The sequence below is a fragment of the Dyadobacter soli genome (assembly GCF_900101885.1).
Taxonomy (GTDB): Bacteria; Bacteroidota; Bacteroidia; order Cytophagales; family Spirosomataceae; genus Dyadobacter; species Dyadobacter soli.
Genome location: NZ_FNAN01000010.1, coordinates 230,687 through 288,357 on the forward strand (window position 1 = coordinate 230,687; position 57,671 = coordinate 288,357).

The 57,671-nt window shown below is 51.6% G+C and carries 43 protein-coding genes (2 of these 43 running past the window's edge); 14 read left to right on the top strand and 29 right to left on the bottom strand.

What is annotated here, in order from left to right; translation table 11 throughout:
- The 3 genes from BLQ88_RS17945 to gyrA form a co-directional block, all read right to left on the bottom strand.
- Positions 1-234 carry the start of a C10 family peptidase gene (locus BLQ88_RS17945; RefSeq protein ID WP_176885015.1) on the bottom strand. Its footprint begins 1,098 nt before the window's first position, so the window shows 234 of its 1,332 coding nt (coding positions 1-234); it begins with the start codon at positions 232-234; its stop codon lies off the left edge, out of view.
- Positions 235-598: 364 nt separating this feature from the next.
- A complete protein-coding gene (locus BLQ88_RS17950; RefSeq protein WP_090152908.1) occupies positions 599-2,056 on the bottom strand; it encodes a tetratricopeptide repeat protein in 1,458 nt (485 codons plus the stop codon).
- Between the two features lie 72 nt (positions 2,057-2,128).
- The gene (gene gyrA, locus BLQ88_RS17955) at positions 2,129-4,759 is read right to left on the bottom strand and encodes a DNA gyrase subunit A (RefSeq protein ID WP_090152911.1); all 2,631 of its coding nucleotides are present in this window, start codon (positions 4,757-4,759) and stop codon (positions 2,129-2,131) included.
- 283 nt (positions 4,760-5,042) lie between these two features.
- On the opposite strand from gyrA, the gene BLQ88_RS17960 reads away from it, so the two are divergent.
- From BLQ88_RS17960 to BLQ88_RS17980, 5 genes are all read left to right on the top strand, one after another.
- On the top strand, positions 5,043-6,347 hold the full coding sequence (locus BLQ88_RS17960; RefSeq protein ID WP_090152913.1) for a GntT/GntP/DsdX family permease: 1,305 nt from the start codon (positions 5,043-5,045) through the stop codon (positions 6,345-6,347).
- Between the two features lie 345 nt (positions 6,348-6,692).
- On the top strand, positions 6,693-7,169 hold the full coding sequence (locus BLQ88_RS17965; RefSeq protein WP_090152916.1) for a RidA family protein: 477 nt from the start codon (positions 6,693-6,695) through the stop codon (positions 7,167-7,169).
- Positions 7,170-7,249: 80 nt separating this feature from the next.
- Positions 7,250-8,377, top strand: coding sequence for a D-TA family PLP-dependent enzyme (locus BLQ88_RS17970; RefSeq protein ID WP_090152919.1), 1,128 nt, complete (start codon positions 7,250-7,252; stop codon positions 8,375-8,377).
- 43 nt (positions 8,378-8,420) lie between these two features.
- Complete coding sequence (locus BLQ88_RS17975) at positions 8,421-9,515, top strand: dipeptidase (protein WP_510185989.1); 1,095 nt, start codon at positions 8,421-8,423, stop codon at positions 9,513-9,515.
- 243 nt (positions 9,516-9,758) lie between these two features.
- Positions 9,759-10,022: a hypothetical protein gene (locus tag BLQ88_RS17980; RefSeq protein WP_090152923.1), complete on the top strand. Its 264-nt coding sequence runs from the start codon at positions 9,759-9,761 to the stop codon at positions 10,020-10,022.
- A 124-nt stretch (positions 10,023-10,146) separates the two neighbouring features.
- Here BLQ88_RS17980 and BLQ88_RS17985 read toward each other — a convergent pair whose 3' ends face one another.
- The 3 genes from BLQ88_RS17985 to BLQ88_RS17995 form a co-directional block, all read right to left on the bottom strand.
- On the bottom strand, positions 10,147-10,710 hold the full coding sequence (locus tag BLQ88_RS17985) for a DinB family protein (protein WP_090152926.1): 564 nt from the start codon (positions 10,708-10,710) through the stop codon (positions 10,147-10,149).
- Between the two features lie 72 nt (positions 10,711-10,782).
- Positions 10,783-11,367, bottom strand: a complete 585-nt coding sequence (locus BLQ88_RS17990; protein ID WP_090152929.1) for a Crp/Fnr family transcriptional regulator — start codon at positions 11,365-11,367, stop codon at positions 10,783-10,785.
- A gap of 27 nt (positions 11,368-11,394) precedes the next feature.
- Positions 11,395-13,632, bottom strand: coding sequence for a bifunctional alpha,alpha-trehalose-phosphate synthase (UDP-forming)/trehalose-phosphatase (locus tag BLQ88_RS17995; RefSeq protein ID WP_090153173.1), 2,238 nt, complete (start codon positions 13,630-13,632; stop codon positions 11,395-11,397).
- 538 nt (positions 13,633-14,170) lie between these two features.
- On the opposite strand from BLQ88_RS17995, the gene BLQ88_RS18000 reads away from it, so the two are divergent.
- A complete protein-coding gene (locus BLQ88_RS18000) occupies positions 14,171-15,703 on the top strand; it encodes a sulfatase family protein (protein WP_229212733.1) in 1,533 nt (510 codons plus the stop codon).
- Between the two features lie 122 nt (positions 15,704-15,825).
- Here the strand turns inward: BLQ88_RS18000 and BLQ88_RS18005 are convergent, their stop codons facing one another.
- Positions 15,826-16,647 carry an SDR family oxidoreductase gene (locus tag BLQ88_RS18005; RefSeq protein WP_090152932.1) on the bottom strand — a complete coding sequence of 274 codons (822 nt, stop codon included), beginning with the start codon at positions 16,645-16,647 and terminating at the stop codon, positions 15,826-15,828.
- An 87-nt stretch (positions 16,648-16,734) separates the two neighbouring features.
- On the opposite strand from BLQ88_RS18005, the gene BLQ88_RS18010 reads away from it, so the two are divergent.
- Positions 16,735-17,085, top strand: a complete 351-nt coding sequence (locus BLQ88_RS18010; RefSeq protein ID WP_090152934.1) for a winged helix-turn-helix transcriptional regulator — start codon at positions 16,735-16,737, stop codon at positions 17,083-17,085.
- Positions 17,086-17,128: 43 nt separating this feature from the next.
- On the opposite strand, the gene BLQ88_RS18015 is transcribed toward BLQ88_RS18010, so the two are convergent.
- Entirely contained in the window at positions 17,129-17,584 is a 456-nt protein-coding gene (locus tag BLQ88_RS18015) for a hypothetical protein (protein WP_090152936.1), read from the bottom strand.
- A gap of 236 nt (positions 17,585-17,820) precedes the next feature.
- On the opposite strand from BLQ88_RS18015, the gene BLQ88_RS18020 reads away from it, so the two are divergent.
- Both BLQ88_RS18020 and BLQ88_RS18025 read left to right on the top strand, forming a co-directional pair.
- On the top strand, positions 17,821-19,242 hold the full coding sequence (locus BLQ88_RS18020) for a DUF4932 domain-containing protein (RefSeq protein ID WP_176885016.1): 1,422 nt from the start codon (positions 17,821-17,823) through the stop codon (positions 19,240-19,242).
- A gap of 28 nt (positions 19,243-19,270) precedes the next feature.
- Positions 19,271-19,621: a hypothetical protein gene (locus BLQ88_RS18025; protein ID WP_090152941.1), complete on the top strand. Its 351-nt coding sequence runs from the start codon at positions 19,271-19,273 to the stop codon at positions 19,619-19,621.
- A gap of 59 nt (positions 19,622-19,680) precedes the next feature.
- Here the strand turns inward: BLQ88_RS18025 and BLQ88_RS18030 are convergent, their stop codons facing one another.
- The 13 genes from BLQ88_RS18030 to BLQ88_RS18090 form a co-directional block, all read right to left on the bottom strand.
- Positions 19,681-20,136, bottom strand: coding sequence for a GNAT family N-acetyltransferase (locus BLQ88_RS18030; protein ID WP_090152944.1), 456 nt, complete (start codon positions 20,134-20,136; stop codon positions 19,681-19,683).
- Positions 20,133-21,428 carry an MFS transporter gene (locus tag BLQ88_RS18035; RefSeq protein ID WP_090152948.1) on the bottom strand — a complete coding sequence of 432 codons (1,296 nt, stop codon included), beginning with the start codon at positions 21,426-21,428 and terminating at the stop codon, positions 20,133-20,135. Before BLQ88_RS18035 ends, BLQ88_RS18030 begins: the two co-directional genes overlap by 4 nt.
- A 4-nt stretch (positions 21,429-21,432) precedes the next feature.
- Positions 21,433-22,068, bottom strand: coding sequence for a bifunctional 4-hydroxy-2-oxoglutarate aldolase/2-dehydro-3-deoxy-phosphogluconate aldolase (locus BLQ88_RS18040; RefSeq protein ID WP_090152951.1), 636 nt, complete (start codon positions 22,066-22,068; stop codon positions 21,433-21,435).
- Complete coding sequence (locus BLQ88_RS18045; protein ID WP_090152953.1) at positions 22,065-23,072, bottom strand: 2-dehydro-3-deoxygalactonokinase; 1,008 nt, start codon at positions 23,070-23,072, stop codon at positions 22,065-22,067. The genes BLQ88_RS18040 and BLQ88_RS18045 overlap by 4 nt, the downstream gene beginning before the upstream one ends.
- A gap of 163 nt (positions 23,073-23,235) precedes the next feature.
- Positions 23,236-25,509, bottom strand: a complete 2,274-nt coding sequence (locus BLQ88_RS18050; RefSeq protein ID WP_090152956.1) for an outer membrane protein assembly factor BamB family protein — start codon at positions 25,507-25,509, stop codon at positions 23,236-23,238.
- 678 nt (positions 25,510-26,187) lie between these two features.
- Positions 26,188-27,666, bottom strand: a complete 1,479-nt coding sequence (locus BLQ88_RS18055; protein WP_090152959.1) for a RagB/SusD family nutrient uptake outer membrane protein — start codon at positions 27,664-27,666, stop codon at positions 26,188-26,190.
- Positions 27,667-27,719: 53 nt separating this feature from the next.
- A complete protein-coding gene (locus BLQ88_RS18060) occupies positions 27,720-30,710 on the bottom strand; it encodes a SusC/RagA family TonB-linked outer membrane protein (RefSeq protein ID WP_090152960.1) in 2,991 nt (996 codons plus the stop codon).
- 290 nt (positions 30,711-31,000) lie between these two features.
- A complete protein-coding gene (dgoD, locus tag BLQ88_RS18065) occupies positions 31,001-32,248 on the bottom strand; it encodes a galactonate dehydratase (RefSeq protein ID WP_090152963.1) in 1,248 nt (415 codons plus the stop codon).
- 4 nt (positions 32,249-32,252) lie between these two features.
- Entirely contained in the window at positions 32,253-33,494 is a 1,242-nt protein-coding gene (locus BLQ88_RS18070; RefSeq protein WP_090152966.1) for a mandelate racemase/muconate lactonizing enzyme family protein, read from the bottom strand.
- 111 nt (positions 33,495-33,605) lie between these two features.
- Entirely contained in the window at positions 33,606-34,643 is a 1,038-nt protein-coding gene (locus BLQ88_RS18075) for a LacI family DNA-binding transcriptional regulator (RefSeq protein ID WP_090152969.1), read from the bottom strand.
- On the bottom strand, positions 34,640-35,995 hold the full coding sequence (locus BLQ88_RS18080) for an enolase C-terminal domain-like protein (RefSeq protein ID WP_090152972.1): 1,356 nt from the start codon (positions 35,993-35,995) through the stop codon (positions 34,640-34,642). The genes BLQ88_RS18075 and BLQ88_RS18080 overlap by 4 nt, the downstream gene beginning before the upstream one ends.
- A 34-nt stretch (positions 35,996-36,029) precedes the next feature.
- The gene (locus BLQ88_RS18085) at positions 36,030-37,571 is read right to left on the bottom strand and encodes a SusD/RagB family nutrient-binding outer membrane lipoprotein (RefSeq protein WP_090152975.1); all 1,542 of its coding nucleotides are present in this window, start codon (positions 37,569-37,571) and stop codon (positions 36,030-36,032) included.
- Between the two features lie 11 nt (positions 37,572-37,582).
- Positions 37,583-40,714, bottom strand: coding sequence for a SusC/RagA family TonB-linked outer membrane protein (locus tag BLQ88_RS18090; protein ID WP_090152976.1), 3,132 nt, complete (start codon positions 40,712-40,714; stop codon positions 37,583-37,585).
- Positions 40,715-41,371: 657 nt separating this feature from the next.
- Between BLQ88_RS18090 and BLQ88_RS18095 the strand changes: the two genes are divergently transcribed.
- The 3 genes from BLQ88_RS18095 (at position 41,372) to BLQ88_RS18105 (ending at position 44,065) form a co-directional block, all read left to right on the top strand.
- Complete coding sequence (locus BLQ88_RS18095; RefSeq protein WP_229212734.1) at positions 41,372-42,523, top strand: sensor histidine kinase; 1,152 nt, start codon at positions 41,372-41,374, stop codon at positions 42,521-42,523.
- Positions 42,524-42,755: 232 nt separating this feature from the next.
- Positions 42,756-43,523 carry a LytR/AlgR family response regulator transcription factor gene (locus tag BLQ88_RS18100; RefSeq protein ID WP_090152978.1) on the top strand — a complete coding sequence of 256 codons (768 nt, stop codon included), beginning with the start codon at positions 42,756-42,758 and terminating at the stop codon, positions 43,521-43,523.
- Positions 43,524-43,684: 161 nt separating this feature from the next.
- Positions 43,685-44,065: a hypothetical protein gene (locus tag BLQ88_RS18105; protein ID WP_090152982.1), complete on the top strand. Its 381-nt coding sequence runs from the start codon at positions 43,685-43,687 to the stop codon at positions 44,063-44,065.
- Here the strand turns inward: BLQ88_RS18105 and BLQ88_RS18110 are convergent, their stop codons facing one another.
- From BLQ88_RS18110 to BLQ88_RS18140, 8 genes are all read right to left on the bottom strand, one after another.
- Positions 44,066-47,152 (bottom strand): efflux RND transporter permease subunit, encoded by a 3,087-nt coding sequence (locus tag BLQ88_RS18110; RefSeq protein WP_090152984.1) that lies wholly within the window; start codon positions 47,150-47,152, stop codon positions 44,066-44,068.
- Positions 47,153-47,173: 21 nt separating this feature from the next.
- Positions 47,174-48,217, bottom strand: coding sequence for an efflux RND transporter periplasmic adaptor subunit (locus BLQ88_RS18115; protein ID WP_090152987.1), 1,044 nt, complete (start codon positions 48,215-48,217; stop codon positions 47,174-47,176).
- Positions 48,218-48,224: 7 nt separating this feature from the next.
- The gene (locus BLQ88_RS18120; RefSeq protein ID WP_229212735.1) at positions 48,225-49,592 is read right to left on the bottom strand and encodes a TolC family protein; all 1,368 of its coding nucleotides are present in this window, start codon (positions 49,590-49,592) and stop codon (positions 48,225-48,227) included.
- A 50-nt stretch (positions 49,593-49,642) separates the two neighbouring features.
- Positions 49,643-50,257 carry a TetR/AcrR family transcriptional regulator gene (locus BLQ88_RS18125; RefSeq protein ID WP_090152990.1) on the bottom strand — a complete coding sequence of 205 codons (615 nt, stop codon included), beginning with the start codon at positions 50,255-50,257 and terminating at the stop codon, positions 49,643-49,645.
- Positions 50,258-50,378: 121 nt separating this feature from the next.
- Complete coding sequence (locus BLQ88_RS18130; protein ID WP_090152992.1) at positions 50,379-51,332, bottom strand: cytochrome-c peroxidase; 954 nt, start codon at positions 51,330-51,332, stop codon at positions 50,379-50,381.
- Positions 51,333-51,371: 39 nt separating this feature from the next.
- The gene (locus BLQ88_RS18135) at positions 51,372-51,827 is read right to left on the bottom strand and encodes a protein-disulfide reductase DsbD domain-containing protein (protein ID WP_090152995.1); all 456 of its coding nucleotides are present in this window, start codon (positions 51,825-51,827) and stop codon (positions 51,372-51,374) included.
- 877 nt (positions 51,828-52,704) lie between these two features.
- Positions 52,705-52,941 carry a thioredoxin family protein gene (locus tag BLQ88_RS37040; protein WP_218132920.1) on the bottom strand — a complete coding sequence of 79 codons (237 nt, stop codon included), beginning with the start codon at positions 52,939-52,941 and terminating at the stop codon, positions 52,705-52,707.
- The gene (locus BLQ88_RS18140; RefSeq protein ID WP_218132921.1) at positions 52,914-54,017 is read right to left on the bottom strand and encodes a peroxiredoxin family protein; all 1,104 of its coding nucleotides are present in this window, start codon (positions 54,015-54,017) and stop codon (positions 52,914-52,916) included. Before BLQ88_RS18140 ends, BLQ88_RS37040 begins: the two co-directional genes overlap by 28 nt.
- 616 nt (positions 54,018-54,633) lie before the next feature.
- Here BLQ88_RS18140 and BLQ88_RS18145 point away from each other — a divergent pair.
- Complete coding sequence (locus BLQ88_RS18145; RefSeq protein ID WP_229212736.1) at positions 54,634-57,381, top strand: TonB-dependent receptor; 2,748 nt, start codon at positions 54,634-54,636, stop codon at positions 57,379-57,381.
- Positions 57,382-57,385: 4 nt separating this feature from the next.
- A protein-coding gene (locus BLQ88_RS18150) for a DUF4397 domain-containing protein (RefSeq protein WP_090152996.1) crosses the window boundary here: on the top strand, positions 57,386-57,671 show its beginning. It continues 515 nt past the right edge of the window; the window shows 286 of its 801 coding nt (coding positions 1-286); its start codon is at positions 57,386-57,388; the stop codon falls past the right edge of the window.

A 57,671-nucleotide genomic window follows, 5' to 3' on the forward strand; every position in this document is an offset into this window, starting at 1 on the left:
TTCTCGTGCGTTCTTAGCTGGTTCGGCATTTCTCCGGTGCGCTTCGATATACGCACTAAGTTCAAAATGGCTTGCGGTCAAACCGGCAATTTCTGCCGGAGCTACATGAAATGAATTGTGATCAATGCCACCAGCGTCGTTAAGCTTTGAAAGATTGGTGTTCTTTTCACAGGCAGCCAGCATTACTGATATTACAGACAACAAACGACCAACAAAAATCATGGATCGTCTCATGGGAAAGCAGTTTCTAATAGCCATAGTTCATTTAGAAATTAGTTGAAATTCCATTAAACAAATGCGCGTGTCCATTAGATGTGTCACGCATTCATGGCGAACGTAATCATTGATTTTTCTTAAAAAAACAGGCATTATCCCAATGACAAGGGTTGGTAATCAATCGGTAAGCCAAAACCAGCGAACGGTTTTTGATGACTCTATGCGTTCCGAAGCACCAATACAGATTTGTTGTATAATTTATATTATGTTAAATAGATATTCACAAACAAAGAGAGCACCGAATATCCGGTGCTCTCTTCTTCTATCGCCGGCCGGAGGCCTTTGAATATTTAGCACGAAGCCGGAGCTTCGTGCCATTATTTTATTCTTCAATACAAGCAACGCCTTTCGCAGCGAATTGTTCGAGAACGCCGTTCAGGTTGGTCAGGTTGTCCTTAGCTTCGGCTTCGTCTTTTGCCTGGATCGCTTTTTCGAAGTAAGGTTTTGCTTTTTTGAATTTACCGCAAACACGGCCTTCAACTTCTTTACCACGCTGCTGGTACTCGGTCATATTCATGTTATCCACTTCGCCTTTAAGCTGTACAGCTTCGTTGAAGTAGAAAACGCCAAGGTTATAAAGCGCGTCGTAGTTGGTTGCGTCGATTTCCAAAGCCTTCTTGTAGTTCAACACAGCTTTATCACTTGCTTCTTTTTGTTTCGCTTTCGCGTCAGCAAGGTCTTTCTGCGCTCCTGCAACGTCTTGGCTTTTAGCAGCTTCCTGAGCAGCTTTCACTTCACCTTCCAGTTTCGCGATAGCCTCAGTGCTTTCTTTTTTCTTCGAAGTTACATCTGCCAGCTGGCGTTTCAGGTCCGCATTCTTAGGCTGCTTCTTGATCAGCGCACCGATACGTTTTACCTCGCCATCGTAAACAGCGATTTTGTCTTTTTCAGCGGCAAGGTTTTTCTCGGCAGCACCTGCTGCATTTGTACCAGCGCCAGCTTTCGCGCTCAGTTGCTTTACTTTATCAGTAGCAGTTCTGTACATGTTATCGTACAAAATAGCCAGGTTTACCACATTTTGGGTGTTTTTAGGATCAGCCGCCGCAAGTGCTTCAAGTTCCTGGATAGCCTGATCTTCTTTGCCCGAAGCCAGCAAAATGTTGACAACTTCCGCTTTCAGATCCTTGTTACCCGGCGATTGCTTCAAACCGTTGTTCAAAGTTTCCACCGCCTTGTCGAAATTCTGCTCTGAACGATACAGCTGAGCCAGACCGTAGAAAACGCTGGGGTCTTTACCGCCATTAGCAGCGTAATTTTCGAAAGATGTTTTTGCAACATCCTTTTTATCAAGCTGTTGTGCAGCAATACCACCGTAAAGGGATGCCAGGGTATCTTTCTTGTTGATCTCCTGTGCAGCCTGGAACATTTCCAATGCGCCGTTCAGGTTTTTGGCCTGGTATTTCTCAGCACCCTGTTTTACGAATGCATTGAAAAGCTGGGTTCCTTCGCCACCTGCCAAAACGTTGGACGCTTCTTTTGATGATTTGCCAGCCTCCCCTTTCTTAGTAACATCCAGCTCAACAACCTTTTTGTAGGCTTCCATGGCCGTTTTTGCTGCACTAGAATCTACTTCTGAACCTTGTAGGGCTATGTTTTCATAGAGTTTCGCGCGCTCCATCCAGAATGTGGCCTTGGCACTTGCTTTCGGGTCGGTGGCATCTTTATCGCTTTTCTCTTTGTCTTTTCGAAGTCCATCTACCATAGCCTTATTCACAGCGTCCTGCGCCATCGCAGCACAGCCGAACAAGCTAAGTGCAGAAACTAAAAACAGTTTTTTCATAAATATTAACTTTGGTTGTGATTGATTGTTCGAGTTCTAAATATAAATCAATTAATATAATTTTTACAAAAATCATGCCTCTGCGTCGTCGGAAGGCTCTTCATCCTCCTCTTCGTCGTCGTCAGCAACATCTTCTTCCTCGTCCAACTCATCATCGGTTACAATTATATCTTCCGCCGAAGCTCCGTCAACCTGCGCTACCGGTTTAGCTACAACGTTGCCATCTTCATCCAATTCCTCTTCGGCTTTTTCATCCGGATCTTTCAGAATGCGGGTCACCGAAGTGATCTCATCCGTATTGCTCAGGCGGATCAGCTTCACACCCTGCGTGTTACGGCCGGCCTGACGAATGTCGAGCACGCTCATCCGGATCGCGATACCGTTGCGCGTGATGATCATCAGATCATCCTCTTCGGTTACTTCGCGAATCGCCACCAGTTTACCTACCTTGTCGGTTGCATTCATGGTCGAAACACCTTTACCACCACGATTAGTAACACGGTAACTATCTATGGCTGAGCGCTTTCCAAAACCATGCTCGGAAACTACGAGCAGTTGCGCATCCTCACGGCTGATACATACCATGCCGATCACCTTGTTGTCCGGGTCGTTCAGGTTGATACCCCGTACACCGGCAGCGGTACGGCCCATTGGTCGCACGCCCTTTTCGTTGAAGCGAACGGCGCGGCCGGCAGCAGATGCGATTACGATGTCGTTGTCACCATTAGTCAATGCAACATTGAGCAAACGGTCGCCTTCGTTGATCGAAATGGCAATGATACCATTCGTACGCGGGCGTGAGTATGCTTCGAGCAAAGTCTTTTTGATCGTGCCCTGCTCGGTACACATAATGAGGTAATTGTTGTTGATATAATCCTCATCCGACAATGTCTTCACATTAATTACCGAACGGATCGTATCGCCGCTTTCAAGGCTGATCAGGTTTTGGATCGGACGGCCTTTCGAAGTTTTGCTTCCTTCCGGCACCTCGTAAACCTTCATCCAGAACAACTTACCGTATTCGGTGAAGATCAAAAGGTAATTAAGCATTGTCGCGGAGAACAAATGCTCGGTGAAGTCGGTGTCTTTCGTTTTCACACCACGTGAACCAACCCCTCCCCTTGTTTGCGTACGGTATTCCGAAAGCGGCGTGCGTTTGATATAACCTTCTTTGGAAATGGTAATGAGCATTTCCTCGTCGGCGATCATATCTTCATCGCTGAATTCTTCGGCAGAGAACTCGATTTGCGTTCTGCGAGCATCACCGTAGCGGTCCTTAATGTCGGTCAGCTCGGTTTTAATGATCTCGAACTTACGGAATTCGTTGGCCAGGATGTCTTTCAAGTCGGCGATCAGGAGCATGATTTCTTCATATTCCTTCACAATCTTCTCTCTTTCCAGACCTGTCAAACGTTGCAAGCGCATATCGAGTATCGCGCGTGCCTGGATTTCCGAAAGGCTGAATTGCTCCATCAATCCGTTCTTCGCCGTCTCGGGATCACGTGCCGCGCGGATCAATGCAATCACCGCATCGAGGTTGTCCAATGCGATCAGCAAACCTTCGAGAATGTGCGCCCGTTTTTCAGCTTCGCGCAATTCATATTCCGTCCGGCGGGTAATCACCACAATCCGGTGGTCTACATAATGCTTGATCAGGTCTTTCAGGTTCAGCAACACCGGACGGCCTTTTACTAGCGCCACATTGTTCACCCCGAAAGAGGTTTGCAACGGTGTGTATTTGAACAAATGGTTCAATACGATATTAGGTATAGCATCCTTTTTCAGGTCGAAAACAATACGCATACCATCACGGTCCGACTCGTCACGGATGTCGGAGATACCGTCGAGTTTCTTCTCGTTGATCAGCGACGCGATCCGTTCGATCATCGCCGCCTTGTTGATCATATAAGGAATTTCGGTTACGATAATCTGCTCGCGGCCGTTCTTCGCAACTTCAAACTGCGCCTTGGAACGCATGATAATGCTGCCGCGACCGGTCTCCATTGCCGAGCGAACACCATTGTATCCGTAAATGATACCGCCGGTAGGGAAATCGGGAGCTTTTACGTGCTCCATCAATTCCGGAATGGTGATATCGTTGTTGTCGATGTAAGCAAGCACGCCGTCTACAACCTCACTAAGGTTGTGCGGCGCCATGTTGGTGGCCATACCTACCGCGATACCGGACGAACCGTTCACGAGCAGGTTAGGGAATTTCGCAGGAAGTACCGAAGGCTCGCTCAGGGAGTCGTCGAAGTTGGGCTGGAAATCAACCGTGTCCTTGTTAAGGTCGGCTAGGAGCTCGTCCGCAATTCTTTTCAGCCTCGCCTCCGTATAACGCATCGCCGCCGGGTTGTCACCGTCAACCGATCCGAAGTTACCCTGGCCATCGACCAACGGGTAGCGGAGCGACCACGGCTGGGCCATCCGGACCATCGTATTATAAACGGACGAGTCACCGTGCGGGTGATATTTACCCAAAACTTCCCCAACAATACGAGCCGATTTTTTATGGGACCGGTTGTAACTCACGCCCAGATCGTCCATTCCGTAAAGGACCCGTCTGTGAACGGGTTTCAGACCATCGCGAACGTCGGGCAAAGCGCGGGAGATGATAACGGACATCGAGTAATCGATGTAGGCTCCACGCATTTCATCCTCGATATTAATCGGGATAATGTTTTCACCAGAAGATTCTGCCATAAACGATTAGAAAAGAATCAAAATTTAAAGTGGGCTAACCGATAGATTCAATTGCCCGGTGGATTAATACAATCTAGTTGGTACTAAAAAGTCAAATTTCGCCATTTTTAAGCATTCTAACAAACTATCTTTTGTGCTATTTCAGCCCCTGGAGCGTATATGCGTGACTATCCGGCCATTACCTCAAAGAAATATCCGGGGGAAAACTAAATTGGCATCTATGATTAAAAATCCCGTTCTTCCCGCTTATTAGCAGTAGCTTAATTTTCGACAATTTTCACCTATGCCTTTACTATTAACCTTCATCGCGATCCTCGCGCTCATTTTACTCATTGCCTGGCTTAAAATCGACACATTCATTTCCTTCCTGCTGGTTTCCATCGCGTTGGGCCTCGCGAGTGGGCTGGATGTGGACACCGTCAGCAAGGCCATTCAAAAAGGTGTGGGAGGGACCCTGGGCGACCTGGTGCTCATTGTCGGATTCGGCGCGATGCTAGGGAAGATGGTGGCCGATAGTGGTGCGGCCCAGCGCATTACGGATGCGCTTATCAGCCTTTTCGGGCAGAAGTATATCCAGTGGGGTATGGCATTGGCCGGGTTTGTGATAGGTATTCCTTTGTTTTATAATGCAGGTTTTGTAATTGTAATTCCACTGATTTTTATGATCAGTGCAACCGCGCGGTTACCATTATTATATATAGGTATTCCAATGTTATCCGCATTATCGGTAGCACACGGGTACCTCCCACCCCACCCTTCCCCAGCCGCGATCGCCAGCCAGCTGCACGCCGACCTGGGCAAGACCCTATTCTACGGGATGATCGTTTCACTGCCTGCGATCGCCGTGGCAGGCCCTATTTTTGGAAAAACATTAAAGCGCTTCCAGCCCAAACCTGACGAAGATCTTTTCGACGTAAAGCCCCGCCCCGCTTCCGAGCTTCCGGGATTGGGAATCAGTGTGATTACCGCATTACTCCCGGTATTTTTGCTCACGTCCATGTCGGGAATCAAACGCGTTTACCCTGATAATAAAATCATCGGCTTGCTCGCCGAGCCCTATTTCGGAATGCTTGTCTCGGTACTTTTTGCGGCTTACGTCTTAGGTGTGAAGCGCGGCATGAGCATGAAAAAGGTAAGTAAATCAATGGAGGAAGCGTTTAAAGGCGTTTCCACGATCCTTTTGATCATCGCCGGAGCTGGTGTGTTCAAAGAAATCATGACAGCCAGCGGCGTAAGTACTTTCATCGCCGAAAGCCTGAAAGGACTGGACGTATCCCCGCTCCTGCTCAGCTGGGCCATTGCGGCGGTAATCCGCGTTTGTGTAGGTTCCGCTACCGTTGCCGGTCTCACCACCGTGGGCATTCTCGCGCCCCTGCTCGCCAATGCGGGCGTACCCGCGGAACTGCTCGTACTCGCCATCGGCTCAGGCAGTTTGATGTTCTCCCACCTCAACGACGGCGGCTTCTGGCTCTTCAAGGAATACTTCAACCTCAGCATCAAAGACACGATCCTCACCTGGTCGGTAATGGAAACAATTGTATCAATAATGGGTTTGCTGGGGGTTTTAGTGCTAAATTTGTTCGTCTAGGCCGGGCGCGAAGCTCCAAACTAGTAACCGACCTCGGGCTAGTTTCTTTTCCGTCAGTTCAAACTGACGGTATTAGATACTTTTTAGGAGAAGAAGAGCATCGCGCAGGCTGTTCTCAATCTTTAGATACTTTTTTAGAAGAAAAAGAGTATTACACAACCCGTTCCCAATCTTTACAATATCGACTTGCCGTTCGTTTTAACGAACGGTTACAGATTAAGATTTACAGATTAAGATTAAGAAAATTAAGATTTATAGATTGAGAAAATTTAAAGACTAGAATCCAACAATAGCAAATCACTCAATCACTCATTCATTCAATCATCGAAATTTCACTCATTTAAAATGGACAATACACCAGAATCAAACTTCGCAGCGCTCGGTCTGAACCTTCCCCCTGCCCCGAAACCGTTGGGCGTTTATAAACCGTTACTGATCGTTGACAAACGCTGGGTTTACGTTTCAGGGCATGGTACCGTGCAGGACGATGGCTCGTTGATTAAAGGCCGCATCGGCAAAGACCTCGACACGGAGCAAGGCAAACTCGCCGCACGTCAGGTGGGTCTGACTATTTTGTCCACGCTCAAAGCTAACCTCGGAAGCCTCAACCGCATCAAGCGTGTAATCAAAGTCCTCGGTATGGTTAACTGCACGACGGATTTTGAGAGACACCCCTACATCATCAACGGATGCAGCGAACTCTTCGCGAAAGTATGGGGCGAAGAAAACGGCATCGGCGTAAGAAGCGCAGTAGGAATGGGCACGCTGCCGGACAATATTCCCGTGGAGATTGAGGCGATGTTTGAGCTTGAAGAAAAATAATTTTGAATGACTGAATGATTGAATGACTGAAAGCTGTCTATTCAATCATTCAGTCATTCAATCATTCAAAATTAAAACCAATGTCCTGGTACGCCTTAACAAACCCCGACGAAGTCATTTCCCCTTCGCTCCTGTTCTATAAAGACCGCATCGAAAGCAATATCCGGAGTATGGTGAACATCGCCGGCTCGTCCGGGCAGCGGTCAGCGGAAAGACTAGTGCCGCACGTGAAGACGCACAAATGTCCCGAAGTTGTTGAAATGCAGCTGTCGGCGGGCATTTCCAAGTTCAAATGCGCCACCATTGCCGAAGCGGAAATGGTAGCCTCTGCCGGCGCTCCGTGGGTGTTGATCGCCTACCAGCTCGTAGGGCCGAATATCGACCGTCTTTTTGCGCTGCGGACTAAGTTTCCAGAAACTACGTTTGCGTCGCTCGTCGATAACGAACAAACGGCCGCATCGCTGAATGAGGCGTCTATTTCGAAAGGCGTGAAATCGACGGCATTTCTCGATGTCAACAACGGCATGAACCGTACCGGCCACGCAACCGACGAAAGCTTGCTCTCGCTTTACCGCTATGTGAGCAGCCTCGAAGGCCTCGCATTCGGCGGTGTGCATATTTACGACGGCCACATTCGCAATCCGGAGTTTTCCGAGCGAAAAGCAGCAGCCGACGAAGCTTACGAAAAGGTACTCCCCCTACTCGACCGCATCGAAACCGAATGCGGCTACGAACCGATGATCATCGTCGGTGGCTCGCCCTCGTTTACCGTGCATACGCTCAGGCCCGATGTTTACCTCAGCCCCGGCACAAATGTACTCTGGGATTGGGGCTACGGCGACCGTTTCGACGGCCAGCCGTTCGAACACGCGGCATTGATACTAACCCGCGTCATTTCGAAACCAGCGCCCGGCATCGTGACGATCGACCTCGGCCACAAAGCCATCGCTGCCGAAAATCCAATCGAAAGCCGACTTCGTTTACTCAACCTGCCCGAATATACATTGCTCGGACAAAGCGAGGAGCACGGCGTGCTCCAAGTCGGCACCGATGCCTGGGATGCGATCCGGATCGGCGACGCCTTCTACGCACTCCCCTACCACATCTGCCCCACCGTAGCGCTGCACGATTTCGCAAGCGTGATCGAGGACGGGAATGTGGTTGGAGAATGGAGAATTACGGCTCGCAGCAGGCGGATAACTATTTAATTTTGAATGAGTGAATATTTCGTCTCATCGACTCATCCACTCATTGACTCATTCACTCATTGACATTATGTTTCTCTTCGACGCACATCTCGACCTTTCCATGAATGCCGTGGAATGGAACCGGGACCTTACCCAGGACCTGTATGCTATCCGCGACCGCGAAAAAAACCTGACCGACAAGCCCGATCGCGGCAAAGGTGTGGTCAGTTTTCCGGAAATGCGCAAGGGCAATATCGGGCTTTGCGTGGCCACGCAGATTGGCCGCTACATCAAACCCGACAGTAAAATCCCCGGCTGGCATTCCCAGGCACAGGCATGGGCGATCACACAGGCGCAGGTGGCCTGGTACAAGGCTATGGAAGAAGCCGGGGAAATGGTACAGATTACCGGATTGGCGGGTTTGCGCAGCCATCTCGAAATGTGGCAGAATGCCGAATCCACCGAAGGCCTACCCATCGGCTACATCCTCAGTCTCGAAGGCGCCGATTCATTTGTGAGCCTCAAAAACCTTGAAACTGCATACGGTTACGGCTTGCGTGCCATCGGGCCGGCGCATTACGGGCCGGGCGTGTACGCATACGGGACTGATTCGGATGCTCCGTTGAGCGGGAAAGGCAAGGACCTTCTCCGCGAAATGGACCAGCTCGATATGATCCTGGATGCCACGCATTTGTGCGACACGGCATTCTGGGAAGCGATGGATCTGTATAAAGGCCCGGTTTGGGCAAGCCACAACCTCGTCCGCGCGATCACGCCCCATAACCGGCAGTTTTCCGATGAAATGATCAAGGTGCTGCTCGAACGCGGCGCGGTGATCGGAATGGCGTTTGATGCGTGGATGATGATCCCCGGCTGGGTACGAGGCAAATCGACTCCCGAAAATACGGGGTTGAAAATCGAGCATGTGGTGCAGCATATCGACCATATTTGCCAGATCGCCGGTAATGCATTGCACGTCGGCATTGGCTCCGACCTCGACGGCGCGTATGGCAAAGAGCAATCGCCCGGTGACCTCGATTCGATCGCGGATCTGCAAACAATCACAGGCCTTTTATCCGCACGTGGCTATTCCGGGGCCGATATCGAACGCATTATGTGGCGTAACTGGGTGGATTTTCTGGAAACGAACTGGGCCTGACGGCATTAGCCTACTGTTTTAAGAGAATTTATAAAATCTAATAAATTCTTAATATAGCACTAAAAGGAGTTCTCAAAAAAGCTTCACAACTTGGTATCATGGTTGCGGGGCTTTTTTGTTTTACAGCATAATTTTGACTCAAAGTTATTTGGAATCATTTTAAATAAGTAGTAGCTTTGATTCATTAAATCAACAACCTGAATCAGACGGTAACATCCGACCACTAATTTCACGTAACAAACAATGGGCAATACATATAAAATTATCTTTCGTACCAAAATTCAGGCTACCAAGTCGCTGCAAAAACTGCACGATTGCCTGAAACAGCTGAATGTTAAACACTGGGCCTACGATTTTCAGGAGTTTTTGCTGACCCTGACCTCCGAGCTATCCGATTTTACCCGTATCCAGCTTGCCTTGCGGTCGGCCGGCTACGTGTGCCACTTTATCAAACTTGAAAACATGAACGAGAACCGGTTGGATACCAACAGCCTCTCCCTTGCTTAGCTTACTGACGTTTAACGGCTATCCATATCCCTTTTCCCGGCAGTCATCAACCGATGACTGCTTTTTTTATGCCAAAAAGCCGGCACGCATTACCGCACCGGCCACTCTCATACCACTTTCGAGGCTAATAAATGCTTTGAGGTACCAGGTTCCGCTTCGCCTGTTGCATATGGCGCTCATTATGCGCGATGATGAACTGAAACACGTCGCCGATTTTCAGACGGATAAATGGCAGGATCGAAACCGGAATGCGGATCGCGTCAAGGTCTTTGTGTAGTCCCTCCCGGAGCAGAAAAAGCAGTTCTTCCTGCTGCCTGAGAAACTCGGCAATGACCTCCACCGAATCCATCCCCGGCGGCGGAATGTGGCCTTTGAAGGCTTTGTACTTGCGCTTACCCGTTACCGGGTCCATCATCCTGGTAAAATAGGCACCCAGCCGGGTACTCGTAAAATCCTCCTTATCCACGTGCGGTGCAGAAAGCAATTTTTCACGCATTCTCGGGAAATAGTAATGGCCATAGCTGTTCAAATGATCCAGACATTGGGTAATGCTCCAACCACCGGTGGCCGACGGACGATTCAGAAATGCATTGTCCCGGTTCTGGAACAATGCTACCGCGTCCGCGATGTGCAGCTCAACTGTGTCGTCGAGTCTTTCTAATAATGCTATTTTATTAATGGTTTCCATGGGCGTTCGATTCTTTGACATTGCAAAGTTGCGCACCGGATTTTTTGAAATATTTGGTAAAAACCAACATTTTCAAATCCGTACCTTATTGACAAGCTTGCTGAAATTGGTAGGATCAATGCCCAGGTAGTTAGCCAGGTATTTATGCGGCACGAGTTGCAGGATATGCGGGCTGCGTTTGAGCAAATTCCTGAATTTTTCCTCCGATGAGAAGCATTGCACTTCCACAAGACGTTCCAGAATACCTGATAACGTCGTGGTCATACCCGCGCGCAACATACGCTCGACAGCCGGGCGCGTATGGGCGACTTCCTTAAACTCGCTATAAGGTGCGCGGATAAAGCTCGAAGGCGTCAGCGTTTCATAATAATACCGCGACGGCACTTCCATCAGCAAGGAATCGATAATACCGCCGAACGACGGCCGGTAAGTGAATGCAAGCGTCGCTTCACGGTGCTGATCGTCGAGGTAGTAGATGCGCTGCACACCGTCGGTCACGAAATACAGGTACCGCTCGGTATCACCGGCAGACGTGACAATTTCCTTTCTTCGCGCATTCATAGGCTTCCAAATGCGTGAAAGCGCTTCCCAATCGGCGTAATCGAGCGGATGAATGGCCTGAACGACCGAGTAAAGCAATTTTAGCGATTCCTCCATGGAACCGCTAAAATACAAAAGCCCCTCCTACTCGCCTACGGGCGAAACCATAAAATGCAGGAAATGGAATACTTCGTCCTGGCTGCGGATATGGTTCCGGGCAGCAGAGAGGTCGTCCCCGATTTTAATGGTGAAAGAAGTCTCCGGCAATGCTTCGAACATATCCTCGTCGGTAGTATCGTCGCCGATGGCCAGTATAAAGTCGAAATCGCCCGCCTCGGCGAATGTCCGAGTGGCTGTGCCCTTATTGAATGCGGTTTTCTTGACCTCCACAACCTTATTGCCATCGATTACCTGCAAGTTCAGCTCCGGCTGAATGTAGTTTTTCAGCTGCCAAAGTAGCTCCTGCGCGCGGCGTGTCGCGTATTCCTTATCGTCGGCGGTGCGGTAATGCCACGCCAGAGCCGTTTCTTTCTCTTCAACAAATGCACCCGGACAGCGTTTTGCGTAGATCTGCATCATCGGGCGGATCCCGTCTTTCCAATTTTCCTCATACCCCTCGTTCAACTGCCATTCACCCGACTCCCTGGTTTTGATCAATGCGCCGTGTTCTGCGATCATATGCACGGGAAGATCGCTGAAAAGTTTGTCGAGAAAATAACGGTCGCGGCCGCTCACGATCACCACCGTGTCGCGCTTGGCAATATCCGCCAGCAGCTTTTTAACATCCTCGCTCATGATCGCCTTCGCCGGATCGGGCACGATCGGCGCGAGCGTTCCGTCGTAATCGAAAAATAGAATCCTGTTGTTGGATAACTGGTATGCGTGCCGGATCGCGTCTATTCCTTTGTTATTCAGGAAAACCTGGCGTAACCGGTCGTGTTCAAGTTCAAGCATTGTCATTTGGGTAAAAAAATCACTGGTCCATGCAAACACATCGTAGTCACGAATCCTTTCGCGCATGGCCTCCATTCGTTTGTTTTGTTCTTCCTCCGGCATTTCGAACGCCGTTTTAATGGCATCGGCAATATCCTGCCGGTCGAGCGGGTTGATGATCAGGGCTTCGCCTAATTCGGCTGCCGCTCCGGCCATTTCACTCAAAATCAATACACCCTGCCCATCCTGCCGGCTTGCTACATATTCTTTGCAAACTAGGTTCATGCCGTCGCGTACGGGCGTAATGAGCGCGACGTCGCTTGCCGTGTACATGCCCACCATTTCATGATAAGGCATTGAACGGTACTGATATATGATCGGCTGCCAGGATATAGTCCCGAAATCTGCATTGATTTTCCCAACCGTCTGGTCGATGTCCGATTTCATTTGCTGGTACTGCTCGATCGTGTCCCGCGACGGCACCACTACCATCACAAACGACACCTTTTCATGCCAGCCGGGGTTCAGTTCCAGGAAACGCTGGTAACCGTGCAGTCGATGGATAATACCTTTGGAATAGTCGAGCCGGTCGACGGAAAATATGATCTTCTCTTTGAGCGACTGCCTCGCATCTGCGCGCGCCGCCGTCACTTCCGGATCATCGTATGCGTCGTTGAACCTTTCGAAGTCGATACTGATGGGAAATGAATCGACCTTCACGATCCGGTTTCCAAGGTTGATATAATGCAATTTATTCCCCAGTTCGGAGACAAGACGCGCCGCTTTCAGGAAATACTCCACATAATCATTGGTATGAAATCCCACCACATCGGCCCCCAGTATGCCGTCCACAATCGCCTTTCGCCAAGGCACCGGCAGCAGCCTGAATATCTCGAAAGAAGGAAAAGGTATGTGAAAAAAGAAGCCGATTTTGTTCTCGGGAAACGCATTCCGGATCATCTGCGGGAGCAACATCAGCTGGTAATCCTGCACCCACACCACGTCACCCGGCCGGATGACTTCCCTTACCTTTTCGAAGAATAATTCATGTGCCTCGCGGTAAGCATCGAAATAAACATCGTGGAACTGCGCGAGCGAAGGGAAGTAATGGCACAGCGGCCATATCAGGTTGTTACAGAACCCTTCATAGTAATTTTCGTTGAGCTCGTCGGGAATGAAAACCGGGTGCGCCCGGAAGTTTTCGTTCTCCATCGACTGCCCTTCCAATTCTTCGGGCGAATTCTCGGAGAAACCGATCCACTGGATCTTCTGATGAGCATCGAAAGCATCGTTTTCCTGATTTTTCACCAGTGAGAGCACTGCCGAAACAAGACCTCCGGAATTTTGAAATAAGCGGGAGCCATCACCATCGCGGACAACCTTGAACGGTAACCGGTATGCGACTATGATGAGCCTTCCCGTGTTGACTGACTGAGATAAACTTTCCATAATACACTGCATCACCCTCAAAAGCCATGCCAAAAACGGTTGCCAATCGCGAAATCCCTCCGTGGATGCAACAAATGCGGCATATATTGCCATTTGGCAGATTTACCCCACTCTATCAAAAAATGAGTGTGCATATCAATTCGATAAGGTTTTGCCGGAAGCAATGAATGTGTTACTTTCGCTGTCGCAACCTCTTTTATCACATTACAGGAATCGGATTTCGGGGCAACCAGATTTCCGGCGCCGGTTGGGTCAACGAACGACCGGCAAGCAACCAACGTTGCTGTTTTCCATGAGTTAATGTGATGGATGACCACAAATACGGGCTTGCAAAAGCCCAAGATTAGTCAAGGACTACAAATATGTAATCGCAGATTAATACTGTGCCACTCTTTGTTGTGGGTTGCAGGCGGCCTAATTTGGCCGCCATTTTTTTGCTCTACAAGTTTTGCAAATATCTCCCGCATTACCTTTATTTGTCTACTAACCTGGTAGAATATTTCCTAACCGCTCCGCTCCGGGCGGAAAAGCTGTTTGTATGATGTTCCGTACTTATCCTAATCTGAGTTACACGCTCCTGATGCTCCTGCTGGCGTCGTCTGCCCTGCTGATTTTCCGTAAGAACGGCCTTGCAGAAGGTATTGCCCCAAAGCCCAACGTGATCTATATACTTGCCGACGATCTTGGCTCGGGCGACCTCTCCTGTCTCAATCCCGATTCCCAGATCCACACACCCAATCTCGATAAACTGGCTTCCAATGGCCTTGCGTTCACGGACGCGCATTCGGGCTCGGCCGTGTGCACGCCTACGCGATACGGGATTCTTACCGGCCGATATGCGTTCCGTTCGCGGCTCAAAAAAGGCGTTCTCGGCGGTTATTCGTCTATGCTTATTGAAAAAGACCGCTGGACGGTTGCAGATCTGATGAAAAAAGCCGGGTACCGCACCGGCGTCATAGGAAAATGGCACCTGGGCCTCGATTGGGTGAAAGCCGACGCTGCGAAGGACGTGAATCACGCCGAACTGGATATTGACTGGACAAAAAGTGAAAACCTTGCGCTTGAAAAAGGCATTACGGTCGGCCCGAACGACCTCGGCTTTGATTACAGCTACATCATTCCGGCATCGCTGGACATTCCCCCTTACATTTACCTCAAAAACGGCAAACCTATCGATCCGCGCATGACCGACATTACCGGCAACAAAACGCCACGTGGTGTTTTCTGGCGGGACGGGAAAGGCTCACAGAGTTTCGATTTGAAAAAGACACTGGATATTTTCGGTCAGGAAGCGAAAAATTTCATAGTGAGCGCAGCCGGGAACCATTCCAAACCGTTCTTTCTATACCTGCCGTTATCCGCTCCGCATACACCGTGGCTGCCCTCCGAAGCACATAAAGGCAGAACCAAGGCCGGGATATACGGCGACTTCGTGCATCATACGGATGCGGTCGTGGGCGCGGTCATGCACACGCTCGACAGCCTCGGCATTTCCGAAAACACCCTCGTAATTTTCACTTCCGATAATGGCGCCGACTGGAAGCCCGGCGACAAGGAAATATACCCCGCACATCAGGCAAATTACATTTACCGGGGCGAAAAATCCGATATATGGGAAGGCGGCCACCGTGTTCCGTTCATTGTCAGATGGCCGGCGGTTGTAAAGGAAGGCTCAAAGGTCAATCAAACCATATGCCTCACCGACCTGATGGCAACGCTGGCATCGGTTACCGGCCAAAAGCTCGACCGTAACGCCGGTCAGGATAGTTTCAGTTTTCTGCCGGTATTGCGGAACGCTAGTGATACTACGCCTGTGAGACCGAGCATTATCCACCATTCCATCGACGGTATGTTCGCGATCCGCCGTGGCAAATGGAAGTTTATTGACGGAAAAGGTAGTGGTGGCTGGTCGTCCAAAGGCCAGGCCTCGGACCCGGAAGGACAGCTTTATGACATTTACAATGATCCGCAGGAAACTTCTAATCTGTTTGCAAAGCAACCTGAAATTGTAAAGGAGCTCAAAGCACTTTTGGAAAAACAGAAGTCTCAGGGTTACACCCGCCCATTTTAATAACCAGGGTTATATTATAAATCGCCGACAGGACGAACATACCATTACTATGGTTTATCGATAAATCGCTAAAAAGCGGATGGCAAATTGTTTCACCATCCGCTTTCTCTGAAAAGAATTAATTAGAAGAACCGCTGCATGGTCTCCATGTATTCTTCAATCGGCATTGAGCTGCGCATTTGCATTAACTGATTGCCCGTTGCCCCGATCACATTCCTAAACTGATTCGTTTCGCGCGTCGCGAGGCTATGGATCACGTTTACAATTTCCATCGGATCGTCGAGCTGGCTCTCGTCGGCGCCGGCCATAATGGATTGAAGCTTGTTTGTCAGCTCGTCATAAGCCGTAATTTCCGGGTGCTCGTTCCAGACAATGCTTTCCCGGAAATTATTCCCTTTCGAGCCTCCCTGCTCGATGAGCCGCAAGTCGATATTGAGCGGTTTCAATTCATAATATAACCCCTCGATCAGCCCTTCCAGCGCAAATTTGGACATATTGTAAAGCGAGCCCAGCGGTACCGCAGTGGTAACCCCCATAAATGAGCTGATATTGATGAACATCCCGCCGCCATTCGCGCGGAAATGTGGCAGGAATCCGCGGATCACATTAATAGGCCCACGGGCGTTGACTGCAAACTGCCAGTCGATATCCTCTTCTTTCGCAAGTTCCAGCGCGCCGTAGGTACCCATACCCGCATTGTTCACCACTACATCTATCTTTCCAAAGGCGGCGATCGCTTCTTCAACGGCTGTTTTGACCTGGTTGATGTTGGTCACGTCCAGTTTGAAAATCTTAACATTCTCATAGGCTGTCAGTTCGGTCTCCTTTTCCGGTGTACGCATCGTTGCAGCTACATTCCAGCCGTTTTCCGCGAAAAACTTAGCGGTTAATTTGCCCAGCCCGCTGCTGGTACCTGTTATGAAAATGGTCTTTTGCTCGTTCATTTTAGTAAATTTTAAATTGATGGAACAAAAGTATCCGATATTGGTATAACTTTGTAATCAGTATCACAGAGTATACCAACTACTACTATGGCAGAAGCGACATTGATCAGGAACCAGGCAGAAGAAGTGAAGGCGCTGCAAGACACGATTTACGTCATCGGCGGCAAATGGAAGTTGCCCATTATCAACTCGATATGCAATGGAAACAAACGTTTCCGCCAAATCGAACGAAGCATTCCCGGCATCACCACACGGATGCTTTCCCGTGAATTAAAAGAAATGGAAATGAACAAGCTCATCAAACGGACCGTCTACCCCGACTCTCCGGTGTTGGTGGAATACGAGTCGACGCCCTACTGCAAGACGTTCGGCAACATTATCCTCGCCATGATCGACTGGGGCAAGGAGCATAAGAAGTACATTCAGGAAGAAAACTGAATGTGTTGAAGAGGCCCACCGGCTACCGATGGGCTTTCTGCATTCAGGCAATGCTACGGATCCAGGCTTCTGCCATTTCCGGATCGGTAAAAAAGCGCTCGTTCGGGCTGCTATAAAGCGATTCGTACTTCGCGATCTTCGTCTCATCCTGATGGCAATGCGCCGCGGCGAGGCAGCGGATATTGCGCTTACTGCTGAGCACCAGCCCGGAGGCTTCTTCCTCAAACATGGCTACGTATCCCACTCTCCACCCGTATTCAGCCAGCGTAAGCGGGATAATATTGCGGAAATGCTTATGCGCATCAAAGTTAAGCGCCGTGAAACCGTGAAGATTAACGAATATACGGAACGTCCCCCCGTCTTCGACCTGATCCAGGGCCGCTTGAAGTGATTCTTCCCAACGGATCACATCCTCCTTATCCAAATCCCCACTAATGTGCGTCACAATAAGACGGTTAGCCGGCTCCCAATCTGTTTTGATTACTTTTAAATCTGTCATTTGAATAGGCTAATAAATCTAAACTAACGACGTAAGCGGTGCCTGCCAGCATTTGTTCCAGACGTCGACGGAAAGCATTGGTTTGTCGACAAAACGTCTCCCAACCGATGTGACTCTGCCACAACTTATTTTATGTAACTTATTGTAGCCAAAATAACAAAATACTTATATTACTGCCCTTTGACGACAGCACCCGCCAGATAATTTCCCGGACCAATACATTTAACTGACAGATAGTGAAGACATTTCTCTACCGTTTTGCGAAACAGGCATTCATATCACTTGTGTGGTTATACGCGGGGGCGCCTTCGCACGCGCAGCATTCACGCGTGGTGCTGGCCGATAGCGCACATGCGGACATACGCGAGGGCGACGTTTTGGTAACAGGTAACTGGAATATCTCGCCGCAGATCCGGCCGGATGTTTATGACGCATTCATCGAAGGAAAGAGCAAACGCTTCGCATTCATCACCAACCGCGACTCCGTTGTTTTTGAGGTCGAGCCCGGAAAGAGTTACCCGTTCGTGGTGCTGCTGAATGGAAAAGATAGTGCATTTACAGAGTTCAAAGGTATCAAAATCGTACCCCGCGCACGGTTTTCCAAAGCATACCAGGCTGCTCACCGGGGTAAGACTTTGGTCGAAATCCCGGAGGTGTACGAACTCATCAATATTGTATTTGCATTAACGGACCGGGGCAGGAACGTGAGCGGATTCGTGAATCGGGATACGGACTATTACCGCGAAGTGATGGCATGGTTTGAACCTTACACCAGTCATGAGGTAGTCGAAAAGGTCAACAAAGGGCTTGGCGTCGACGGGGGGATTCATGCCATGAAAATGGATGCCTATCCGTTCGACCTCGCAGCAGACGGGAAAATCACCCAAGGTCCCGTGTACGACCGCATCGGTAATTCGTACACCAACAATCTGTTGTACTATCTTCCGGACCTGGAAAACTTTGCGAAGGCGAGCCGCTTTCAGGAATTTTACAATGCCCACAGTCCCTATTACAATCACTTGATCCAGGTCTATCGTGACTCTGTCGGCGTCCCCGAAATGCAGCGCTGGCTTGGCCGGAACTTTCCTTCAACGCATTACGACGCATTTAAAATCATCTTTTCGCCTTTGGTAAGCGCCAACCAATCCGCCAGCTTCTTCGATATTGACGGCTTCTGCGAAGCGCAGGCACATGTCAACTTTCCATTTCACAAACCGGGAGCAACTTCCGAGTGGTCGGAAAAAGCCCGGTTCGTCATGGATGGTAACATCGTTTTTACGGAATTCAACCACAGCTTCATCGGTCCGGAAGGCCAAAAGACTGCCTACCGTGACCGTATTCAAAAAGTATTCAAAGACCTCTCCATCTGGAACGACAACAGCAAACCGGCGCGCTACTACGACACGCCCCAGACCTCCTTCGACGAATACATGAACTGGGCACTCGTAAGCCTCCGCTATGTCGATCACGCACCGTTCGCCGAGCAAGAGAAACTCATCGCTTCCAATGAGGATAATATGGTTAATTTCCGCGGCTTCCGGCGTTTTAAAGAGTTTGACCAGTTTTTGGTCAAAATTTACAAGGAGCGAAAAAAGGGTCAGACTGTCGCCGATCTGTATCCTCAGATCGTGACTTGGTTTGAGAAGAATAACAGATAAATGCAGATGTAAATCAAAAACTTACGCCATGAAAAACCAACGGATCAGTTTAGTATGCATCATCACTTTGGCGGCGCTATTCAGCTGCAAAAAGAAAGATCCTGAGCCCGATTGCGGCTGTGACGGCCCGACTGTACTCATTCTTAAAAACACACGGGCATCGCACGAAGGAGCCGGCATATTCACGTTCACACATCCCGTCAACCTGGCCAAAATCACGGCCATCGCCTGCTCCCCCGATTCAATCTGGACCAAAAGTGCCAGTTCCGACATTCCCAACTACACCATCGCCGGAAATCTCAAGAAAGAATGCTTCTTCGGGCCAACAAATATGGTCGTTTTCCCGGCTATTGAAATTACTGAAATTAAAAAGGACTAACGTGACAAAGTGTTGGGCGTAGGCGCAGACTACGCCCAACTATTGCATTGTAACAAAAGCTAGCTTTCCAGCACCTTCGCGAAGCAAACACTATTCTCCACCCCAACATACTGCCCGTAATTCTCCGTGCGGGCGTAGCCGTTCTTCTCGTACAGCGCGATGGCTTCGGGTTGGCGTTGGCCGGTTTCGAGGACGCATTTAAGGTAGCCCATTTCGGATGCCCAGACTTCCAGTTCGCCGAGGACACGGGTGGCGGTGCCTTTGTTGCGGCCTTCGGGTGAAACGTACATCCGCTTGACTTCCATGGCCTCGTCGCTAAATGCTTTGATGGCGCCGCAGCCGATGGGCTGATCGTTTTCGTAGCATACCACGGCGTGGCGGATTTTGTCAATTTTGTTGAATTGGGAGTAAAAACCGTGGTCGGCACCGTCGCGGATCGCGAGGTCGGCGTCGAGGAGCTTTACCAATGCTTTGAAGTCAGGATCGTCGGAGTCGGTTCTTTTTAAATTAATCATTGCAATTCTTCGAGTTCTACCACTTTGGGCGTTCTGGTGAGCCAATGGATAATCAGCCACGCCACAAGATAGGTAAAACCGCAGATTGTAAAAATGATGTTGTAGCCCGCCTGGATATTACCGGCCGCTTTGTAACTATCGAGCAGGTTGCCAATCAGGATCGGAAAAAGAATGCCGCCCACGGCCCCGGCCATTCCACCGATGCCTACGACTGAGCTAACGGCCTGTTTTGGAAAAAGATCGGATGGGAGCGTGAATACGTTCGTAGCCCAGGCCTGGTGCAATGCCACTGCGAGACTGATTAGCCCGACGGCCATCCACACGTCGCTCGAAAACTGGATCAGGATCACAGATAATTCGCAGAATGCCAGCCCCAGCAGCACGGTTTTCCGTGCTTTCAAGGTAGGCCAGCCCCGTTTGATCAACCAGGACGACAGGTAACCGCCGCCAATACTGCCCACGGTAGTGGCCACGTAAATCAGCATCAGTTCTAAACTCGGCTTTTTGAGGTCGAGGTTAAACGTAGAAGCAAAATACGACGGTAACCAGAACAGGAAGAACCAGTAAATCGGGTCGATAAGCCCTTTGCCCGTAATGTAGGCCCAGGTTTGCGGGAATGTGAAAAGTTTGATCCACTTCACCGGCTGCTTTTCAGCTTCGTTTTCGTCCTGTTCCTGTCCGCTGAGAATGTATTGCAGTTCATCGGTGCCCAGGCGCTTTTGTTTTACGGGAATATCATAAAATATCAACCAGAAAATGAGCCACACGAAACCGAGAGCACCCGTAATCCAGAACACTTCCTGCCAACCGTAATGGCTCAGAATCCAGGGAACGAGTATGAGCGCCACCACCACGCCGACGCTCGTACCTGCATTGAAAAGACCGGTCGCTAGCGCACGCTCCTTTCTCGGGAACCACTCGGCGACGGTTTTCACTGCCGCAGGATAATTACCTGCTTCCCCCAGACCCAGCCCCACACGCGCCACACCGAAGCCGAATGCGCTGCGCGCTACCGCATGCAGCATGCCCGCGATACTCCAAAAAATAATGGTGAACGAATACCCGGCTTTGGTACCGATCTTATCGATCAGCCAGCCGAAAGCGAGCAAACCCACGGCATAGGCGGCTGTAAATGCCATCACAATGCGGGCGAAATCGGTTTCGGTCCAAACGAACTCTTTTTCCAGAATGGGTTTCAGGAGGCCGATGATCTGCCTGTCGAGGTAGTTGATGGTCGTGGCGAGAAAGAGCAGGACCACAATGATCCAGCGGTAATTCCTGATTTTACCCATTTGGTTAAGCGAGTTTTTGTGCGAATTGAAGGAAATGTGCTTTCAGCCCGTCCCAGTTTTTGTCCTGAATGAGCTTCTTGTCAAATAATTGTCCGCCGATGCCCAACCCGTTGGCGCCCGCTTTGAGGAACGCCTCCATATTTTCCAGGCTTACGCCTCCGGTGGGAAGGAGTTTCAACTGGTTCATCGGTGCTTTCAGGTCTTTGATATACCCCGGCCCCAACGCGGTGGCCGGATAAATTTTCACCATCGACGCCCCCAATGACCATGCATTGAAGATTTCAGTGGGAGTATAGGCGCCCGGAAACACCGGAATGCCTTTTTTGACACAGGATTTTACCACTTTTTTACTCAAAACCGGTGTCACGATAAATTGCGCCCCCGCCTCTAATGCTGCGTCCAGGTCGTCTTTGGTGCACACGGTTCCGGCACCGATGTTCAGGCCGTAATGCTCATTTTCCGCCGCGTAACGGATAATATCGGTCGCGCCGGGTGTGTTCATGGTAATCTCGACGGTGGTCAGCCCTGCTTCCCGGTAGATAGGCAGGATGCGCTTGACGTCCTCCGGCGAAACGTTCCGGATAATGCCGACCAGCGGCGCCTTGTTAAACAACTCCCATGAAAATGTACGCTCACTCATAAATTTGTTTTATTCAATGTTAAATGTTGGTTCTTAAAAATCCGGATATGCCCGGCTGTTGCGGCACGGTCGACGATCTCCGAAGGAATGATGGTTGCCCTGCCTGCCAGTCCGAGCGTTTCTATCGCGGTTTTGTACAATTGGTAAAGATTATTACCACCGCAAAGTACCAGATGTCCGCTGAGCTCTTTGGTCAGGTCGCGGATTTCATAGCCGATCAGCAGCCCGCTCAGGAACATCCCGTTTTCCCGTTTACTTAATAAATCAAAAAGCTGGTTGGTTCTTACTGTAAATAATGCATTTAAAATATTCCCCGTCCCAGACTCGCGTATGCCCGCGCGAAACGCATCGGCGGCTTCCTGGTTAAAATCCGACTGGTGATAATGGTCGATGGAGTCTTTGAGAATGCTTTGACTGGCCATAAGATTGAACACCTCGCCGGTCATAAATGTCTTGAAATCAATCAACCTTCCGTCGCGCACGAACATATGCTTCGAATGCGTGCCCGGGAAGATGAATATGGCATCCCGCCCCGAAAGGTCCATTCCTGCGCCCAGGCCTATCAGCTGCGTTTCCTCGCCGCGCATCACATCGTGGTCGCTCCGGACGCCGGAAACGATCGTGATCTCGTGCGGAAAATCCGGTTGCTCGTCGAAATGTCTCATAGCGAGATGTGCGCCGTCCAATGCAAATGGCAACCGTGCGTAAGGCAACTCCTGCATGCCGATCGACGATGAGGCCATGCCGGACAGCACGATCGGGACGCCGGTCAGATCGATGCCGGTTTGCTTGTGCAATGCGGTGATCTGCGTCGCGATGATCGACCGGTAGTATTCGCCACGCGGCACGTTCGCTTCGCCGCCTGCTGCCTGCCAGGCATTGTACACGGCACCGATGCCGTTCGGCGACGTTACCTCCCCTACCACATCGTGATCCCTCACATTGACCAGCCTCAACCGAAACGAGGAGGTTCCCCAGTCACAACTTAGCAGGTGTTTACTCATAGTGTTCTTCTTTGTTAAGTGCTGGGATTGAAATCCCAGGTTAAAAATGTGCGTGCCTCCGGCACTTCTTTGCTTGGCTTCGCCGAATGGAAGTCGGCTGCTTCCTCTCGGACCCGTCGACCAAAGTCGACGGTAACAGATTTTAAATCTCTGGCCGTCGACTTTAGTCGACGGAATTTAAGGCAAAGGATATATAAGTGCCGCCGGGTTTGAGGCCGTATCTTGTGCCGCCGGCTGCGATTGCAATATATTGCTTTCCGTTGACCATATAGGTAACAGGTGTCGCAAAACCGCCTGCCGGGAGTTTGTATTCCCAAACTACTTTGCCGGTTTTGGTATCGAATGCTCTTAGTTTCTCGTCGTAAGTGGCTGCGATGAAGAGTAATCCTCCGGCCGTAACGAGCGGGCCACCGTGGTTTTCGGTACCGGTTGGGGCTATGCCCTGTTTGGTAAGCTCAGGGTATTCGCCGAGCGTCACTTTCCAGAGGTATTCGCCGGTGTTCATGTTGATAGCATTCAGCGTGCCCCAGGGTGGCTTAATGGCCGGGTAATTGTCCTGGTCACGGAATTGTACATTACCATTGTTGACGTAAGGCGGCTGATGCGGAAAGGCGGCATTGGTTTGGTTCCCAGTGTTTTGTGTTTGCGCATGAACATCGTTTGCAGCCGATTTTGTCTCCGTTTTCAAAAGAAAATCCATTATCGCCGCGCGATCTTCTTTCGAAATGTGCTGGAACGACGGCATACGTCCGCGCCCGGTTTCGAGCAATGCACCTATTTGTTCACGGTTCATCCGTTGCCCGATGTCTTTCAACACCGGATAAGCCTGTGTTGCTGCCGAAGCAGTAGCATTTTGGGCATCCGTTGCATGACAAATCGCACAGTTTGTATTAAACAGAACATTACCTTTTGACAACGACCGACCTTCCTGACCGCTCCGCGCTTCCTTCGCATCCCGCATTTTGAGCCACCAGAGCATATTATTACCATTGACATACACAATACCTTCCGGATCCGCCGCCGTACCGCCCCACTCGGCACCACCCCCGATACCGTACAACAAGCCTCCGAGCAGATCGGATGGATGGTTTTTGGGACCTTTGTTACTGCTTCGAAAGCGTTCGAGCACGTATGCGTGCGCTTCGGGCGTGCGGGAAGTAATATCGGCTTCGGTTAATACCTGATTGGCAAATGGGGCAGGTTTTGTCGGTACCGGCTGGGTCGGCCAGGGCTGATCACCAGGCAGCGGCTTCGCGTTCGGTACATGTACTTCCTTTACCGGAAAGAGCGGCTTACCCGTATCACGATCGAACAAGAAAACATAGCCGTCCTTGGTCGCCTGCGCTACTGCATCGACTGTTTTGCCGTTCCGTTTTACCGTGATCAGGTTGGGAGGGCACGGGATGTCCCGGTCCCATAGATCGTGGTGTACGGTTTGGAAATGCCACACACGTTTGCCTGTGGCCGCATTGAGCGCAATCACGCAGTTGGCAAACAAATTACTTCCTTTTCGCGCGCCTCCGTAAAAATCCACGGACGGCGAGCCTGTTCCGAGAAACACCATTCCACGCTTTTCATCGATCACCATGCCGGCCCAGCAATTGGCGCCGCCCAGTTTCCGGTATGAATCCTTCTCCCAGGTGTCGTACCCGTACTCGCCCGGGAGCGGGATCGTGCGGAACACCCATGCGACCTTACCCGTACGCACGTCGAATGCGCGGATGTGGCCCGGCAATGCGTCGCCGCCCTCCGACACCGAGGAGCCGGTAATCAAGAGGTTTTTGTAAATGACACCCGGTGTGGTATTGCGGATGTTGAATTGATAGGGATCGTAGCCGTAAGTCGACTCGTCGCCCAGGCCGTCGTGAAAATCCACCTCACCATCCTTGCCAAAACTTTCGACCAGCTTACCCGTTTCCGCATTCAATGCAAACAATGAAGGCCCGGCCGTGAACAAAATGCGTTTGTCATTCCCCTCCGACCAGTACACCACACCGCGCATCGGATGAAACCGCGGCCGCTTTCCTTCGAAAGGGTCGAACTTCCAAATCTCCCTGCCCGTCGCCGCCTCGATGGCGAATACCTTCAACCGCGGCGTGGTACCGTACATAACCCCGTCGATCACGATCGGCTGGCATTGGATATCCATGCCGCGTTCACCGGGCTTATTGTTCTCGCCGGTGTCGTAGGACCATACCGGTTGCAGCCTGCCTACATTCTCCTTATTGATCTGGGTCAATGAGGAGTAGCGGTTACCGGCATTGTTGCCTCCGTATACAGGCCAGTCGGCGTCTTTGGGGTCGTCCGGGCTCCGGCCGTCCGGGACGCGTTCTTCCGGGATCCGGTCATTCGAAACCCGGCGATCGTGAAAAGCCGGTACCAATGCGCCCAAAGTCGCGGTCAATAGTATGGACCATATGATCGTGAATCGGATCATTTTTACAGTTAGTGAAGGTAATGTTGTGTTAAAAAACAGCGGGGTGTCTCGCAAGCATTTTGCATCCCGACTATTATGTTGTTACATGCCTACGGCATTTTCACCATCAGCGCAAAACGTTCATAGCTACCAAGGTTACGTCGCTAACGCGACTTATATTTGGCGTTACATGCCTACGGCATTTTCAGCATCCAGCGCAAAACGTTCGTAGCTACCAAGGTTGCGTCGCTAACGCGACTTATATCTGTCGTTACATGCCTACGGCATTTTCAGCATTAGCGCAAAACGTTCGTAGCTACCAAGGTTACGTCGCTAACGAGACTTAAATCTGTCGTTACATGCTAGGGCATTTTCAGCATCGGCGCAAAACGTACGTAGCTACCAAAGTTGCGTTGCTGACGCGAATTGACTGTCGATACATGCCTACGGCATTTTCAGCATCGGCGCAAAACGTACGTAGCTACCAAGATTGCGTCGCTGACGCGACTTATATCTGTCGTTACATGCCTACGGCATTTTCAGCATCAGCGCAAAACATTCGTAGCTACCAAGGTTACGTCGCTAACGCGACTTTTCATCTTGCTGTACAGTGCCGTCAGGCACGCAACATTGGTAGCAAAAACGGTCCGACACTCCTTTTCAAAATCCCGTAGGGATGTAACAACAACACCCGAAAACCTACAAATTCGGATTAATGGACGTATCCGTGTAAGGCAATGGGAACCAGTAATTCTCCTTCACGATCGGCTTGATCGGCTGCAAATCGTCGGTGCTTTTCTTGGCATTTGCTTCTTCGACGCGCTCCAACCGTATCAGGTCGAACCAGCGCGTACGTTCACAGGCAAACTCCCACGCACGCTCCTGCACGACCTCGTCGGCGAATTGCGCGGCGGTAAGGCCGTCACCCGGCGCCAAAGCTTTGGTACCCGCCGCGCGACCGCGAAGACGGACTTTGTTCAATGCATCGTAAGCAGCCTGGTCGGGACCGCCGGTGCCGCGGGCTTTGGCTTCGGCGTAGACCGTGAGCACGTGCGGGTAGCGCATCATCACCGACGGCAGCGAAATGCTCGATGTCACAATGTTGCCTTTGATATACCATTTCTGGTAGTAAGGATGTTTGGTCAAACTGTTCTGCCAGGTAATTTTGGTCGCGCCAAGGCCGAATTCTGTGCGGAATGTAGCATCCTTGCGCGGCCCGGCAGGGAAATCGCGGAAAAAATTGAGCTCTGCGAACATATCGTCCCAGCCGCCTTCCTCGCCCGGCATGGTCGTGTTGCCATAGGTTGCATTCGCCGTGCCGCTACCGCCGAGGTATCCGCTGATCTGGAACACCGCCTCTTTGGTGCCCGGTGAGGCCGGGTCGTTTTCAAATACTGCCGCGAAGGTTGGCAGTAACTCGAAACCATAGGTGGCTGCATTATCGATCACTTCCTTGGCTTTTGCCGCTGCGAGGTCGTATTTGTCGGTTTGTTTCAATGGCCAGCCTGCCATCGTCAGGTATACATCAGCCAGGAATGCTTTGGCCGAGCCTTTGTTGGGCCTCCCCGGATCGCGTTTCGCATTCGGCAGGTTGGTTTCGGCTACTTTCAAGTCTGCGACGATCAGGTCGTAAACCTCCTGCGGCGTCGATTTCTTGACAGTCAGCAGTTCATCCGAATATTCTCCGGCCATAATCAGCGGAATGTTGCCCCAGAAGCGCGTCAGCCAGTAATACGAAAATGCGCGTATGAAATGCGCCTCGCCGACGATAATATCGATCGTGGCCTTGGTACCAACCGTTTGCTGATAGTTATTAATCACATTGTTCGCTCCCTGAATGGCCTTGTAGCAACCATTATAAACCGCATTCGAACGCTGGTTGGTAGTCGATACATTAAATTGGTCGAACTCCCGCCAGTCGGCCTTGTTACTGGCCGGGTGCGTGGTGACGTCGTCCGCACCCAGCACAGCCGCGTTGGCCGACGGATGCAAAAAACCGTAAGTCCATTGATTCCCAAGACCTTTGTACGCACCGGTCAATGCCGATTCGAGGCCATCCTGCGTGGAGAGCACATTCGGCCCGTACAAAAGCCCCGTCGTGTCCTCATCAAGGTAATCGCTGCAACCCGCCCCGGTAAGAAGCAAGCCGCTTAAAAGAAGTATGGTTATTTTTTTCATGTCTGTCTGATTGATTTTTTCACTTTAACAAATCCCAAATCCGGAGTCGGCCGTCAGAACCCCAACGTCAACCCTACCGTATACACCTTCGCATTCGGATAGGAACCGCGGTCGATACCGATGGCGGTGTCGGTGCTGGAACCTACGTTGCTGGTTTCAGGGTCCGGGCCGGAATATTTGGTGATTGTAAACAGGTTGGTAGCACTCGCGAAAATGCGGATGTTGGCCTTATCCTTGAAAACGGACGACGGTACATTGTACGCCAGACTCACGTTTTTCAACCTTACGAAACTTCCGTTTTCCACAAACCGGCTCGACTGCGTGAATGGCTGGTAAGTTTTGGTAAATGCCGGAATGTCCGAATCGGTGTTGCCCTCACGGTAGTAATCGCGGATTTCGGTCAGCAGGAACTGGCGCGCCTCGCCCGAGCCCGACATGGCACCTGCACGAGTATAGTTCAGTTTGTCTACCCCAAATGCCCCTTGGAAGAACACATTCAATGTAAAACCACTATAAGTAAAGGTGTTATTCCAACCGCCGGTCAGTTTAGGGAACGCGTGGCCGACAATCTGGAAATCGTCGGTAGTGATCGCATTGTCGCCATTCACATCCTCATAATGCGGGTCGCCGGGCACGCGGCCTTGCTTGGCGGCGATATCGGCCTCATCGGGTTTGAATGTACCGAGGTATCTCAGGCCCCAGTAAGAACCGAGCGGCTGGCCGGGCATGAGCATAAATTCGTTGGTGATGGACATACCGCCGCCCGCGCCGGTTCCGGTACCGAGCCTTGGCAGCCCGCCGAGGCTCACCACCTCGTTTTTCAATGTCGACAGGTTCAGGTTTGTTTCCCAGCTGAATTTACCTTTTTCAATGGGCGTACCGCCGATCGCAAACTCGAAACCGCTGTTTCTCACCTCACCCACATTACGCGGCTGCGTTCCACCGCCCGCGTAGTTGGGCAGCTGCACGTTCAGCAGCAGGTCGGTAGTGCTTTTATTGAAATAATCGGCTTCGAAATGCAGGCGACCGTTGAGAATCTCCACTTCGATACCCACGTCGGTTTGGGTAGTGGTTTCCCATTTCAGGTTCCTGTTGCCCTGGTTGCCTTGTATTACGCCCGCCGTCACGCCGGTATTATTGAAACCGACCTGCGTGGAGTTGTAGGGAGATAATGTCGCGTACGGGTTAATGGCCTGGCTACCCGTTTTACCCCAGCTTCCGCGAAGTTTCAGGTTGGTAAATACATTCCAGTTTTTGATAAACTCTTCCTCCGAAAGCCGCCAGCCCAATGCCACCGACGGGAAAACGCTATTCCGGTTGTCCTTGCTGAATTTGGAAGAACCATCCCGCCGAATGGCAGCGGTTACCAGGTACTTGTCTTTGAATGCGTAATTCACACGCCCAAGCAATGAGAGCAATGTCCATTTCGAAAAGCCCGAGCTGACCGTCGCGGCCGAGTTGCCGCCGATATTGTCATAGCCCAATTGCGGGAAACGCAGGCCGTTGGCGGTGGCAGTAAAATTCTTGTCGGTAAACTGCTGGGTCTCCAATACGGCTACCGCAGTGATCGAATGGTTACCGAATGTACGGTTATAGTTCAATGCATTGGTATTCTGCAAAGTCACCTGGTCGGCCGAATAGCGGGTTGCATTCGGGTTGTTGTTCGAAAGGCGTTTGCCGTTAAAGTTCTTGTTCTGGGCATCGAGATAGTTGATCGCATATTGCAAATCGAGCGAGAGGCCGGTAATCGGCAGCTGGTAACTCAGTCCGCCGATCGCATTGATATTCATGCGTTCGGTGTCGATGGATTTGTCGTACAAATGATCCAGCGGGCTTCTCGAGACCGAGCCGATAGGATCGGCAAAAGTGGGCTGGCCGTCGGTGCCGTACGCGGGCGTGGTAGGTGCCCATTGCAATGCCTCGATGAGCGCACCGCCGCCGTCTGTATTGTGGTTGGCCGTTTTCGCACCCGACAAATTGAGCCTCAATGCGAGGTTCTTGTTGATTTGTGTATTGAGATTAGTCCGTAAAACATAGCGTTTGAAGCCGCTGTTATTCACGATCCCTTTCTGATTCACATAGTTACCCGAAATCAGGAACGAGGTCTTTTCACCGCCTCCCGAAACCGTCACCTGGTGCTGCTGGCCGCTTCCGTTGCGGTAAACGAGATCCTGCCAGTCGGTACCGCCATTCTTTTTGAAATCGTCGACCTGCGCTTGTGTGAATGGCGCATTGGAGCCGGTAGCGGCCGCACGCGCATTCACGATCTCGGCAAACTCGCCCGCCGGAAGGATATCGAACCGCTTGATCACATTTGAAACACTACCCTGCCCTTCATAGCTGACCTTAATGCCCTTGGCGCCCTTTTTAGTCGTGATAATGATCACCCCATTCGCACCGCGGCTACCATAGATGGAAGTCGAAGCCGCATCTTTCAGCACCTGTAACGACTCGATATCATTGGGATTCAACAAATTATAATTAGCCCCCACGAACCCGTCGATCACGTAAAGCGGGTCGTTGTTACCGAGCACCGAGTTGGCACCACGAACGCGCACTTTCGAATCCCCGCCCGGCGCGCCGTTGGATTGCGTCACCTGCACCCCGGCCGCGCGCCCTTGCAACACCTGGTCGAGGCGGGTAATGGGCTGCTGCGAGAACTCCCGCGTCGAAACCACCGACAATGCGCCGGTAACGTCGGTTTTTCGCTGGGTACCATACCCTACCACCACTAGCTCATCCAAACTGCGGGAACCCTGCGCAAGTTTAATGTCAATTACCGAGCGGTTACCGATCTCTATCGTCTGGGTTTCATAGCCGATAAACGAAAACACCAGCGAGCCATTCCCCGGCGCCTGGATCACATAATTCCCCTCTCCGTCGGTCACGGTACCCTGCGAGGTCCCGCTGATCAGGATACTCACGCCGGGCAATGCGGCATTGTCCTGGTCCGTCACTTTTCCGGTCACTCTCCCACCCTGGGCGAAGGAAGCACCTCCGCTCGCAAGGAAGAGAACCAGGCATAATTGCATGAATTTTCTCATGGTTTACGATAGATAAATTATATTTGAACGTTAAAAAATGCAATTTTCGCTGCGGTATGGCTGTGCCGTTCCCGCTGCCGACGGCCGACCAACGACCGCCGACCGCCGATCACTTGTTTGATCATCAGTCCGTTTTCAATTTTACTAAACTCCTAGCCCTACACCTCACCGCAACCAACAAGCTATCGGCGGTCAGCGGTCAGCCGTCGGCGGCCATAAACTCCCAGCCCTACACCTCACCGCAACCAACAAGCGATCGGCGGTCAGCGGTCGGCCGTCGGCGGTCAAAATCACCAATCCACCACCGACCCATCCAGGGCGTTATAACTCTCCGGGTTCTTCCAGTCGTGGCCGATCTTGTCCTTGATCGCGTCTTCGTCGAGCTCTACGCCGAGGCCGGGTTTGGTAGGCACCATTACGGTTCCGTCTTTTTGTAGTTTGAATGGTTCTTTGATGTAGCCCTCGCCTAGCGACACCTGCTCCTGAACGAGGAAATTGGGCACGCTGGCTGCGAGTTGCAAGCCGGTAGCGAGTGAAATCGGTCCCATCGGGTTATGCGGGGCAATGGGGATGTAGTAGGCCTCGGCCATTCCGGCAATGAGGCGCCCTTCGGTAATGCCGCCCGCATGGCACAAATCGGGCTGGATAATGCTGGCAGCGCCTTTTTCGAGGATTTCGCGGAAGCCCCATTTGGTAAAAATCCTTTCGCCGGTGGCAATGGGAATATGGGTGCCGCGGGCAATGTCCACGAGCGTGTCCACATTCTGCGCCTGGCAGGGTTCTTCCACGAAAAACGGCTGATACTGTTCCAATTCCTTGATCAGCACCTTCGATGTCTGCTGCGGAACCGCGCCGTGGAAATCGATGGCGATGTCCATTTCAGGCCCGCCAGCTTCGCGGAGGGAGGCAAAATTATCCGAGGCGTACTTAATGAAGGCCATGTTTTCGACGATGTTTGCCGGGTTCTTTTTGGCTACGCCCGTTTTAATGATCGTGTAGCCCTCGGCTTTGCGCTTCTTCATGTCCTCCGCGTTTGACGCGCGCCCATATATACGTACGCGGTCGCGGGTGGGCCCGCCCAGGAGCTCGTGCACGGGTACGCCCAGGAGCTTGCCCTTAATGTCCCACAATGCCTGGTCGATGCCGCTCAACGCACTGGTGAGCAGCGGCCCGCCGCGGTAGAATGCGTGGCGGTAAATGGCCTGCCAATGATGTACCACGGCCCGCGGGTCCTTGCCTACCAGATAGGGCTCTACCTCCTTAATGGCGGTCTGGATGGTTAGCGCGCGGCCTTCGAGCAACGGCTCGCCGAGGCCTACAATGCCGGCGTCGGTATGGATTTTGAGGAAAATCCAGCGCGGCTTCACCAGGAACGTTTCCAGCTTAGTGATCTTCACCTTCCCGTAGGCCTGAAAGGGCGTCGGATTGGTTGCATAGGAAGTTTTGGGCAGCAGTATCGTGCCCGTCGCCGCCACGCCGAGTACCGATTGAATGGCTGCGCGACGCGACAAAGTGGTAGATTTAGGGTTAGGTTTCATTGCATTACCAGTTATGAATAGAACCGTCCGGACTTTTCAGGATCGGGTGCGGGAACTTGGTTTTCTCTTTGACCTCCATGACGAAAGTCGCTTTTTTAGGATCGAATTTTACCCCCAGTCCGGGCGCATCGTTGAGGTACAGCTTACCGTTTTTGAAATTGATAAAATCCTCATTGAAATAAGGCGGCCGCTCCGGTTCGCCCCCGCCGAGCTCCATCAATGCGCGCGCCGGGCTGCTCGAACCCAGTACGTGCACCAGCGTGGCCGTCGACAACGGGCCCGTAAAGTGCGGTATCATGCCTACATAATGCGTTTCACACATCGATGCGAGCTTCTTGAACTCGCCGATACCGCCGGTGTTGGGCAATGTAAACCGGGTATAGTCGATCCACCGGTTTTCGATGAACTCGTTGCTATCCCACCGGTCGCCGAATTGCTCGCCTACCGCAATGGGCACCTTCGTCATCGAGCGCACGGTTTTATACACCGACGGGTTTTCGGAACGGATAATGTCCTCCACGAAATACGGTTCGAGCGATTCCAGCGCGTTACAGATCTTCAAGCCGTCGGTCATGTCGAACCTCGTGTGAAGGTCGATGGCCCATTTACCCCCGCCGCCCACGGCTTCGTCGATACGTTTGCAGAAATCGATCGTCTTTTTCACATTTTCATAAAAATCGAAGGGCTGGTCGCCATTACCGCCCGTCGGACCGATGCGGTAAGAGCGTAAACCGGCCTCGATGCAATCCCTCGCCCGCTCCTCCTCCGTTTTGGCCTTCGACGCACGGAAACCGGTGGCATAGCATTCCACATACTCCCGCGTGGCGCCTCCCAGCAATTCGTACACAGGCACATTGAGCGCCTTGCCTTTGATATCCCACAGCGCCATTTCGAGCGCCCCCAATGCATGCAGCTTCTCGCGGCCCGGCGGGTAGAACATTCCGCGGTACACGTTCTGCCAGATGTGTTCGATGCGGAACGGGTCTTCGCCGATCATCATCTGCGCGCATTGCTCGATCATATCCTTAGAGCCGCCCTCGCCGATGCCGATAATGCCGCCGTCGGTCTCGATCTCGACAATGCCCCGCGCCTGGTTGAAAAGTGGCTTGTTATACCCCGGCGCGGCGTAGTAGCGGATTTTGGTAATCTTCATTTTGGAAGCAGCCTGCGACGTCGCGAAAGGAAAACCGGCAGCAACAGCAGCCGAGCCGAGAAAGGCTGATTTTATAAAATTTCGTCTTTGCATAATGTACTGGTAATGTAAGGGTTAGTCAGATGTAGTCAGTGATAGCCAAGAGTTGTCAGGTATAGTCAGGTGTGGAAACCGCATGTGACCTCATGATCACACCTGACCGCATTACCCGTTAACAGCGCTCGTTTTCGGTTTCGACGAGTCGCGGGCGATCAGCTTCGCTTCCATCAAAATCTGTTTCATGCCCTCGTCGGGGTTTTTCAGTTTTTTCAATAAGAATTCAACCGATGTTTTGCCCAGCATTTCCAAAGGCTGCTGCACGTACGTGATAGGGCAATAATACAGGTCGAAAACCTCCGCCTGGCCGTAGCTGACGATCGCCAGGTCCGATGGGACTTGGAGACGCAGCTCGGTAATGTATTTCAATGCATTGATAGCCAGACCATAGGTGGCGAAAATCATCGCGTCGACGCGCTGCTCGGAGGCTAGTATCTCGTCGATGGCCGTGCGTACCTCGCTGTCCATCGTTTCGAAATGCACTTCTTTCAGCCAGGCGTCGTGAAATTCGATTTTGTTATCGCGCAATGCGTGCTTGTAGCCGCGCACGCGCTCCTCCATGTGGTACATATTCGATTTGTAGGCCATGATACCGATCTTCTTGTACCCGCTTTTGATGAGGTGAATGCCCGCGTCGTAAGAGGCTTTGTAATTGTTGGTAGCCACAAAGTCGGTCTGGATTTCGGGAAAATGGCGGTCCAGCAATACGAATGGAATATTCCGCTCTTTCAGATAATGCACCTGGTTTTCGGAGCCTTCGCAGGAGACGATGATGAAGCCGTCGACCTGCCGGTTGATCAGCACATTCAACAAGTCCCACGATTTCTCGGCGTGCTCGTCGCAACTGCCGATGATCACCGTATAGCCGTTCTTTTTCGCCTCATCCTCCACCACACGGGCGATGTTGGCGAAAAACGGGTTGGATATATCGGCGATGATGAGCCCGATGGTGTGCGTCTTGCCACTTCTGAGGCTTTTGGCCAGGTGGTTGGGCTGGTAGTTCAACTCCTTGGCTATCAACCTGATTTTTTGAGCGATAGCCTCCCCCACCCTGGTCTCCTTCTCCTTACCGTTGAGAACATAGGAGACCAGGGCCGTGGAGACGCCCGCCTGTTGCGCAATATCTTTGAGCGATGCTTTTTTCATGGACGTATAAGCGTACCGTCGAATTTTCTTACTTGCCAGTTCGACTTGGTAGAAATCGGGAATTTGGCGGCAGCTTTTTCGTTGATGTCCACGCCGATACCGGGTACTTCATTGACCGACATATACCCGTTTTTCATCGTCGGGCATCCCGAAAATACTTCCAGCGTTTTGTCGTTGAACTGCACCGCCTCCTGGATACCGAAGTTCCAGACGGCCATATCGATGTGGGCATGTGCCGAGTGACCGACCGGCGACACGTCACCAGGACCGTGCCAGGCCGTTTTCACATTAAACCATTCCCCCAGCCGCGCCACTTTCATCGCCGGCGTGACCCCGCCGATCTGCGACACGTGAATGCGGATATAGTCGAACCACTGGTTAGCCATCGGTTCGAGGAATTCATTGATATTATTGAAAAGCTCGCCCATCGCCAGCGGCACCGTTGTACTCTGGCGCAGCAGTTTGAACCACTTCATATTTTCAGGAGAAAACGGGTCCTCGATGAAGAATGGCCGGAATTCTTCCAGCTTTTTAATCATATTGATCGCATTCATCGGCTGCACGCGTTCGTGGATATCGTGTAACAGCTCCACTTCCTCGCCGCATTGTTTACGAACGGTTTCAAAGAGAATGGGAATGGCTTTGAGGTAGGCATTTTCATCCATATAGTTGTCCGTAGCCCCGCCGAAGCCCGCTTCCTTGAAATCGGGCTTTTTGGTAGTACTGCCAACCGCGCCGTAGCCGCCCTGCTGAATGCGGATGTACCGGTACCCCTGCTCCTGGATCTTCTTCACGCTTTCCACGGTTTCCTCGGGTGTGCGCCCGTTCGCATGCGTGTAGCACGGCACCGCGAAGCGTACTTTCCCGCCCAGCAACTGGTACAGCGGCATTCCGGCGCGCTTGCCTTTGATGTCCCAAAGCGCCTGGTCGAGACCGCTCAATGCATTGTTGAGCACCGGGCCGTTACGCCAGTAGGAACTCACGTAGGCGGCATGCCACATGTCCTCGATGTTGTCGACATCCCTGCCGGTACAAAACTCATTGAGATAGGTATTGATCGCCACCAGCACCACTTCCGCCCGCTGCGTGAATGTGGCACAGCCAAGGCCATACAAGCCAGGCTCAGACGTTTCGACCTTCACGACAATGAGGTTAGAGCCCTGCGGCGCCGTCGCAATCGCACGAACGCTTTTGATCGTCAGCGGTTTCAAGCCCTTGGCATACTGCGGCGTTTCCCTTTCGGCTGCCCCACGGGCGTTTGAAATACCTCCGAACAATCCGAGGATACCGGCGGAACCGCTCAGTCCCAATGCTTTCATCGTGTCACGACGACTCATTCCGTTCTCTTTCATTTGTTTCAGGTTAAAGGTTTAAGAATTGCTGATATTATTTTTTATCCCACCACACCCTCGTATTGAGGTCGTTGGGCCCCTGCCGCGCATTGGCGTCGTTCACATTCTGCAAGTTCACGACGATCTCGCTGTCGGGATAAGGCATCCTGCGGATGAAGTCTTCCTTGATCTCCGAGCCGGGGTACGGGTTCTTTTTCAACGCCGGGAAACCGCTGCGCCGGAAATTGGCCCAGGATTCGTTGCCATCCAGGAATGTCGCTACCCAATATTGGGTATTGATCAATTCCAATGCTTTGGCGTCGTCGAGCGGATGCGCTTTCAGGTAAGCAAGAATTGCGTCTTCCTTAATGGCCGCCTTCGGGTCGTAGCTGGCCATTTGTTCGAGATTGGCGCGGATACCTTTGGCATAATAATCCCCGGCCTTCCCGGTTACCCATCCGCGCACGGCCGCTTCTGCGAGCAGGAGCTGTACCTGCGCGTAGGTAATGTGAAATTCCGGCGCATCGAGCTTCAAAACGGTGGTGAGGTTGATCTGCGTAAAATCCCAGAGACTCGCTACACCGTTCTCAACCAGCACATTGTTGATCGTCACGTCATTGTAACCCATCGGCATGCCGATCTGCACCTTCGGATCGGATGAGGCGCGGGCGGGCGTCTGCTCGGGACCACCTTTCGCGCCTACATACCGAACCGCGAACACAGGCAAGCGGGGGTCGTTGTTTTCTTTGAGGTAATTCACAAATGGCGCCGCGAGGTAAAAGTTGGTCTTCTCACGAGCCGCTAAGTGATTCGCAATGAAATTATTATACAATGAAGTATGGCGAATGACGGAATTATCCGCATTGCTTTCGAACAAACCTCCCGCTACGGCTTTGGCCACGTAAGCTTTCGCATTCGTCGGGTCTACCTTGGAGAGGCGCATCCCGGCGCGGAGCATGAGCGAGTAGCCGAGCTTTTTCCAGCGCGGCACGTCTCCACCGTACAGAATGTCGGTCGTAACCGGATCTTTGGATGCGTCGAGTGCGGCGGTAGCTTCTTCCAGTTCTTTGAGAATATCCTTGTAAACGGCTTCCTGCGGATCGTATTTCGGCCGGATTTCCTCACTGATATAACCCTTACCCGCATCGAAATAGGGAATGTCGCCATAAGTGTCGGTCAATATCATGAATGCGTAGGCTTTCCAGATGCGCGCGGTCTGGTAAATGTTGGCGCTCAGTGCGTCGTCCTTCGTTTGCTCAGTGACAGCTACGAGTTGTTTAATTACATTTCTGTAAAAATTCACCCAAACGAGCGGCGAGTTGGCATTGTTCAACTGGTTATAATTTCCGCCCGACAGCGAGCTGCCATAGGGCGTAATCACCTGCTGCACAATGCCGAAGTTATAGCAAAGCATGCCGAGCGTCGAGACGCCGTCGAGGTAAGTGGTTGCGATAATGGCTTTGTTCAGGATCAGCGACGGCGCGAGCGAAGTCGGATCTACTTTGTTGGTATTGATCTCGTCGAAACCCTCGTCGCAGCCGGTAATGAACGTGAGCGACAAGAAAAGCGCGAGGATATATTTGAATGTAGCTTTCATGGGATCGACGTTTAGAATTTAACATTGAGGTTGAAACCAATGCTGCGGGTCGGCGGCAAACCGGGCCAAAAATCGAGGCCGGTTGCATTGTCCGACGAGTTGAGGACTTCTTCCGGGTCCATATTCTCCGTCCACTTCTTGATTATCAGCACATTGTTCGCGACCGCGCTCAGGCGTAGGCCTTTCACAAACGCCTTCTCAGGCAGTAGTTTGCCCAGGTCGTAGCCCAGTGTAAGCTGGCGCAGCTTCCAGAAACCCGCATTCTGGACAAAATCCTCATTAACACCCAGCGGGTTGATCGACTCGTAGAATGGCTGCACCGCCGCTTTGGTCTGGTTCACCTCGCCGTCCGGGTTCACGCCATTTCCGATTACAAAACCCTCGGCACGGCCGGGTAATGTCCGTTTCGACAACCCGTGGCGCATATAGTTGATGTTCCGCCCGGTGATCATCTTGTGCCCGAGTTTGAAATCCACCAGCGCCGAAAGCATAATGCCCTTGTAGTTAAATGTGTTTGTTATACCACCAAAATACCTGGGCAATGCATTACCGACGTTCATCAATGTATTGTTTCTCAACGGCATACCACTGTTTTTATCAAACACCTGCCGGCCTTGCGCGTCTCGTGCATACATGAAGGTGTACAACTGCCCGAGCGGCTTGCCTACCACCATGTTGAGCGTCCGTCCGCCTCCACCGCCCACGGTTATCACCGTATCTTTCTCCGCCAGACCGAGTTTCAGCACTTTGGAAGTGTTGTAGGACACATTGAAACTCACATCCCAGGTAAAATCCTTGGTTTTCACGGGCGAGCCGGTCAGCAGCAACTCGATACCCTTGTTCATACTGCGGCCGACGTTGATGAGCTGCGCGGTATAAGACGAAGCGTCGGAGATTTGTGCGGCAAGAATCTGATCGTCAGTCGTTTTGTGGTAATATGTTAAATCAAAACCGAGCAGATTGTTGAACAACTTCATTTCCAGACCTGCCTCTGCCTCCTTAATGCGCAACGGCCTCAGGTTCTTGTTCGGCACCGTGGATGCATTAATACCGCCCACGGGCACGGCCTGGCCCTGCGGGTTGGGGAACGAATTGTTATCCACCGCGTAATACAATGCATTCGAATACGGGTTCACATTGTCGGAACCCACTTGCGCATAAGCCGCGCGCAGCTTACCAAATGAAATCCATGAAGGCAGGTTCGGGAAGGCTTGCGAGAAAATGAAGCTACCCGTCACCGACGGATAAAGAATGCTGCGGTTCTGCGGTGCGAGCGTTGAGAACCAGTCGTTTCGGGCGGTTACATTCAAGTAAATGAACTCTTTCCAGGAAATAGTCGCCGCGCCGTAAAGCGAGTTGATTTTCTTCTCCGAAAGCTGGTAAAGCGGGTTTTTCACACGGCCATTCATGACGGTGTACAGGTTGGGCTGGATAAAATCCTGGACGGTTACGCTGTTGTAATCCATCCTCGCGTAACGCTGGTTACCGCCGAGGGTTACGTCCACGCCGATGTTGCCGAAGTTATGGTTGCCGCCAAGGATGAAGTCGAGGTTCCGTTCGGTATTGCGGCGCACATCCTGTGTGAATGAGCCGTTTACATAACCAACCGGCGCTTTCGCGATGGGTGCATAGCCGTTGGGAATGTTGTAATCCTGGTTGCGGACGTAGAAATCCTGCGCGGCGCGAAGTTGCAGATACAGCCAGTCGGTAAACTGGTACTTTAACGCCACATTGCCGAAAAGCCGGTCGCGGGAAATGTTTTCGAAGTGGTGGCTGAGCGAGTAATAGGGATTATTTCTCACCAGGAACCTTGCAAAAGGAAATTCATCGCCGTTCGGAAAAGTCTGGTTCTGCTTTAATGCTTCGAAAGGCATGGAGTTCGCGAGCGTGAAGATCACGGTCGAAGTTGCGAAATCCTGTGCGTCGATCTGCGGTGGATTGGTATTCTTCTCTTTGGAATAATTGATGTTGCCAAATGCAGTAAGCCGCTTGGAAATGTTTTGTGTAAAGCCGAGGTTCACCACTTTCCGGTTGAACTTGTTATTCTCCACGATCCCCCGGTTATCACTATTGGCCAGCGACAAGCTGAAACCGCCGTTCGGACCGTTGTTGGAGACGGTAATGGTGTTGGTCATATTCATTCCCGTGCGGTAAAACTTCTTCACCCGGCCGCGTACGGGCTCGTAGGGCCATATTTCGCTATCGAAAAGCGTCTGCGTCATACCCGGCTCGAACTTCTCTCCAAAGCTCCACACACCCGATGTCGGCTTGTCGGTGGTAGGCCGTTTCCCGCCTTCTCCCTGGCCGTATTCGTATTGAAAATCGGTGAAATCGAGCGGCGTATCGGTGGTGAAATTGATATTGTAATCCACCCCGATGCCTTTGCCGGTTCCGCGGTTTTTGGTCGTGATCATCACCACGCCGTCCTTGGCACGGGAGCCGTAAAGCGCTGCGGCCGTGGCACCTTTCAGTACCGTCATCGATTCGATATCGTCCGGGTTAATACTCGATAACCCGTCTCCGCCATCGGAGTTGTTCGCCGAGCGCTGGGCGTAATCGCCACCGCCAGCGAAATTGGAATTATCGATCGGTACGCCATTCACGACGATGAGCGGGTTGTTCTGCCCGGCAAACGACGACTGCCCGCGAATGCGGATTTTGGCCGTCCCTCCAGGGCCTGTCGACAGCGAGGATATATTCACCCCTGCCATTTTACCTTGTAATGAGCTCATTACGTTGGGCGTACGGTTCGTGGAGATCTGGTCCGCATTGACCGTCGCTGTGGCGTAACCAAGCGTTTTCGCCTCCCGTTTGATACCGAGCGCAGTTACCACTACTTCCGTAAGGTTCTTGGATTCCTGCGTGAGCTGCACATCGATCACCGAGCGCGTACCTACGGCGATCGTCTGACTAACATAACCTATAAACGAAAAGACGAGCGTCGCATTAGCAGGAGCGTCGAGGGCATATTTACCTTCCGAGTCGGTCACGGTGCCCTGTGAGGAGCCGCTAATGAGGATGTTGACGCCCGGCAGCGGCTCTTTGCTGTCGCCGGTAACGGTTCCTGTGATCCGGCCGTTCTGGGCAAAAACCGCGCTGCAAACCAAGGCAAGCAGCATGGCAATGGTAAAACATTTCTTCATCACATCTTAATTGGGTCAGGGTGAATAGCATTCCAAAAAGTACACGAAAACCGTAATCGCTTACGGACACGAGGGCCAGGAATAGTAAGGGCAAAAAAACATTGTGCACGGTCGCGTGAACCGAACGGAAATATATATACGTAATCAAAAATTTCCTGCCTTCCTATCGAATGCGCGTGCCGATAGGAATAACTGCATACGCTGCAATGGACAACGGGCTATGCAAAAAACCTGTTTTTTAGATTAAACGATTAAGCAAAATATCAAACTAAACTGTCGGAATACGATGTATTAGTCAGGTCTTTGTGATGGTTTCGGGTACTTTTAAATGTCAGGCTGGACTGTATCGGGCCGCAGGAAGGAATGTTGACGGCTTGTTGTCCTTAAAGTTGGCACTTCAATCGAGCAAATTGAAATTAATGTGACCAAATGTAAATTTAATCGATTAAACAACAAAATTTCGAAGCAAATATTTTTACATTATTTCTAAAAATAAACACATTAATGGTTTCAGGGCTTACTGCACACGTCAGACAGCCATAGTGTATTTCAAATAACAGTTCGCCCGGTTCATGTAATTGAGGGCAACTTCACGGGGCGGGAACGTTAGATTTACCCCGAAATCCTCCTTATGGTTTTCCGATCATCCATCCTGTCATGACCTTTTTGAAACGTATGTTGGAACAATCCAGGCTGCCGCTCTCGGTAGGTCAGTTCTGGTGGTATTCCTTCTGCTATTGGAGCATTTTCGCGGTAATAACGTTCGGTCAGCTTATGATGCTGTGGCTTTTGAAGGAAGGAGTGGCAATGCAGCCCCACGAAATGTTCGTCTGGCTGCTCGATGGTTTGTTCTGGTGGTCCACTACCCCGCTGATCCTCTTTGCGTCGATCAAAGTCCCGATCGCGTTCAAAGTCCGGGAAAGTTCGTCCATTCTGAAACCGGTCCTCTTCCATCTGGCGATCGTCACTTTCCTGAATATTTTCATCAATGTAATGCATTACTACATTACCAACCCGCTGATGTACCGCGCAGTAGGCCAGTCGGTGCCGTTGGAAAACTACCTGTTCTCGTTTTTTATAGCCTATACCGCGAGTTTCGGTCAGTACCTGCTCCTGGTGGTGGGTTTTAACAAAGTATCCTACATTTACCGCTACCAGGAGCTTAAACAACAGAATTTCGAAACCGAGCTGCATAACGAACAGCTTCGCGGGCAACTGGCCAATGCCCAGCTGCAATCGCTCAAAATGCAGCTCAACCCACATTTTCTATTCAATACCCTGCATAGCGTGGTGAGCCTGATGGTGAAAAACGACATCCGCAAAGCCACGCTCATGATCACCACGCTGAGCGACCTCCTGCGCGCGGTGCTCGTAAACCAGTCGGCCGATTTCATACCTTTGCAAGAGGAGCTCCAACTGACCCGGCAATACCTCGACATCCAGCAGATCCGCTTCCAGGACCGCCTGAAAGTAGAATACCACATCGATCCGGCTTCCGAATTGTACCCGGTACCACAGCTGATCCTGCAACCGATCGTCGAAAATTCGATCACACACGGCATTTCCGACATTACCACCAATGCCCTCATACGCATTACCAGCACCGTGAGCGCCACGGGTATGCAGGTAACAGTTTACGACAACGGCATCGGAGCCGCACCCCGAAAAGCCCCGAAAGGCATGGGACTGGGATTGCAGAATACATTGTTACGCCTCCAACAAGCCTACGGCGCGGAAGGGAGGATGAAATTTGAGCAGCCGGATGGGGGCGGGACGTCGGTGACGCTTTATTTTGAACGGTGTCGATGACCGATGACCGCCGACCACCGACCGCCGATCGCTGGGGCCTCCGGGTGATTGTCGGCGGTTAAAAAAGTTCGGCGGTCGGCGGTCGGCCGTCGGCGGTCAAAAAAGAATCGGCGGTCGCTCGTCGGTCGTCAGCCGTCAAAAAAAAATCGGCGGTCGGCGGTCGGCCGTCGGCGGTCAAAAAAAAGTCAACCGTCGGCCGTCGGCGGTCAAAAAAAATTAACCCCGAAAAAACATGAAATACCGCTGCCTGATCATCGATGACGAAGTGCTGGCCCGGGACGTAATCAGGACATTCGTACAGCACGATCATTCCATTGAAATCACCGACGAAGCCGCCAATGGCTCGGAGGCTGTTGTGAAAATATTGCAACACCGCCCCGATGTAATTTTCCTGGACATTCAAATGCCGGAGCTCGATGGTTTCGAGGTGCTGCGCGAAGTGTGGCCGCACCATCAGCCGTTTGTCGTTTTTACTACCGCATTCGATCAGTATGCATTGCGTGCATTCGAAGTGAATGCGATCGATTATTTGCTGAAACCGTTTGACGAAATCCGTTTCCATCAATCGCTGGGCCGGTTGAAGGAAAGGCTCAGCCAGAAGTCGCAGCCGCGGATCGAAGAACTGGTGAACAGCCTGCTGCGCGACCAGAAGGAGGAGAATTATTTACAGCGGCTACTCGTGAAAGAAGCCGGAAAGATGTATCTGGTCAAAACGGACGACATCACGCATTTCTCGGCGGACGGCAATTATATTTCGGTTTACACTGCACAGAAGAAAGTTTATACGATCTACGAAAGCCTCGGCAGCCTCGAAGGCCGCCTCGATCCGTCGGTCATGATCCGCGTCGGCCGTTCGAACATTGTGAACATGAATTTCATCTCCGAGCTCGAAACATACTTTAATGGTGAGTATATCATTCATTTATCCACCGGTGAAAAAGTAAAATGGACACGCGGGTACCGCGACAATATCAAGGCGTTCGTCACCAAAATGGGGTAACCGCAAGATACGGTTCACGATTTGAAATGCACGCTTTACATCGCAAAAAGTCCGGATCAGACATTTTCGGTACACTTTTCAACGATTTGGATTACAAATTTGTCAGACAATGTAGCTTCCGCGCGAAGCACGAATTCAATTGCACATAAAATCCGTTAGCCATGCTCTTCAAATCTTCTACCAACCTGACCTCAGCCGTATCCGCCTTGCTCCACAGCCACGTCGGACAGCGGCAGGCCATTTTTATCGTAGCCGTCGTCGCCGCGCTCATTCTCTGGAAACTCGCAGCCGGCATTAGCGCTACCAGCCAAGCCGATGCGTCGCCGGTACCCGTTGAGACGGCTACCAGCGACACCAAGGCGGCCAGTATGAAATGGAGTTACGACGAACTCGCGCACAAACTGATCATTGAAAACACCGATCTGGCGTATGCCGAGCTCGGCGAAGGTTTTACGAAAGGCATTGGCCGCGCGCTCAACAAGGTGACGCGGCATGGCACCGCCCGCAACAATGCCGGCAAACGGGTGCTGGTTAATTTGTGATCAATAGGCCACTTCCAACTCGGCTTCTTGTACCGCTTTCTGCTGCTCAACTTTTGGCGGCAGCAGCTTGTACATTACCGGCGTCACGAGGCGCGAAAGCAACGTGGAGCTGATGAGCCCGCCGATGAGTACCAGTGCCAGCGGCGAGTACAATGCGCTATACTCGATTACGAGGGGGAGCAAGCCACCGATTGCCGTCATGGACGTGAGCAATATCGGTACGAAACGGATTTCGCCGGCTTCGATAATGGCCTCTTCAATGCCCTTACCCTGCTCGCGCAGCTGGTTGGTGAAATCGACCACCAGCAGCGAGTTTTTCACTTCAATACCTACCAATGCAATGAAGCCGATCGTAGCTGTGAATGAAAGCGTTTCGCCGGTAAGGAACAGCATTGCCAGCCCGCCCACGATTCCCAGCGGGATTACCGAGAGTACGATCAGAATGCTTTTGAAGGTTTTGAATTCCAATATCAATACGCCCAAAAAGCCGAACACGGTGATCAGTATAATGAGGCCTAATCCGCCGAAGCTTTCCTCCTGGCTCTCCTTTTCCCCGGCCACTTTGAAATGCTGACCTTTTTCGAATTTGAACTGATTGAGTTTTGCGGTAATGTCTTCGTTCATTTTCTGGACATTGTACCCCGGTTTTGCGAACGCCGAAACGGTCACGTAGCGGTCCTTGTCATAATGCCGGATCTGGTTTGGTGAGCTTTCCATTTCGATGGTGGCGATGCTTTTCAAAGGAATGCTCGCGCCCGATGCCGAGGTTACGTACAGTTTATCAAAAACACTGTAATCCTGGATCGCAGCATTGCGCGGCACCGACACATTGATATTGTAGCTATCGGCCTTGCCCACATCCTCGCGGAAAGTGGCCACATTCAGCCCGGCAGCCCCCAGCCGCACCGTACGATCGATGTCGGCCGAGGAAATACCCAGCGTTCCGGCTTTCTGTTCATTGATGTTGATGCGTAGATCGGTCGGTTGTACCAGCAACGGGTTGTTCACGTAAATGGTACCTTCGGTTTTGGTGAGTAAATCCGCAACACCGAATGCGGTTTTGCGCAGGTCTTCCAGGTTTTCACCATAAATGCGGTAAGCCAGCGGCGCTTCGATCAACGGGCCCTGTTCAAAGTCTTTCACTTTGATTTCCGCCCCGGGATAGCGTTCCAGCTTTTTGCGCAGCTTTTCGATCACCGCTACTTTCTCTTCGGTTTCAAGCCCTTCCACCTGCACGAAAATCTCCGCAAAGTTCTCGCTTTCGTTCCGTTGAACTACATTATAATAAACCCGCGGATTGCCTTTGCCCACATTCGTCGAGAATGAGGTAATGAGCGGCTCCTGTTTCAGAATACCTTCCACATAGCGAGCTACTTCGTTCGTCTTTTTGAGGTTGGTACCTTGCGGTGTTTCAATGTCGATCAGGAACATCGGCTTCTCCGATTTCGGGAAAAGACTGTTGCCGATGAGCGGTACCAGTGCCAGCGAGCCGACAAATATCAGACCGGCAATCGCCAATGTGGTTTTAGGCCAATGCAATGCGCGGTCGAGCACGCTGCCGTAGGTTTTGTGAATGCCCTTTTTCATGCCTCTCAATAACCAGTTCCCATCCTCGGAAGCATGTGGTTTCAGGATTACGCTCGACAAGAACGGCACCACGGTAAGCGAAACGAGCATCGAGGCGAATACCGTCGTGATCACCGACATCGGCAGGCTGCGGATAAAATCCCCCGCGCCCTCGGGCAGAAACACAAGCGGAAGGAATGCGAAGATCAACAGGATCGTACAACCTACCACCGCCAGGCCTATCTGCGACGATGCCTGAATGGCCGCCTGCACCTTGCCGTAACCCATGCGCAAATACCGTTCGATGTTTTCGACGACCACAATGCTGTCGTCGACCAGAATACCGAGCGCGACGATCATCCCCACAATACTCAGTTGGTTGATGTTATAACCGAGCAGGTTCATCATCGTGAGCCCGATCGCCAGCGAAAGCGGGATCGAGATCATCACCACCAACGAAGCGCGTGTGCCGAGCGGCAGCAATGTGAGCAGTACCAGTAAAATAGCTATCCCAAAATCCCGCGCGAAGTGCGACAACCGGGTATCCACACTGGTCGCCTGATCAAATACCTTGATCATCTCGATATTCGAAGGCAGCGTTTGCTGAAATTCGGCTACCACCGGTTCCACCTGGTCGCGGACGGAGATAATGTTCTCGCCCTCTTTCTGGCTCACATTCACGAAGCTGCACCTGAAACCGTTCAGGCGGGTAACGTGCGTTTCGTCCTCATAACCCATTTTCACATCGGCTATGTCTTTGAGGTATACGATCTTTCCATTGGAGCGCGAAACTACCGTGTTGGCCACCTCGTCGAGCGTGCGGTAGCTGCCGCTGGTTTTGATGTTGAGCTTTTTGGTAGCCATACTAATGCTCCCGCCCGGGATGTTCACGCCCTCGCTCTGCAATGCGCCCACGATCTGGTCCTGGGTCAGCCGTTGCTGCGCGATCTTCTCCAAATTCAGGCTCACTTTCACCTGCGGCTCGGGAATGCCCGAGTACTCCACTTTTTTAAGCGTCTTGATCTTTTCAAGCCTTTCCTTGAAATCCTTGGAATACTTCTTCAAGTGCGTATAGCTCGCATTCTCGCTGATGAGCGCGTACTGGTAAATGCTTACGTCGGATGGGATCTGTTTGTTGATGCGGATATCGGCAATGTCGGCCGGGAGCTGCGAGCGCAGTGCATTGATCTCCCGCACCACTTCCTGGTATTTATCGTCCGGGTCGGAGCTGTATTTGTAAATCACCTGCATTACCGCGAGGCCGTCGCGGATGTCGGTGATAACATGCTTCATATCGTCGAGTTCGTTGATTTTCTTCTCCATCGGGTCCACTACGAGCTGCTCCATATCTTTCGGATTGGCGCCGGGGTACACCACTACCACCGTAAATTGCGGCGGGTGAATGTCGGGATCTTCGCTCCGGGGCATCGTAAAGAGCGAGTACAGCCCCAACGCCAGCACACCCAGGAATATCACCAGCGTAAACTGGTAGTTCTTGACTGCAAATTCAGGTAATTTCATGGTCTTTGCGGTTGAAATGGGTTACTGAACTACTTTAATCACCGATCCTTCGGCCAGGTAAGCGGAACCCTCGCGGATTACCCGCGCACCCGCGTCTATGCCCGCGAGGATGAATGCCTTGTCCCCTTCGAGGAATGCGATCTTCACACGCTTCTTCTGCGCCTTGTTACCGTCCGCCACGAACACGAATGCGCTGTCGTTCTCGCCCTCGATCAATGCGTCGACGGGGACAGAAACCATGCTGGTCTTCTCTTTCGGGTAAATATGCACTTTGGCAAAAAGGCCGCTGGCGAGTTTGGTAGCGGGTTTATCGAGGGTAATTTCGGCCTGATACAATCCTGAAACCGGGTCGCTTACCTGCGCGAGGGTTTTAACATTGCCGGTGAAAGTCTGCGGATAAGCATCGAAATTGATCTCCGCTTTCTCGCCGCCTTTGAGACGCGCCCAATCTTTGTCGGTAAGGCCGCATTTCACGACCCAGTCGGCGCTGCTGGTGCTGCTGATGTGCAGAACAGGCGTGCCGCCCTGTACCTGTTCGCCGGCATTCTGTAATTTCTGCATCACCACGCCGTCGGCGGTCGAGAAAATTTTGGTTTGTGATAAATTGAATTTCATGATATCTACCTGCTTTTCAGCGAGTACCAACGCAGTTTGCGTATTTTCCAGCTGTTCCTTTGTCGCCACGCTGTCGCGGTAGAGGTTCTGCACCCGGCGCGCATCACGTTGTGCTTTCAGAAAGTTTTCTTCGGCCTGGCCCATTTGCGCGGCGATTTCAGTAGTATTCAATGTGGCCAAAAGCTGCCCTTTACGCACCTTATCGCCTTCATTTACCGTAATATCCTTAATAATACCGCCGATTTTGAACGATAAACGTGCTTCATTCTCGGAACCCAACAAACCGGATGTTTCCACGGCCTGCGCCTGGGACAATGCGGCGGAGCTGATGATTTTGACCGGGATCGTCTCGTCGGTCTGTTCCGGTTTCTTTTCTTCCTTGCACGCGGCGGTCAGGAGCGTAGCCGCGAGCACGTACGCATATATGAGAGGATGTGTTGTAGCTTTCATAACATATTTAGTTTGAGAATAAGTAGCTCGCCCGGGCCCGTTCCAGCTCTGCGGCGCGGGTTTGGACATTGAGATAGGAAATACTTTGTTGCAACTGGTCGCCGATGAGGCGGTTCTGGGCGTCGAGTAATTCAATGTAGAGCAGCTGACCTTCGCGGTAAAGCTTTTGCTGGTCCTGGTAATATTGCTGCGACAATGCGGTTTGGCTTTTGGTCGCCCGGTAAGTAAGCACGGCCGATTGAAAAGTGTTGGCCGCGGTTTTGTTTTGTAATTGAAGCTGCTGTTCTACCTGACTGATCTGTTCGCCCGTCGCTTTCTGTTCCAGTTCCGCCTGTTTTACTTTGTATTGGGTTCGGTTATTAGCAAAAACGCGCCAGTCGAGTGTCACGCCGAAGAGGTAATAACGCGTATCCCGGTTGAAATTCACGAAATCACCCTGCGAACCGAGGTCAATGAACGTGGAGAGCTTCGGTAATGCGCCTGCCCGCGCCAGTTGCCCCGACAATGCATTGATTTTCGAAAGCGATTCCAGCTTGGCCAGCTCCTCTCTCCTACCCTCCGCCGTGGTGTCCGTCAGCACATCCGTTTCAGCAGGCGCGTCGATTTCCAGACTGGTTTCCAATGGGTTATTAAGCAAAAAATTAAAGTAGGCCTTTGCATTGATCGACTGGTTGCGTGCGTCCACAAGCCTCGCTTCCAGACCGATCAGTTCATTCTCGGAGCGGCTCACCACCGTGCGGATCGCCTTGTCGTTTTTCACCAGAGCCTGGTTAAACCTGAGGTTTTCGCGGGCCAGCGAAACGGCGTTTTCGAGGATCCGGATAGCCTCGTTTGACTGCTGGCAGGCATAGTAAGCCAGCTTGATCTCCTTCACTAACTCTCTCCTGTAAACGTCGACTTCCGCCTGCTGCAAATGGATTTGCTCCTTCCGGATCTTGGTGTTAAAAGCGATCTCGGCATTGTAAAGCGGCAGGGACGTCCTGAATTTGGCATCATAGTAATTCCGCGGATTGAACGTCTGGCTCACATTTTCCACTTTCGGGAATGCCGACGAGTTGGTCAGGTCATTGAGCGAATTATAAACCGGGTTGAGCAAATCACCGATCGGAATGCTGATTTTCCGCCCACCGCGAGAGTCGAGGTAAGAAGTGCTGAAATTGACTTCAGGATAGAAGAACGTCCTGGCTTCTTTCAGTGCAAACAGGTTCCTTTCGAGTATAAAGCGCTGTTGTTTAAGGCCCTGGTTGTTTTTCAGACCCTGATCAATATAGCCTTGCAAAAGCGCATCCTGTGCCCGGACGGGAGTGAAAAGGCTCAGCAAGGGCACAAGAAGATACTGCCAATGCCGGAGCATGGGCTTCAAAATTCGCTTCATTTTAAGTAATGTTTAGTTTATGAACAGTGTTTAGTGAATGGCAAAATTTTTTAGGTTTTCAGATTGGCTAAAAATAAGTCGAACGAACTATGCAGAATTTGACGTGTAATTTCATCGGTTTGCATGAGAATGCACATGCGCTCCCGTACGTAAAGCGAAACCAGTCCGTGCACATACGACCACACCTGGATCGCCGTCACATGCAGGTCAGCCGGCCGGATCTTCTTTTGTTCGAGGCATTCGGCCAATGTCGTGAGCAGGTAGCCAAATGCACATTCGCCCGCCTTCCACTTTTCCTCGTTTTTGATCTGCTCCATGGGTGCGCGCATGATGAACATCAGATCATAGTAATCGGGGTTTTCAATGCCAAACTGCATGTAAGTACGGCCCAGCGCTCCCAGCCTTTCGAACGGATCGGCTATCGCATCGTGTTGGCGCAGTTCCTTATCCAGCAGATCGAATGCATTTTCATGGATTACATAAAAAATTTCGTCTTTATCCTTGAAATACAGATAGATAGTAGCCGGACTATATTCAATATCATCGGCAATGCTACGAATCGACGTCTTGTCGTAACCTTGCTTCAAAAACAGCTGAGTTGCCGATTCGATGATCAGGTTCCTCATTTCCTGCTTTTCCCGCTCTTTTCTTTCCTTAATCGCCATGCTTTTGTAATTACGATGTGAATATAATAAACACTGTTTAGTAAATGCAAATTGTTTAGCGAAATAAGTTAGGAAAGGCGGAATTCTACCTATAAGCGGAGCGTGGAATGTGCGATGAAGGCTATTTCTGTTTGAAACGGTCGTCGGTAAGGGCTTCAAGGAAGGTTACAATGTCGTCGACTTCGTGGTCGGACAGGTTGAGCGCGCTGCCGAGCGACAGGTCGCGGTTAATGGGATTGCGTACAAATTTGTCGGGCGTGTTATAGTATTGAACCACCTCGCGCAACGTTTTGAACATCGCATTATGCATGTACGGTGCTGTAACGGCCACATTCCGCAAGCCGGGGACTTTGAACAACCCGATGTGCGCGCTGTCTTTGGTTATCTTAAACCGACCGGAATCATTCAATTCCTTACCGTTGAATAATCCGATACTTTTGAAGCGATCGGCTGTAAAATCTTCGCCGGAATGGCAGGTAGCACAATTGGCCTTGCCGATGAAAAGCATCCGGCCGCGCACAGCCGCTTCGGACATTGCCTTTTCGTCGCCGTCCAGGTAGCGGTCGTAAGGCGTATCCGTCGTTTCCAGCGTCCGTTCGAACGCCGCAATCGCGCTCAGCAGGTTTTTATCATTGACTTCCGATTTGAAAACTTTTTGGAATGCAGCGCTATAAAAATCGTCTTTACGAAGCCGCTCAACAGCCTGATCGACAGACAAATCCATCTCATCATGCGCGGAGAGCGGACCCAACACCTGCTCTTCCAGCGACCCCGCACGGCCGTCCCAGAAGAAATCCGTGCGGCCCGACAGGTTGGTCAATGCGGGGGAGTTGCGCGTCAGCCGTGTACCCTTATCACCAATGCTGAATGCCGCAGTATCCGCAAATGCAAACTGCGGAATATGGCACGATGCGCAGCTGATCGCCCGCCCGCGCGAGAGGATCGGGTCCGAAAACAGTTTTTCGCCCAACTCCTCTTTCGTATTCAACTCCACCGAAACCTCTGCGGATTGCAACGACAGCAACGCAAGCGAACCGCCGCAAACCGCGGTCGCAAGCCATTTTGAAATACCCATGTTGAATTTTTGGATTTAAATCAATGCGTTGAAATTGATCTATTGCACCTCGAACGACTCTTTGAACGGCACGCAAAGTCCGTCCTCGTTCGAGCAAAGCAGCCCCTTGATCGTCCCCGAAACTTTCCCACCCCTCTTGGCCAGCTTGATCGTCTGCCGGAACTCGGCTTTGTCCACAAAATAGGTATAGGCCTTATCCCACGTCGGGTCCACGGCTTTGAGCGGTTTCACGGCGCGTATATCGCCCACGAGTTGGTAGGCATTGTTTGTATCAAATGCGAATTCCGTCGGAAGCGGGCCGATATCCCCTTTGAAATCAGACGAATACAGCTTCCAGTTTTTATTGATATCGGCTGAAAATACCACTTCCACCTCCTCGCCGGCTTGCGTAGCGCTTTTCGAAAGGCTCACCTTCCAGCGCGAAATGTCTTTCAAGTCCTGCGCGAAAACGCCTGCCGAACAGCAAAGCACGAGCATTAAAACCCTGTAAATCATTGAAATAGCATTATAGGATGAAATATTAAACAACTGCAAAGCATTTACGCCTCACCGGCGGCCTTGCAGTTGTCTCAAATCACCACGTACCTAGTTAGTTGAACTCACGATTTATCCATTGCATTGCCGTTGCATACCCGACGGCATTTCCGGAATGCGAATAATCACTTTGTGGCTACCAATATCACATCGCTAACGCTATTGGGCATCTTACAATCCAGTGCCGTTGGGGACATAACGTTGGTAGAAGGCCACTGGATCAACGCATTTCAAAAATCCCACAGGGATGTGACAACAAATCACATTGCAAACTGCCGTTGCATGCCTAACGGCAATTCCGGAATGCGAATAATCACTTCGTGGCTACCAATATTACATCGCTAACGCGATTTGGCATCACACAATCCAGTGCCGCCAGGCACGTAACATTGGTAGAAAAACCGTTGGATCAACGCATTTCAAAAATCCCGTAGGGATGTCACAACAAATCACATTGCAAATTGCCGTTGCATGCCTGACGGCATTCCCTAATGCGGATAATCCTTTTTGTGGCTACCAATATTACATCGCTAACGCGATTTGGCATCTTACAATCCAGTGCCGTCAGGCACGTAACGTTGGTAGAAAGACCATTGGATCAACGCATTTCAAAAATCCCGTAGGGATGTGACAACAAATCACATTGCAAATTGCCGTTGCATGCCTGACGGCATTTCCCTAATGCGAATAGTCATTTTGTGGCTACCAATATTACATCGCTAACGCGATTTGGCATCCTACAATCCAGTGCCGCCAGGCACGTAACGTTGGCAGAAAGACCATTGGATCAACGCATTTCAAAAATCCCGTAGGGATGTAACAACAATTCAAATGGCTTCTATTTCGAACTCTTCGTAGTACCGACGGCGGCAGAACTAACCCCGGAAGGCACCGGCTCAGAAATGAGTTCGTTCAGATCCTTGTTCCACTTTGCCACGTAATCCTCGAAGTACTTACCCGTGATCTCTCCGGTGTAGCCGGTGTGGATCTGCCGCACTTCGCCTTTGCGGTCGATGAGGATCGTGGTCGGGAACGCCATCATGCGGTTCAGCGCGGGAAGCTTGTCCGATGCCACTTTTTTGTCGGCAATACCGCCGAAAAGGATATCATACTCGATGCCGTACTTCTTTTCAATGTGCCGAGCGTGTATTTGGCGTATTCGAGATCGTCCTTCTGCTCGAAACCGATCGCGATCGCTTCCACGCCACGGTCCTTGTTGGCCTTGTACCAGGGCGCGAGGAACGACGTTTGGTCGGTACAGTTAGGGCACCAGGTTCCGATGATCTCCACGATCACCACCTTGCCTTTGTACTTGTCGTCGCTCAGCGAAACCTCCTTGCCGTCGAGGTCGGGCAATGTGAAGTCAAGTTTTTTATAACCTTCTTTGAGATAAGTCAGTTTGTAGGGATCGGGCAGCTCGGCTTTGTCGTTTTTAGTCCCTTCGAATTTGGTATTATCATAAATACCCGAGCTGATAACGCCGGTAATGCTACCGTCCTCGTTGATTTTGCCCTTGTACACGCGCGGGTTCGGGCCCGAGAAGTGCGAAAGCACGAATTCGTCGCCCTGTACCACGCCTTCCAGCTCTCGGCTATCTCCTACGGTCGACATCACCACGCCCGTCAGCTTGTTGCCTTCCTGTTTTAGAAGCGCCACATTATCAGGCATTTTGGCTTTACTGAAAACCTGCAAATCCCATTTCCCCGAAATGTTATGCTTGGTAGGCTGCTCTTTGCCTTTCTCTACGAAACGGTAATTTTTGCCATATTCCGCCGAGAACGGCAGCGCATTGCCGCGGAAGCCCGGCACGAGGCTCCGGTACTCGCCGGTAATCTTGCCGTCGGTTTCCACTTTCGCCACGAGTGCGGCGTCGTAAGTGTTCATTTTGACAAAAATCGAGTCCGCGCCGAGCCTGGTCACTTTGAAATCGTCGCGGCGCGTGCCGTTCAGCAGTGTCAATACCGGATGGTCTTTGTCTTTGGCATTGTATTCAAAATTGAATGGGATGTGTGTTTCGCTGATCACGAACTCGCCGCGCCAAACGCCTTGCTTCGGCGCTTTGGCATCCGGGCCGTCACCTGCAAATGCGGCATGACCGAACAATGTGGCCCCTGCCAATGCCACGGCTTTCATCTGGTTGCTGATTTTCATACAACTGGAAATTTTTAGGTTTTTGAAAAATGGAAGTACTTCTCATTCGATCCGAGGCATTTTGCAGGATTGGCCCGGATCATCGGCTGGTCGGAGGTGGTTTGTGACCGGCCGTTGAATCATGAAGCAAATATAAATGGTGGATTTTTAATTATCTACAATTTTCGTAGACTAAGTAGAATAAACTCGGATTTCATACCACCAAACTCCTACGCGTGAGCATATAATGCGTTCCGGCCGTCTGGTGGCAACGTATCCGATTTGTGTTTTCAAAATTTTGATAAACCGCATCGCGGCGCATTAACTTTGTGGCATCTCAAAATCTTATCTGCAAAAAAATGTCACACCAACGTTGTTGTCCGGCCGATGCCTGGCGGAGCTAAGCCGCTTTTTTTAAATTATGTTTAGTCTATAAAATCCGTAGATTAAATATAATATTACTTGATCCGACGATGTGCGGAATGGTTGCCGACGGGACTGCAGGCTCTCCGTCGGCGCGACGCACCGGACGCCGGACCGCCGGAATGCCGGAGCACCGGTATGCCGGATCGTGCCATTTCCGCCATCGCCGGATCAGGTTTTCACCCATTTCAGTTTCATGTTCCAAATAATACTTATGAAACATTTATTACTTTTTATACTTTTAATATCCACTCCCCTGCTTGCCCAGCAGCGTACCCTCACGGGGCTGGTACGCGCAGAAGACGGCGCGCCGCTCCCCGGCGTTAACGTGGCGATTAAAAATACCCGGCAGGGCACCATCACCGACACCGACGGCCGCTTTACACTCCCGCTCGTTAAGGGCGAAACGCTCGTATTTTCGTTTATCGGCTTCACTGCCAAAGAATTGCCTGTCACCGCCGCCAACGAGTACAATGTAACGCTGCTCGCCAGCACGCACACACTCGGCGAAGTGCAGGTCGTAGGATCACGGAATGCCAACCGCACGAAAATCGATTCGCCGGTACCGGTGGATATTATTGATCTGAAACCATTGCAGGAATCGGCCCCGCAGGTGAGCATTACGCAGCTATTGCAATATGTTTCACCCTCTTTCCATTCCGTGAACGGTACCAATGCGGGCGATGCAGGCTCTGCGCTGAACCTTTCACAATTGCGCGGACTGGGTGTGGACCAATTACTGGTGCTTGTAAACGGCAAGCGCCGCCACAAAAGCTCCAACATTAACTGGGGCGGCCTCGGCAACGGCGCGACGGGCTACGACCTCAACTCTATCCCGACGGCGGCCATCGAACGCGTAGAGATCCTCCGCGACGGCGCGGCGGCACAATACGGCTCCGATGCCATTGCAGGCGTGATCAACATCGTGCTCAATAAGAGCGTCGACCAGCTCACACTGAGCTCCACAGCCAGCACACGCCGCCGGGGTGACGGCACGACCACGCGTACGAATGCGAACTACGGCTTTGCATTGGGTAAAACCGGCGGCTATCTGAACACCACCGCTGAATTTGCCACACAAGCCATTGCCATCCTGCCCGGAAACGACGACGCAGGCCTCTACATCGGCCCGATTTACGGCGGCGGCGCGAACACGCGCAATTACGATGCCATTTATACGAAAGAAATCGACGAGGCCATCCTGACTTCCCGCGGCATCGATCGCCACCATTTCGACCGTCGCGCTGGTGGTTCCAATAAAGCCAAGGACGCGTTGCTGTTTTTCAACGCCGCGGTACCGATCCGCCAGAACGCAGAGCTTTATGCATTCGGAGGGATTAGCCACCGCAATTCGCAATTTACCGCCGTATACCGCCTACCGGGATGGACGGAGCGGAACAATGCCTTCCTCTACCCCGACGGTTTCCTGCCGGCGATGGAGAACATTATCACCGATAAATCGTTCGCGGTGGGCATCAAAGGCAAGATCCGCGAATGGGACGTCGATATTTCCAATGTGTATGGTAAAAACGATTTCGGCAATGTGATTACCAATTCGCTGAATGCGAGTCTGGGACTGAAAACGCCCACTACTTTCGACGCGGGCAGCTACAATGCAAGTCAGAATACCGGCAGCATCGATATCAGCCGCTATTTTCCGAAAGTGTTGAAAGGCATTAACGTGGCCTTCGGCGCGCAGTACCGGGTGGAAACCTACCAGATCGTCGCAGGCGAAGAAGCGTCCTATTCCAAAGGCGATTTGCGGGCTATTTACGGCCTCGATACCACCGCGGCGGGCATTATTTACCAGACCAAAGAAGGCAGCATCGGCCTAAACGGCCTTTCGCCGGGCTCTCAGATCCACGCCGGCTTCCGGCCTGAAAACCAGGTGAATGTAAGCCGCTCGATCCTGGCGGGTTATGCCGATATCGAGGCGAACATTACCGATAAATGGCTGGTGTCCGGTGCCCTTCGCCTCGAAAGTTTCTCACAGCTTCAAAACGTAACGACCTACAAAGTCGCCTCCCGTTACAGCATTACCGACTGGCTGGGCATCCGGGCCTCCCACAACACCGGCTTCCGAGCACCGGATCTGGCGCAATACTACTACACCGAAACATCGACCAGCTTCCAGCAGGGCCGTGCCATTGATCAGGTAACGGCTTCGAACCAGAGTGCCGCCACGCGCGCGCTAGGCATACCTACGCTCACGCCCGAGAAGTCGAAAGGCTACACAGTGGGTTTTACGTCCCAGCCATTCCGCAACTTCGAGCTCACTGCCGATGCTTACCTGGTGGATGTCGATAACCGTGTGGGAAATACCGGTAATTTCTCGGCGACCGACGTCAATCTGCCGGCGGAAGTGCGCACCTTGTTCGTGCAAACCGGCACTACGCAGGCGAAGTTCTTTTACAACTCGTTCAGCACGCGCACAAAAGGACTGGAAGTTACCGGAAGCTACCGCACACCGTTCCGCAGCGGTACATTAAGCCTGCTTTTGGGGGCCAATTTCGTCAAAAACGAAGTTACCACGGTGAATACGCCGAAAGGGCTGGAAGCTTACCGCTACATTATCTTCAACGACGGCGAAAAAGCGCGGGTTACCTCGCAGATTCCCGGCCAGAAGATCACATTGCAGGGTATTTTCAAGAAAAATCGCCTCACCTACCTGGCCCGCGCCGTCTACTTTGGGTCTGTCACCAATGCATCGGCTTTGAATGCGACTTTTCCTAAACCTGATTACTTCTACCAAAAGCTGAAACCGATCTGGGTAGCGGATGTGTCGGTGGCGTACTCGCTCACCAAATCCATCCAGGCGACTTTGGGTGTTAATAACCTTTTCAATGAGCTGGGCGACTATTCCGACCCTAAACTGAGCGCTTTGAACAATCCATCGGTGATAGGCATCCAAAACGGCAGCGCCGGTATCCAGCCTTTCATTCGAGTAACCGCAAAACTTTAATGTGATGAAAATATTCGTACAACTACCCTTTTCGGCTTTACGCCTGCTCGGCATTATCCCCGCCCTGTTTCTCATTTCGGGCTGCGAAGATACCGGCTACCTCGACGTCGACGCCGCCGACCGGCCGCCGCTGAGCGCCAATATCAGCTTTGCAAACGCCCGTCCTATCGATGCCGGCCTGTATTTCTGGACATTCACCGACAAAGTGACGCCCGCGCCCGTCGCCATCAACAAAGCCTCGGAATACCTGCCCACTGTTTTCGGTAATGTGCAGATCAACTTCACCGAGG

Bases quoted from the DNA above. Each gene is read 5' to 3' on its own strand.
- BLQ88_RS17950 (WP_090152908.1), bottom strand. From the start codon at position 2,056: ATGAAAAAACTGTTTTTAGTTTCTGCACTTAGCTTGTTCGGCTGTGCT.
- gyrA (WP_090152911.1), bottom strand. From the start codon at position 4,759: ATGGCAGAATCTTCTGGTGAAAACATTATCCCGATTAATATCGAGGAT.
- BLQ88_RS17960 (WP_090152913.1), top strand. From the start codon at position 5,043: ATGCCTTTACTATTAACCTTCATCGCGATCCTCGCGCTCATTTTACTC.
- BLQ88_RS17965 (WP_090152916.1), top strand. From the start codon at position 6,693: ATGGACAATACACCAGAATCAAACTTCGCAGCGCTCGGTCTGAACCTT.
- BLQ88_RS17970 (WP_090152919.1), top strand. From the start codon at position 7,250: ATGTCCTGGTACGCCTTAACAAACCCCGACGAAGTCATTTCCCCTTCG.
- BLQ88_RS17980 (WP_090152923.1), top strand. From the start codon at position 9,759: ATGGGCAATACATATAAAATTATCTTTCGTACCAAAATTCAGGCTACC.
- BLQ88_RS17985 (WP_090152926.1), bottom strand. From the start codon at position 10,710: ATGGAAACCATTAATAAAATAGCATTATTAGAAAGACTCGACGACACA.
- BLQ88_RS17990 (WP_090152929.1), bottom strand. From the start codon at position 11,367: ATGGAGGAATCGCTAAAATTGCTTTACTCGGTCGTTCAGGCCATTCAT.
- BLQ88_RS17995 (WP_090153173.1), bottom strand. From the start codon at position 13,632: ATGGAAAGTTTATCTCAGTCAGTCAACACGGGAAGGCTCATCATAGTC.
- BLQ88_RS18000 (WP_229212733.1), top strand. From the start codon at position 14,171: ATGATGTTCCGTACTTATCCTAATCTGAGTTACACGCTCCTGATGCTC.
- BLQ88_RS18005 (WP_090152932.1), bottom strand. From the start codon at position 16,647: ATGAACGAGCAAAAGACCATTTTCATAACAGGTACCAGCAGCGGGCTG.
- BLQ88_RS18010 (WP_090152934.1), top strand. From the start codon at position 16,735: ATGGCAGAAGCGACATTGATCAGGAACCAGGCAGAAGAAGTGAAGGCG.
- BLQ88_RS18015 (WP_090152936.1), bottom strand. From the start codon at position 17,584: ATGACAGATTTAAAAGTAATCAAAACAGATTGGGAGCCGGCTAACCGT.
- BLQ88_RS18025 (WP_090152941.1), top strand. From the start codon at position 19,271: ATGAAAAACCAACGGATCAGTTTAGTATGCATCATCACTTTGGCGGCG.
- BLQ88_RS18030 (WP_090152944.1), bottom strand. From the start codon at position 20,136: ATGATTAATTTAAAAAGAACCGACTCCGACGATCCTGACTTCAAAGCA.
- BLQ88_RS18035 (WP_090152948.1), bottom strand. From the start codon at position 21,428: ATGGGTAAAATCAGGAATTACCGCTGGATCATTGTGGTCCTGCTCTTT.
- BLQ88_RS18040 (WP_090152951.1), bottom strand. From the start codon at position 22,068: ATGAGTGAGCGTACATTTTCATGGGAGTTGTTTAACAAGGCGCCGCTG.
- BLQ88_RS18045 (WP_090152953.1), bottom strand. From the start codon at position 23,072: ATGAGTAAACACCTGCTAAGTTGTGACTGGGGAACCTCCTCGTTTCGG.
- BLQ88_RS18050 (WP_090152956.1), bottom strand. From the start codon at position 25,509: ATGATCCGATTCACGATCATATGGTCCATACTATTGACCGCGACTTTG.
- BLQ88_RS18055 (WP_090152959.1), bottom strand. From the start codon at position 27,666: ATGAAAAAAATAACCATACTTCTTTTAAGCGGCTTGCTTCTTACCGGG.
- BLQ88_RS18060 (WP_090152960.1), bottom strand. From the start codon at position 30,710: ATGAGAAAATTCATGCAATTATGCCTGGTTCTCTTCCTTGCGAGCGGA.
- dgoD (WP_090152963.1), bottom strand. From the start codon at position 32,248: ATGAAACCTAACCCTAAATCTACCACTTTGTCGCGTCGCGCAGCCATT.
- BLQ88_RS18070 (WP_090152966.1), bottom strand. From the start codon at position 33,494: ATGCAAAGACGAAATTTTATAAAATCAGCCTTTCTCGGCTCGGCTGCT.
- BLQ88_RS18075 (WP_090152969.1), bottom strand. From the start codon at position 34,643: ATGAAAAAAGCATCGCTCAAAGATATTGCGCAACAGGCGGGCGTCTCC.
- BLQ88_RS18080 (WP_090152972.1), bottom strand. From the start codon at position 35,995: ATGAAAGAGAACGGAATGAGTCGTCGTGACACGATGAAAGCATTGGGA.
- BLQ88_RS18085 (WP_090152975.1), bottom strand. From the start codon at position 37,571: ATGAAAGCTACATTCAAATATATCCTCGCGCTTTTCTTGTCGCTCACG.
- BLQ88_RS18090 (WP_090152976.1), bottom strand. From the start codon at position 40,714: ATGAAGAAATGTTTTACCATTGCCATGCTGCTTGCCTTGGTTTGCAGC.
- BLQ88_RS18095 (WP_229212734.1), top strand. From the start codon at position 41,372: ATGACCTTTTTGAAACGTATGTTGGAACAATCCAGGCTGCCGCTCTCG.
- BLQ88_RS18100 (WP_090152978.1), top strand. From the start codon at position 42,756: ATGAAATACCGCTGCCTGATCATCGATGACGAAGTGCTGGCCCGGGAC.
- BLQ88_RS18105 (WP_090152982.1), top strand. From the start codon at position 43,685: ATGCTCTTCAAATCTTCTACCAACCTGACCTCAGCCGTATCCGCCTTG.
- BLQ88_RS18110 (WP_090152984.1), bottom strand. From the start codon at position 47,152: ATGAAATTACCTGAATTTGCAGTCAAGAACTACCAGTTTACGCTGGTG.
- BLQ88_RS18115 (WP_090152987.1), bottom strand. From the start codon at position 48,217: ATGAAAGCTACAACACATCCTCTCATATATGCGTACGTGCTCGCGGCT.
- BLQ88_RS18120 (WP_229212735.1), bottom strand. From the start codon at position 49,592: ATGAAGCGAATTTTGAAGCCCATGCTCCGGCATTGGCAGTATCTTCTT.
- BLQ88_RS18125 (WP_090152990.1), bottom strand. From the start codon at position 50,257: ATGGCGATTAAGGAAAGAAAAGAGCGGGAAAAGCAGGAAATGAGGAAC.
- BLQ88_RS18130 (WP_090152992.1), bottom strand. From the start codon at position 51,332: ATGGGTATTTCAAAATGGCTTGCGACCGCGGTTTGCGGCGGTTCGCTT.
- BLQ88_RS18135 (WP_090152995.1), bottom strand. From the start codon at position 51,827: ATGATTTACAGGGTTTTAATGCTCGTGCTTTGCTGTTCGGCAGGCGTT.
- BLQ88_RS18140 (WP_218132921.1), bottom strand. From the start codon at position 54,017: ATGAAAATCAGCAACCAGATGAAAGCCGTGGCATTGGCAGGGGCCACA.
- BLQ88_RS18145 (WP_229212736.1), top strand. From the start codon at position 54,634: ATGAAACATTTATTACTTTTTATACTTTTAATATCCACTCCCCTGCTT.